We start from the raw sequence: 57671 nt of genomic DNA, 5'->3' as shown, positions 1-57671 counted from the left end.
ATTAAGTTATACAGCCTATATCCATCCTGATTTTAAGGAAAACTTATGGATGGTTGGATTAGAATATTTTATAGTCTTAACTGTCTTTTTTTGGGATATGTATCTGCTATCTAAAAATCAGACTAAGTCAAGTCTTACATCATCTTTAAATTAATTACTTCTTGCTCTGTTAGTACTCTCCAGTGGCTACGAGGAAGATCTTTTTTAGTTAATCCTGCATAGATAACACGATCCAACTTGACTACGCTATAGTTAAGATGTTCAAAAAGTTTATGAATTATTCCGTTTTTAGAAGATTGTAATTGAATACCTATTTCGTTTTTAGAAGCGCCTTCGATATAAGAAATCTCATCAACGTTTATAAAACCTTCTTCTAGTTTAATTCCTTTTTCAATTCTCTGAAGATCTTCAAATTTAAGATTACGTTCTAACTCTACATGAAAGATTTTACGAACCCCACTTTTATGATGAGTGAGTTTTTTCTCTAAATCCACATCATTTGTAAATAAAAGTAAACCTGTTGTATTTCGTTCTAATCGTCCAACGGGTTTTAATCGTTGCTTAGAAGCATTTGCGACTAAATCCATTACCGTTCTGGTTTTTTCGGGACTTGTCGAGGTTACAAAGCCTTTTGGCTTATTAAGTAAAACGTACTCTTTTTTATGTGGTGTAATAAGTCGTCCATCAAACTTTACTTCGTCGGTCAACTTCACTTTATACCCCATTTCTGTCACTGGCTTACCATTTACCCAAACACTTCCTGTTTGAATATATAAATCAGCTTCTCTTCTAGAGCAAACACCAGAATTAGCAACATACTTATTTAGTCGTATCTCATCAGATTCTACAATCTTTTTAGGACTTCCAACAGACTTTTTTACAGGAGTATTATCCTGTTTGAAAGTCTTAATTTTAGATTTCCCTTGTCTTCCACTACTTTTTCCATCTCGAGAACGATCTCCACGACTCATATCTTAAATTTTTTGCAAAGATAGTGGATTACTATTTAGGATTGACAATTATTATTTATCGAACCTTACTGTACTTTGACGTTCTCTATTTACATGTAATTGAGTTACATCGGGTCTTGAATAATGCCCTACTGGATCAAAGTTTTGACGTTCTTGTAGCACCCTATTAAAGTCTAATGTTTCTATTAAAAGTCCTTCTGTATGTAAAACGGGTTCAAGAACCCATTCTCCATCGGGACCTGCAACACAGGAGCCTCCATTTCCTAGAACATCAGGAGCATTTTTTAAAATTTCATTTAGATGCGGAGTTGTCTCCGGAAAATCAGATTTTCTCATTAAACTTGAAACTGAGATCACATAAGAGCGTGATTCTCGCGCAATAAACCTTGTTATATCTTTTGTATTATAATCGCTCCCTGGCCATACTGAAATATGTAAATTTTCTCCTTGACCATAAAGCGCCGCTCTTGGCAATGGCATCCAATTCTCCCAACAATTTAATCCACCAGCAGTAAATGCTTTAAGAGGATGAACCTTAAGCCCATTACCATCTCCAGGGGACCAAGTTAGTCTTTCTTCATATGTTGGTTGCAATTTTCTATGAACCGATTTAATTTCTCCTAAAGGGTCAATATAAACCAATGAAGCATATAAACTATGTCCTCCACGATCTATAGGGCGTTCAATAATACCAATATACATTGCCATTTTATATGTAGCAGCAAGCTTACAAATAGTATCTAAATCTCCATTTTCAATGCTAACAGCATTTTGTGCGTAATGTGCATGGATTTCTTTTTGAACCGTGCTATTAAATTTAGCGCCATTGGTAAGTTCTACCCAAAAAGGGTATCCAGGAAGAAGTGATTCACCAAAAACAATTAGCTCTGCTTTTTTAGAAGCAGCTTCGTGTATAGTTTCTTCAATTTTTTGTAATGTTCCTGTTTTGTTTAACCAAACAGGAGAAATTTGAGCTAGCGCTACTGTCAATAATGGATCCTTCATGTATTCAATTGTATTATTTCTTCATGCGTGAGTGATACAAATTCCCCAGCACTTCGTTAACAAATAATTAATATATAAAATTCTGTTTTTCAATTCATTAAACTCTAAAAATGAGCTTACGGCAAAACCACAACATAACATTATCATAACATTAGAGCCTTAGTAAAAAACTTACTATCGACAGGAAATCATACTAAACGCTGAGAATTTAACAACAAAAAAGTACTTCCTTATTTATTATGAAAAAGTAAACATATAAAAAGTATATAGTATTCAAAGTTTAATTTACGTTAAAACATATGCTTTTTAACCAAACCGTAAACATATTGACACATTCTAGTAAAACTAAAAACAAAAATAATGTAAAATCCAGCGGTACATTTGTCATGTAAAATTGAAACAAATAGTTCAAAACTCAAATCTTAAAAGATCAAAAAAATGAAAAAGTTAATCGTTTTAGTATTCGTCATTGTATTAGGATTTAATCAGTCATTTGCCTCAAACGACAAAAATTCTATTAGTACAGAACAACAAATAAGAGATGAAGTTGCTGTACTTTTAAAAGACCCAGAAATCAAAATTGAAAAAGCAGATTTGACCGCTACAATCCAATTTACTATCAATACTAATGGTGAAGTTGTAGTTCTAAATGTTGATTCACATGAAGATAGTGTTGTTACTTATATAAAATCTAGATTAAACTATAAAAAAGTAACTACAGAAAAATCTGTTACTACAAACAGAATCTTTAGACTTCCACTTAAAATTAAAAAGCCAAATACTATTTAATCTTAAATACATCTTCAAAGAGATTAAATTGAGAACTTATCTTTTTAAGCAGTTGCATATGCAACTGCTTTCTTTTTTACCAAAGAATTCTATCTAGAATCATGTTTACATCAATAAGAATTATGCTAAATGTACCTGAAACTATAATTAGTTTTAAAATATTATGCAACCAAACATAATGTAATTTCCCCTTAGAACCCCATAATCCAACTAGTAGTAAAGTAAGAAGAACAAGACAAACATAAAAATACAGATACATAAACCCTATTTCATATTTAGTCAATAATAAATAAATAGGTATACAAGCAATTATGATTAAACCTGTAATAATTCTTTTTGACGCGAGTTCTCCATACACAACGGCAATTGTTTTGTAATTTTGAACTAGATCACCTTTTAAGTTTCCTAAATCCTTTATCATCTCGCGAATCATTAACATTAGAAACAAAAAAGTTGCATGTACAAAGATGACTTCATCAAAATTTTTATAGTATATAAATACAACAAAAAAAGGCGTTATTGATAGTATTGAAGCCACCATATTCCCAGAAATAGGATATTTCTTCAATTTATGAGAGTAAAACCAAATTGCAAAAATATATACCGAAAAAAAAAGAACAGCCCTAAACGAAACATAGCTTGCTAATACAACAGATAAAAAGTTTAAAATAAAGTAACCTGTAAGTTTAGTTTGCTGACTTACTAGACGGTCAAGCATCGTTTTTTGAGGTCTGTTAATTAGATCTTTTTCTTTATCATAAAAACTATTAATAATATACCCTGCTGCAATTACTCCTGCAGAAGCCAATACAATTACAAATAAATTTGGATCAAAAAGAACTTGCTTTAATTGAATATTAGGTGCAAGAATAAATATAGATGTCAAATATTGAGCAAGGACAATAATAAGAATGTTATATCCTCTAACGACAGAAAATAAACTTAACAATTTGAGAAAAAAAAGTTTGTTTTTTCTAGTAAGCATACTAATGCTTATTAAAAATTATAAACTACTTCTAATTTGTAATCTTTAAGTGAAGCTTGTGCTTTATCAAAATCTTGTGTAAACCCAAGGATATAACCTCCTCCGCCAGAACCACATAATTTAAGATAATAGTCATTCGTCTCAATTCCATTTTTCCAAAGATTATGAAATTCTTTTGGAATCATAGGTTTGAAATTATCTAACACTACATGAGAAAGCTGTTTGATATTTAAAAATAAAGACTTTACATCTCCTTTTAGGAAATCATCTACACATGCATCAGTATACTTTACAAATTGATTTTTAAGCATGCTGCGAAAACCCTCTTGCTTCATGTTTTCCATGAAGATACTTACCATAGGAGCTGTTTCTCCTACAATACCACTATCTAATAAGAAAACGGCACCTTTTTTATTTTCCACACTTTGAGATGGAATACCTGCGGGTTCTATATTATCTTTAGAATGAATTAGTATCGGAAGACTTAAATAACTATTTAAAGGATCTAACCCTGAACTGCTTCCATGGAAGAAAGACTCCATAAGACCAAAAACTTTCTTAAGTTTTAATAATTTATCTCTAGTAAGATTTTCTAAAACTGTAATTTTATTTGCAGCATATTTATCATAAATAGCAGCTACAAGTGCTCCACTACTACCAACACCATAACCTTGTGGTATGCTACTATCGAAATACATGCCCGCATCTATGTCTTTTCTTAACTTTTCTAAATCAAATTTAACGACATCTTCATTTTGAATTTTCTCAAGATAAATTGAAAATTCTTTCAGGTTCTTATTAGATTCTAAAGCTTCATCATTTGGAGTTTCTGACACTTTAAGGGCACCCTTAAAAAAATTATATGGTATAGATAAACCCTTAGAATCTTTTATAATTCCATATTCTCCAAATAATAATATTTTAGAATAAAATAATGGTCCCTTCATCTGTATTTTTTAATATATATCTTATTTGTCTTCCCTATTAGGATAAAGTTACAACAATTTTGCTCCCAATCCTATTTTGTCACAAATATACTGACCGTTTTCACAATACGCAACTAACTCACTAGTAATGAAAGATAAAACCTTATCTTTTTCATTATTTGGATATAATAAATGTACATTAGCACCTGCATCTAATGTAAAACAAAGTTTAGATCCTGTTGCTTTTCGATATTCCCAAACTTTATTAATTACTACCAATGTGTTAGGTTTCATTAAAATAAAATAGGGTAACGAGGTCATCATCATAGCATGCAACGTTAAGGCTTCGCTTTCGACCACCTCAATAAACGCATCTAAATCTCCTGTACCAAGTATTTCTTTAAGTTTAGATAAATTGTTTGTAGCTTGTTCAAATCGCTTTGCAGAAAATGGATGACCATGCATAAGATCATGGCCAACGGTACTACTCACTTGCTTCTCACCTTTATCAACTAGTAAGATCGTATCTTGAAATTCTTTAAAATTATCATGAATAGTATGCGGAAATTTAACAGCAAAGGCATCACTACTTCCGCCAATAGCATCGTGTTTTCCCCATACCGTAATTGGACCTTCAAGACTTCGGCAAGCACTCCCAGATCCTAAACGGGCTAAAAATGACGTTTTTTGTAACAATTCATGTTCTGTAATACTTGTGTTTATTTTTCTTTCTAATTGCATCAAACAATATGCAAGGGCACTCATACCACTAGCCGAAGATGCAATCCCACTACTATGAGGAAAAGTATTACTTGTTTCTATGGTAAAAGAATATTCTTTTAAAAAAGGCAAATATGTCTCTATTCGTGTAAAAAAACTCTGAATCTTAGGTTTAAAATCTGGTTTGGGTTTTCCTTCAAAAAGCAATTCAAAATCAAAATCTTCAGAGGGTGTTTCCTTTCTTTTGTATGCTAAACTTGTTATTGTTTTGCAAGTCTCTAACGTAAAACTAATAGATGCATTTTCGGGTAGCTGTATAGGTCTTTTACCCCAGTACTTTACTAAAGCTATATTGCTAGGAGATGTACACTTTATTACTCCATTATCTGGTAATTCTGACACTACAGAAAAGGTAAACTCAGGATAGTTCATCATAATATTAGAATAATTTTGAACAAATATAAGTGCTCTACGATATTTAAGTGCATCAGTAGTGAAAATAAATTCCTATTTTAGTACTGCACTAATTCCTTTTAATGAAAAAAAAGTTATCTCGCATCGGTATTGCCGTAGTTTTATGTCTACTAATTGGTTTTTTGAGTAGTATTGCAACTCAAAGTTCTATAGATACTTGGTATTTAACTTTAAAAAAGCCGTCCTTTACACCTCCAAATTGGATATTTGGACCTGTATGGATACTATTGTACATTATGATGGGTATTTCAGCAGGAATTGTATGGAGTAAAGGTTTTTATCATAAATGGGTAAAAACTGCGTTATATCATTTTGGTTTTCAATTAATATTGAATGCTGCTTGGTCAATTTTTTTCTTTGGCTTGCAGAGTCCATTGATTGCATTACTAGATATAATAGCCCTATTTATCCTACTATTGTTTACCATTAAATGGTTTACTGTAGTGAACACTATTGCCGCTTACCTACTTATCCCTTACGTTGTTTGGGTTGCTTTTGCGACTGCATTGAATTTTGGCATATGGCAGCTAAATTAAATTAAGAATAAGGAATTTCATTTTTATGAGTAAAAAAGCAATAGTCTTACAGACTACTCTAGAATTAATTACTAAACAAGGAATTAATGCTACTTCTCTTTCGCAGATTATTAAAGAATCAGGAGTTGCTAATGGTACCGTATATCATCATTTTAAGAATAAGGAAGAGATTATTACAGAATTATATTTAATGCTTACGCAAGATTTTGGTACAGTAGTAATGCGTAACATCCCAGAAGACGATATTAAAAAGCAATTTACCGTAATGTGGCTAAACCTATTCTATTACTTTGTTAATAACCCATTAGCTTTTATTTTTTCTGAACAAATTGCTCGTTCTCCAGAAATTCCACAAAGCCTAAAAGATAAAGCTCGTGAATACTATGGTGAAATAGAAAATTATTTTAAAAATGGTGTACGACAAAAGGTTTTTAAATCTTACAATACACTCGTTATGGAAGAGTTATTCTTTGGTAACGTTGTTTCGTTGGTAAAGATTCACGAAAATGAGCAGGTGAAACTTCAAGAAAAACATATTAATCAAGCTATTGAAATCTCATGGCGAGGTTTTCTAAAGGATGCAACTATTATTCAGTAAGAGAAATAAAGCAATACACATACTTAAATATATAAAGCTTAAGTATGTGTATATGCTAAATACTATTAATTAAATACAATATTAACACAAGATTCTTTATACTGGTGTTTTAGCACAACTTCTAGTGCTTTTCTTGAATCTGCGGCTTTTCCAATTTGCACACCTTTAAAAGCTATTTTTCCAGTACCTTTATTCCAATAATACTCATTGCTATTTGATTTAATGATTCGTTTTGTATCTTTTGTCGTAACCTGAAACGCCCCTAGTTCTTGACTATATTCTAATCCTGATGGGTAATATACTTCTGTGACAAATTTGGTAGTCCCTTTACCGTATACATAACAAATGCATTCTCCTATATCTTTTGCTTCAGAAACTCTAATCATATTATTTTGTGCTATTTTCCAACCGCCGTTTACTCTAATAGCAACAAGATCCATTAGCATTGTTCCTTTTTCGGCAATTTTCTTATCTATATACGATTCAAAGTTAATTACAGCAGAAATTGTACCTGCCCTTTCTTTCTGAGTTTGAAAAACAATTTTTTCTAATGTAAGTTTGAATTTATAATTATCATCATCAATAATATCGTCTAATTGTCCAGAAATATCCTTTTTAAAGTAATTCTTCCTAACTAAGGCTCCCGATAAGTTTACATATACTGTATTTCCGTTATATTTTTCATCAAACAAACTTAGTACATCTTCTTTTTTGGTTCCTTGCGTCAAGGCATTCATTTTGTCAATATAATCCATCAATAACTTTTCCATAGGTTTTTTATCACTATAGGCATGTCCTTGATGTGCATTACTAAATAAAATTATGACAAAAAGAAAGAGAGTAATTTTTTTCATAGTTAATTGAGGTATTAGTTAATCTCTATTAAGATACAAAAATTTACTTAAAAAACCGTAATACTTTACTCTAATTTACAAGTTCAAACCACTTAAATCCAATAATTTAATTACTGTTTTTAAGTTTCTGGTTGTGGCTACACTTTTCAATTTTTTTTCGAAAAAATTATTGTTTAGTTTGGTTTTTCCGTATCCAGCAGCTACATATAGGTACACTACATTTTTAGTAATCACAAACTCTTCTTCTCCATTAAAACCAGATCGTAATTCTTTTACTAATTCTTCATCAGGAGGGGTTGACAATAATGTAAAATACATTTTTTTTGTTTCAATTTCTTCTTTGTTTAATCGGTCTAAAAATGGGTTTTTTTGATAAATAGCAGCTAATGTCTCTAGAGTAATAACCAACACAGGAACATCAAACCCAAATCTTTGTTGTATACCTTTTGAGATTAAATTACTTAAAAATTGTACATCATTTTGTTCACTTTGAAAAATTACATTTCCGCTTTGGATATAAGTGGTAACAGAAAACAATCCTAATTTTTCTAATGCTTCTGTAAGATCTGCCATTTTAATCTTTTTCTGGCCACTTACATTAATTCCTCTTAACAATGCAACATATGTTTTCATAAGTTAATTTTTAAGTCCTTTATCTCTTTTTAAAATTAAGAAATGTTATTTTGACGTAATAGCCTTAGCAGCTATAAAAGCACCAGTCCATGCATTTTGAAAATTAAATCCACCTGTGATAGCATCTATATTTAAGACTTCTCCGGCAAAATATAGATTTTGGCATTTTTTACTTTCAAACGTTTTAAAACTTACTTCTTTGAGATTAATACCTCCTGCCGTTACAAATTCTTCTTTAAAGGTACTTTTACCATTAACTTTAAAAACACTTTGGGTTAATTGTTCTGACAAGGATTTACTTTGAATTTTATTAAGATCTGCCCAGCGTGTATCTTTTTGGATACCTGATGCCAAAACCAAACTCTGCCACAGCCTTTTAGGTAAATCGAACTGTGCATACGTAAATACTAATTGTTTTGAATAGGTTTCTTTAAGACTCCTGATACTTTGTAAAACTTCTTCTTCAGTATCATCTTGCAACCAGTTTACGGTTATTTCAAAATCATATTGAATCGCATTTAATTCTATTGCTCCCCAAGCAGAAAGTTTTAATATTGCCGGACCACTCATCCCCCAATGCGTTATTAACAAAGGCCCTTCACTCTGCAATTTTGAATTATTCACCTTAACCATGGCATGCGTTACCACTCCTGGTAATTCTTTAATTCTGGAATCTTTAATATTAAATGTAAATAATGAAGGAACAGCATCTATAGTATCATGACCCTGTTCTTGTAGTACCTTCCAAATCTTTGGATTACTACCAGTAGCTATCATCAGTTTTTTTGTAGTAAAACCTCCTTGATTAGTTTCGACAAACCAAGTTTCTTGCTCAGGTTTAAAATTTTTAACCGCATGACTTGTAAGAACATCAATTTGCAATCGCTTTGCCTCGGACAAAAAGCAATTTATAATAGTTTCTGATGAATTAGAGACAGGAAAAATTCGACCATCGTCTTCAATTTTTAGAGCTACTCCTCTCTGATCGAACCAATCCATAGTATCGCCAGTCATAAAGGTATGAAATGGTCCTTTTAGCTCTTTTTCTCCTCTTGGATAATTCTTACTTAGTTCATTAGGTATAAACTCTGCATGGGTAACATTACAACGTCCTCCTCCAGAAACACGAACTTTTGACAATACCTCTTTTCCTCTTTCGAGAATTGCAATTCTTAATTTCGGATCCTGTTCGGCAACATTTATTGCTGTAAAAAAACCTGCAGCTCCGCCACCAACGATTATTAAATCATAATTCATTATACAAAATTCGGAAAATCTGTGATGATAGCATCAACATTCCAGCTTTTTGATTGTTCCATTAATGTTTTTGTATTTACAGTCCAAACGTATACTCGATACCCTTGTGTTTTTGCTTTATCAACCGCTTGTTGAGTTAGTGTTGAAATTGGAGGATGGATTGAAAATGCTTCTAAGTCATGAGCTACAGGCAGTACTTTACTTATATTCTCTTCAGTAAGAACACCTATTTTAAATTTAGAAGTATGTTCTTTTAATTCGAACAATTGACTATGGTCAAAACTTGATATAATAAAATGTTTGTATTCCCAATTGGTTTTTAATATTTGCTCTTCAAGTAATTTAAGCGTTGGTAGTGCTGTATGTATACCTTTTAGTTCAACATTAAGTTCACATCGCCCGTCTATAACTTCAAGAACTTCTTGTAATGTTGGAATTTTATAACCTTCTATCGTGGTTATCTGTTTTAACTCTTGTAAAGTATATTCAGAAACTAAACCCGTTCCATTAGTTGTTCGTTCTAAGGTTTCATCGTGGATCACCACTAATTCACCAGATTTACAGCAATGCACATCGATTTCAACTCCTTTTACATTATTGTTCAGCGCTTCTAAAATTGATTCGATGGTATTTTCGGCAACTAAACCTGCTGCTCCGCGATGTCCGTATATTTTCATGATAATAACTTACTGTGTTCGAGATATAAAAATGATAAAATCCTGGGTAATTAAATATCGTAAGATAATTTCTTTGTTTTGTTAGAATTTCTTTTATATACAAATCTCGCTAAAATTAATACAAATAATACTATTCCTAAAATCCAATACCACGATGTATTACTAGTAAACTGTATTGCAGTAGTATCACCAACTACATAAAAGCCTCCCCAATACCATGGGTGAACACGATCTAAATTGGCTGTTTGTAAGTATTGTAGTTTTGCTTGTTGTAATGCCTTGGACTTATTCATCCCTTCTTTTAGGTTTGTATAAAAGTATTTCATCAACTCTGGTGTTGTTTGATCTGATACCGCCCAACTGCTTAACAACAAACTCTTGGTACCTGCATATTGAAACGCACTACCTAAACTCATAATCCCTTCGCCTTTGGCAACCTTTCCTGTACCTGTATTGCAGGCGCTTAATACGGTAAGCTCTGCTGGGATATCCATCGCAAATAACTCATGAGCATACAATAAGTTATCATCGATAGTGTCTTTACTTTTGGTAAAATACAGCTTTGAGTTTTCTGGACGCTTATGATCTACATCTCCATGCAATGCCAGATGTAAGATGTTATACCGATTTGCATTTCGCTTAAAATTAGATTCTATTGCCTGAGATCCGAAATAATACTGACCATCTATAATTTCTGAAATTTCTCTGATTTCTCTTCGTGTACCAGGTAAATCATCTCCAGCATTTCTCAAAGTTGCCAAACTCATCGTTTTGGCATCTATTACAGTTGTGCTATTTGAAAATGAAAACGCCAAACAATCTTCTTTTTCCTGGTGAACAGATTTTGTATTCGATGATTGAAACAATAAACTTGCTGAATTAGCATAACTGATCGCAAACTCTTTTAACAAATATGATAATGACTTAGGATTGTTAGAACTATCCTGCTGGGTAAGTAACAACTCAAAATTGCAATGCCATAATGCTCCATCGGGAACAATAATTAACTCATCGCCGCCAGTTAGCCTATCTTGTATAGGTGCTATTAATTGCGAATATAGACCATAAGCAACTTTCTTATACTCTTGTATATCTTTGGCAATAATAGATTCTTTAAGTATTTCTATATTCTTACTTACATCTGAAACTGTTATTTCTTTGACATCTAATTTATCTTTAGAGATGGTAAACGCATATACAATATTATCTGAAACAAAAAATTCTAACAAGGTCGTGTTTGCTTTTAGCTTTTGTTGTATATCTGATACCGAAACAAGCGCATTTTTATGCTTTAATTGATGATATTTAGGATACTCTTTTTCTAAAATCATGGTAAGTGAATCTTGCCGTTTACTTATATCAAAAAGCCGATTCTCATAATCTATAATCTTTGAGGAATCTATCCTTTGTTTTGTGCGTTCTTCTGTAATTTTAGATTGATAAAAGGCTTGATCAATTCGTAATTCTTTTTCTAGTTCTAAAACTTCTTTTGGTAATCCCGCATAGTTTGTAGCATTAGCCGCAGCTAGTAGTTCTTTTAGCGTATTGGCTTTACTCTTCTCTGAATAATAAAATGCTTTTTCTAGTGATTTTTGATCTTTGGTTACTTTGTATGCCAATAAGTGTGAGGCTATGGCACCTTGATATATTTTTGCTGTTTTTTTAGCAAAGGTTACTTTGTCATTATAATTAGTATACGAATGCCTGACCGTGTTAATTAAAGTATCTATTTTTTGATAAGTCAAAATCGCTTCTTTAAGATCCTTTATTGCGCTACTTTTTTTATATTGAAAAAGAAAGCTTCGAGCTTTTCCTGTAAGAGTTTTCAAAAGCAATTTCTGATCATAATAATAATTTGAATCGAAAGTGTTTTTTGAAATCTTCTTAAAAACATTTTTAGTATTTATTAATAATACCGTATCATAATAAGAAATTGCTTTTACGTGTTTTTTCCGTTTATTATAAATTTCGGCAATATTAAGATATGACTCCATTGCAAGCGAATGTTTTTCTCCATATTTGTTTTGAAGAATCTTTAAACTTTTTTCAGAATTTAGCAATGCATTAGTATACTCTTCCTTTTTACTATAAACAATCGCAATATTTAGATACACATCTGCGATATCTATTTGATCACTTATATCAATAGCTTTATATATTTTTAGAGCTTTTTTGTAATATTTTAAAGCATTATCATATTCTTTTTTACGGATGTAAACACTTCCTAGATTAGCATATTCAAATGCGATATTGTAATGATTTTTTTTATATAAAGATTTAAAAACTTTTAATGCTTTAGAAAAATAACGTAATGCATTTTTATAATCGCTTTTATTTATATAGGTAACACCAATATTATTGTATATGGTTCCGATTTCTGAGTGGGAATCACCATATAATTTAAGTCTCATATTCAGGCTTTTCTTATAATACTCCAGCGCTTCGTCAAATTCACCTTTTTCATCTAAAAGATTACCAATGTTATTATATAAAATATTCATCCCATATATGTTATCTTCTTGAATCAAAATTGATAATGCTCTTTGATAATACGCTATTGCTTTATCATTTTGCTTAGTCTCAGCATATATCAACCCTATATTATTATAACTGTAACTAGCATAGAGGTGATGTTCTCCAGAGTTTTTGATTGTTATTTTTAAATCCTTTTCGAAATAATAAAGCGCCCTTTTATAATTACCTAATCTTTTATAAACAATACCAATATTATTATACGTATTACCTATTTTTTGATGATCTGCCCCTAATGTATTTAAATTAATAACCAATGCTTTATTATGATATTCGATAGCTTTCTTATACAAGGAAGTATGATAATAAGTCAAAGCAAGGTTACTGTATGATGTAGCAATATCTATATGTTCTTTTCCTAAGAGTCTTTGTCTAATCGATAATGCTTTTGAGTAAAATTTTAGAGCTTTTTCAAAATCTTCTTTTTCATTATAATACTTCCCCATATTATCATAAACATAAGCTTTTTCTTTATTCTCTTTTTGAAGATAAGAATTACTGATTGTCAATGCTTCCTTTGCATTCTGTAACGATTTTTCGAGTTCGTAATTATGTTGTAGGTTTTCAGCAATCCTATTATAACACCTAGCCACTCGTTCCCACGCTTTTGCTTTTTTATAAATAGGTAATGCTTTTTTAAAATATTTTATAGATTCCTCATAGCTCTTATTTGTTAATAGTGAATCTGCTTTTACAAAATGTTGATAGGCAACCAAAGTATCTGTGGTTTGACTGTAGGATACTATTGTATTAAAAAAAATGAAGTAACATGTCATTTTAAAATATAATGACAGTCTCTTTGGTATATCTCTGGGTCGTATTACCATTATTTTTATGACTTATTGTTTACTTATATAAGCTATATTACAGTATAAAAATCGTTACTAATTTCAATACTAGTGTCACTTATCAATTGTTTCCTTTCTTTATTAATACCAAAGACACTAAAATTGTTACTTTTACAGTTCTTATACCAATAGTTCGACATAAAATAAAAAAATCCATCTAAAAAGGTAACAAATTGTTATCTTATTACATTAATGTATGAAGAACACCGAAGATCAGAAAATTTTGAAGGGTATCGCGGCAGGAGATGAACAGGTTTTAACCTTGTTTTATAAAAAGAACCTTCCTTATATACGGCGATATATTCTACAAAATTCAGGAAACGAAGAAGATGTAGAAGATGTGTTTCAAGACGCATTAGTCATGATCTATCAAAAACTAAAGACAGATTCTTTAGAGCTTCAGTCTTCTTTACGTACCTTTTTCTACGCTGTTTGTAAAAACATTTGGAGAAATCGGTTACGAAAAAACAAAAAAATAGTACTTGCAGAAAATATCTATGATACTGCAGATACTATAGAACTTAAAGTTCAAGAAGATATAGAAAATAGTGAACGCGAACATATTTATCGCAAATATTTCTTAAAATTAAGTGATAGCTGTCGCGAAGTGTTAAATTTACTCTTTCAGGGCAATAGCATGAAAGAGATTGCTAAAATAACTGGGTACACCGAAGGGTATACCCGAAAGAAAAAATTTGAATGCAAGGAATCTTTAATCGAAATGATCGAAAAAGATACTGCATTTAAGGAGTTACAGCTTACTCCCCAAAAAAATAGCGAATTATGAAACGAACCCCACAAATATTCGATAAAATCGAAAGTTATATTGCTGGCTCTTTATCTAAAGAGGAGCTAATTGCTTTTGAAAAAGAAATATCGCTTAATCCTGAACTATCCCAGGAAGTTGAAAAACATAAATCTTTACATGCTGCATTAAGTGATCCTGATACTATCGCTTTTAAAAAAAAATTAATAAAAATAAGTGCTGCGATTAAAGAAGAGGAAACCGCTAGCAGTTCTTTTTTTTCTGCACCCTGGAAAATCGCGGCCTCTATTATAGTCATATTAAGTATTGGAGCATTAGTATGGAACTATACTGGCAAAACCGTTGATACCCAAGATTTATATTTAGCGTATTACACTCCTTTTTTAACAGAAGATACAACCAGAGGTAAAACAGACACTCAGTTACAAGATATTATTGAAAACTACAATAACAAAGATTACGAAACTGTAATCGGAGAATTAGAAAAACTACCTAATCTAGACCGTAAAGAAAAGTTACAATTATATCTTGGCAATAGCTACTTAAATACAAATCAAGAAGAAAAAGCTATCACAGTATTTGAAGATTTTGAAAAAGATAGTAAGTTTTACGAGGTCGCCAAATGGTACTTATCGCTTACTTATCTAAAGCTCGATAAGAAAAACATAGTAATTTCAGTTTTGGATGAAATAATAGCCTATGATGGCATCTATAAAATTAGAGCCCTACAGTTAAAAGAAGCTTTATAGGAACACTAGTATTTCTAATTTAGAGTATTATTTCTCTTTTCATATTTCCTTTCTTCCTTCAAACATAGGTAATTCGCTTTTTTAGAATTTAATTCTTTTCTTTTTTTATTGTTATCTATTTTAGGTATAGGAATTTTGTGATGAAGTTTCGGGCTGTAGTACATAAACTACGTTAAAAATCGCACCAAGTTTCCTGTTCTCTATAGCAGGTATACTCTTCATTTTATAAAAAAATAAAAAAAATATCATTTTTTAGGTAACATACTTTCTATTGACAACATTAATAGACAAACCCCCACAAATAAATACGTATTAGAATATTATTTAAATGAAAGGGAATATCTATGAATGTTATCATAAAACACATTAAGCTTATAGAGAGAATAGATCAGTTGGTTCGATTAAAATCAACTGGAACACCTGAAGCACTTGCTTGCAGACTGGGAATCTCAAAAACAAAACTATATCGTACCATAAGTACTATGAAAGCATTAAATGCTCCTGTAATCTATGATGTCGCATTAAAAAGCTTTGTCTATGAACAAAATGTTGGGTTTCGATTTGGGTTTTATGAACAAAAAGAATTTAGAAATAAGAAATTGACCAATACCGCATAATAGGTATTAACTTAAAAAGTTTGATATCTGGTCAAGGCTAGGGGTAGGCGCGATCAGTATTAAACTTCAAAAGAGAATCATTAAAAGATTCTCTAAACTTTCGACAATTAGTTGAGTTTTTAAATTCCCTTGCTTTTGTAAGGGAATTTTTTGTTTGCAATACTTAAAATAATTCTTCAGAAAAAAAGAAAAAATAAATCCCAGTAACGAAAAATGAAACTACCCTAAGCTATCATTGCATCATTATTAACAAATCATTTTCAATACATAGTTAGCCATTATAGTACTGAAAAATCCAATATTGAACTGAGACTAGGGGTAGGCGAAATCAATATTGGACTATTAAAGGTTCATACGACCTTTAAACATTCGGCGATTCGCTGATTTTTTGCAATTCCCTTGATTCTCCTATACCTCGGTATAGGAGAATTTTTATTTAAATGCAGGTATCCCTGTAATATCCATACCCGTAATTAGTAAGTGAATATCATGTGTACCTTCATACGTTATCACACTTTCCAAATTCATCATATGTCGCATAATACTATATTCACCAGTAATTCCCATACCGCCTAATATTTGTCTGGCTTCTCGGGCGATATTAATTGCCATTTCTACATTATTACGTTTGGCCATAGAAATCTGTGCAGTAGTTGCTTTGCCTTCATTACGTAAAACACCCAATCGCCATGCTAATAATTGAGCTTTGGTAATTTCGGTGATCATTTCGGCTAATTTCTTTTGTTGCAATTGGGTTCCTCCGATAGGCTTATCAAACTGTATACGTTCTTTTGCATATCGCAAAGCCGTATCATAACAATCCATAGCAGCTCCAATTGCTCCCCAAGCTATCCCATATCTAGCAGAATCTAAACATCCTAGTGGTGCTCCTAAACCACTTTTATTTGGCAATAAGTTCTCTTTAGGGACTTTTACATTATCAAAAATAAGCTCTCCAGTGGCAGACGCACGTAGTGACCATTTATTATGAGTTTCTGGTGTTGAAAACCCTTCCATTCCTCTTTCTACAACAAGTCCATGAATTCTTCCTTCTTCATTTTTAGCCCAAACCACAGCAATATCAGCAAAAGGAGCATTAGAAATCCATAACTTTGCTCCGTTCAGCAAATAATGATCTCCTTTATCCTTAAAATTAGTAGTCATTCCTCCAGGGTTAGAACCATGGTCAGGTTCTGTAAGCCCAAAACAGCCCATGAATTCTCCTGAAGCTAATTTTGGAAGGTATTTTTTACGTTGTTCTTCGTTACCATATTTCCAAATAGGATACATTACCAGAGAGGATTGTACAGAAGAAGTTGAGCGTACTCCAGAATCACCTCTTTCTATTTCTTGCATAATCAAACCATAACTTATTTGATCTAATCCTGCTCCTCCATATTCTGCAGGAATATATGGGCCAAAAGCTCCTATCTCTGCTAGTCCTTTTATAATTTGTTCAGGAAATGCAGCACGCTGCGCATAATCCTCAATTATTGGCGACACTTCTCGTTTTACCCAACTTCGGGCAGCATCACGAACTAATTTATGTTCATCTGTTAGTAATTCATCTAAGTTATAGTAGTCAGGAGCTTCAAAAAGATCAGGTTTCATCTAGCAGTATGTTTAATTTTACACTATTTTCAAAATTCTTGTATCAAAGTACTCAACAAATGTAATTAATGAAAAAACAGCTACCAATTTTTTTCACATCTTTAAAAAGATTGTTTTTTTAATGAGAATTTGAGCATTATGATTCTTAAAAAATTGAGATTCTTTTTTCAACCATAATTACAAGAAATCCGTGTATAAATTCCGCAGTTTGACACTTCTTTCTACACTTATCACAAAATATTAAAAATCAATAATTTTCCACACATTCAACACAACTATTTGATTATTAATTGCTTATATAAAAACCACCTTGCCCTTTATCTTAATGGCATAATTATTCTATTGTATAAGGCGTAACAAAATTTAAATCTTAAAAAGAAATAAAATGAAAAATTTATTTGTATTACCAGCCGTAGCTTTTGGATTATTAGTAGGAACTCAAAATAGCAATGCTCAGGAAGTAGCTTCTAGTGAAAATACTGAAATAGTAACTCCAGTTCAGGATAAATATATTGATTTAGCCGTTGAAAATTTACCTCAAAAAGTTCTTGAAGCAGTTGCTAAAGACTTTGCTGGAGCAACAATCGAAAGTGCTGGGGCAAAAGAAGATGCTTCTGAATTTAAATTAGTATTGAAGCAGGGAGAAAAAGAAATGGAAGTTTTTTGTGACGCTGATGGAAATTGGATTACTAAGTAATTCTATTCTGCTTAACAGAAAAGCATAAGTTTAATTTATAATGCGTAATATAAATTAATCTTTAGTAGAGTGATTGAATTTAGAAAGGGGAGCCTATAAAAGCTCTCCTTTTTTTGTTCAAATTCTACATTTTGAGATAAAATTCTTTGGTAATATCACTATACTCATCTGTATATTGATGACGAGCGTTTTCGATAACCAACTCATTTATCACCATATCGTTTTCTGTAAAACCCAATAGCAGCATACTTCTTTTTACTTCAGAAGTTGGAGTTCCCTTTACTCTTGTAATTTTTTCAGGAAAAAGTCCCACTTGTTTTGCTATCGCAAGTAATTGCTCCTCTTCTTTAAATGGGATAATTAAAGCTAGTTTTCCCTGTTCGGATAATAGTTTTACTGCTCCAATTATTAAATGATCTAATGGAAGTGCATCCTGAAACCTGGCTAAATCCCTTTCTGCATTTGCAGATTTATAATCTTCTGCATAAAAAGGAGGGTTACTAATCAATAAATCATAAGTGTCTTCGATTTCTTGAACAAATTCTTGAAACGAAGCATGATAACAAAATAATCTATCTCCCCAGGGTGAAGCCTCAAAATTATCAACAGCCTGCTCATAAGCCCCTTCATCAATTTCTAGAGCATCAATAAGTTCTGCATTTGATCGCTGCGCAGCCATAAGTGCTATAACTCCTGTACCAGCACCTATATCTAATACCGAAGTTACCTCATTACTAATAGGAACCCAAGCACCAAGCAAAACACCATCGGTACCTATTTTCATAGCACATTGATCTTGTTTAACGGTAAACTGTTTGAATTTAAAAGGTTTATTCATACTCTAAATATGAGATGTATATCTCTTTTATAGATAAAGGTCGATCAATCCTTCTGGAGTATTTACTCTTACTTCTTTTGAGTCTCTGTCTATTTTATCAATAAACTCATCATTCATAGGGATAAGTATCTCGGTACCATTACGATCGATTTCAAATAATGCTTGAGCTGTTGAATCATTTATAGACTTAATTACACCAACTTCTCCATACGCATTATCTATAATTTTAAATCCTATAACCTCATGGAAATAAAACTGATCTCCTTCGAGTTTGGGTAATAGTGTTAGTGGAAGGTAAATTTCTGCCTTCATTAGATCGTTTGCATCTTCTTCAGAATCTACATCTTCAAATTTTACCCGTAGTAAATCGCTTTTATGTAAAGTACTTCGTTCAATAAAAAATGGAACCAAATTATTGTTGTAGTCAACAAAAACTGATTCCATTTTTACATAACTTTCAGGTTCATCGGTATCTAATTTGATCAATACCTCCCCCTTAAAACTAAATTTACTTACGATTTTACCTAGATAGAAGCATTCTTCTTTCTTCATCGTTAATAATGCAACTATTCTTCTTCGTTGCTAGCTTCAGTTGTTACTTCTTCTGTTGCTGCTTCAGGTGCTGCAGCTGCCTTTGCTTCTGCTTCACGCTTAGCATTTACTTCTTTTTCTGCTTCAAGAGCCTTAGCTTTTGCAGCAGCTTCAGCTTTTGCTACTTCATCCTTTTTTGCAGTTACACTTCCATCCTTTTCAGATAACCATGCAGCAAATTTCTCGGCTGCCTGCTCTTCAGTGATTGCTCCTTTTCTAACTCCACCAGCAAGGTGGTTTTTAAGCAAAGCTCCTTTATAAGATAAAATAGCTCTTGCAGTATCACTAGGTTGTGCACCATTTTGTAACCATTTTACAGCTCCATCAACATCAAGGTCAATACTAGCTGGGTTTACATTAGGATTATACGTACCTAATTTTTCAAGAAATCTACCATCTCTTTTTGATCTAGCATCTGCTGCTACGATCCAGTAAAAAGGCTTTCCTTTTTTACCGTGTCTCTGTAATCTAATTTTAACAGGCATATAAATTAATTTTTGGGTACTCGACCCGGGTTATAATTAAGGGCGCAAAGATAATTATTTTAATTTATAAAGAATCAATAATTTACAAGTTTATAGTATCTAATTTATTAGATAGGCCATTTTGAATTCATTTACGCTTTGTCGATAATAATATTTATTGAAAGATAAATTCTTATAAATAATACTAATTGAACATATTTTTTATTCTTTTTGTGTATTTCATCGATATTATATGCTTTTTTTCGATAAAATTTTTGATTTATACGAAATTTACCTGTATGTTTGTCCTGTAAGCACTTTTTACGGCTTGACCGTAATTAATAATTGCAAAAGCCCCAAGCGTATGATTAGAATAACTACCCTATTAGCAGTTTTCTGCATTATTTTAACTTCTTGTTCGACAGATATCGAAATTAACGATCCTGCATTACAAGCTAAAATTGATGGACAGCTTTTTAGATCTACATTCAAAAAGGCCGTAATTCATGATGATGGAACATTAGTAATTTCTGGAAGTGAAGGCAATCAGTCTATCAGCTTCACAACGTCCTCTACAAAAACGGGAACGTATAAATTAGCACAACAAACCCTTAGTAGAATAAGTTTTGAAAAAGATCAAACAAAATTTACTTCTCAAGATGATACAACAGAAGGAGAAGTAGTTATTACCGAAATACATAATAATGAAATTTCAGGTAACTTCTATTTCAAAAACTTAAATGATACAAAAGGAAACACCACAAGCATGGAAAGTGGATGGTTTTATAGAGTTCCTATTGAAAATGCAGTTGCAGAAGAGCCAACAGTAGAAATCAATCCTTGTTTACTTAATGCCTCATTAACTGCATTAATTGACGGTTCTGAAATGATTACTGACAATCACACCGCAGAGTTATTCGGCGTTTCGTCTGTATCTATTCTTATTAAAGCAACGAATGAAGACGGAGAAATTACTATCGTACTTCCTGCAACTACCAGTCCGGGAGAATATTCATTAACAGGATCAGGAGATTACAGTGCTACTTATACAGCAGGTACAGATAAGTCATCTGCACTTTCTGGAAGACTTATAATAACAGACCACGATATTGATACAAAATGTATTGGAGGAAGTTTCGAATTCGAAACCCGAAGCGGAATTCAAGTTACAGAAGGCCTATTTGATTTTGGTTACTAAAACCAGAGACTCAACTTAGCGATAAAAAGTGCTCATTAGGTAATGAGCACTTTTTTTTATTTAAGAGCATAAATTTAGATTAGGCACCTCTAAACTTTATGACACGTATTTTTTCCTTACACCTCTTACCTGAATCACAAAACTATTTACAATATGTTAGATACCTAACATTTACAGGGGCTCGCCTCGCTTTGACCATGCTGTCGATTTGTTAATTAAATGCTAATATTTCAATAAAATCATTTATTTTCAAAACAAGATTCGCCATTCATTTTTCATCTAAAACCCTTTAAAACAGTATATTTTTTACTTATTGTAAAAAAAATATTAATAAATTTTACTTATTCTGTAAGTTTTCATCTTGTAAGTACAAAAAAGTGCTGTCGTCTCAACTTATATCAAAATTAAAACATCAGTTTTTTGATATATAGAAACGATTGGCCAGTTGTTTTTTTTAAAAATATAAACATTAAAAAATACAAACATTTTAAAAATTGCAAACATGAAAAATTTAAGAACAATATTTTTAGGTATCCTAGCCGCCTCATTACTAGCAGCCTGTAGTGACGATGATGATTCAACAATAATATCTCCACCGGTAGATACACCATCAGAGGCTAGTTTATTATTAGAAAGTATTAGACAGGACGGAGGAACTCCTTATGATGTAGACAATCCTGCTTTAACTTTTACCGCCGCACAAAATGTATTTTTACCAAGTGTATTAGGTATCGATTTCAGAACAGATAGATCAGTAGTACCGGCTGGACCCACAGCTAGATTCCCTATGTTTCAAGGTTGGGAGACAACTCCTAGTGGACCTAGACGCTCATATTATGTAATCACAGAAGCATCAGATAGAGATATGGCAAGAGAATTAGGGGTTATTTTTGCTCCAAGAATGGCAGCTTCAGTAGGTTCTGGTGGAGTTCAAAATGCTACTTGGACAGATGATGGAAGGCTTGTTTTTGAAGGTTCTGTAGATTTCTCTCCAAAAAGATCTCTAATAGCTGGGCCAACATCGGCAGATGGCTTATTATTCGGATTTCCTCCTGCAGAAGTTAATCCTGGAGCAATAGCAGATGCTGCATGGTCTTCATATGTGGTTTTACCTAGTGGAATTGTTATCAATGCACAAGTTGTAGCAAATAGCACTGGTATCCATGACAGAATACCTCACCCAGACGGAAACGGTCCTGCACAAGAAGACGATTTAAATAATCCAAATCTTGCAACAGATCAAGCTTCAGTAGTAATGCAACTTTTAGATGGATGGCAAGATGGAAAACCTTATTACTTTCATATCGTAACAGATACTTCTGACCCAGGACCAGCAACTATCGAGTTAGGCGTTTTTGCACCAAGATTAGCTGAGTTACCAACGTTTGGGTTATTCCCAGGAGGTTCTATGCTACCTTTTAGCCCTACAGCAAACGGTAGAACGACTAATACCGATGGTGATGGAGTTCAAGGTTTAAACTCTGCTTCTTTAAGCGATAGACAAGTGCAAGATCCTACAAATACATTCCCTATCGATCCTAGAGACGAAAGATATGCACCAATGTGGGATGCTCATATTACTGAATTTACAGTAGCAGAATCTGAACGTCCTATATTAAAGAGTTTTGAACAAGTAAATGATCTTTTGGCAGATGGTACTTTAATTCCTTTTAGAGGAAATGCAAATCCAAGTCCGTTAGCAAATTCATTATCTGATTTACTTACTGCAACCGGAGCGATTATTAACTGCCCAGTAATCACACAACCTGAAGGAAGTGTAATTGGAACTCAGATCGGATCTCCTCGTAATAATTAATAAAATAGTAATAACAAATAATTAAAAAAAGAAGGCTTAGAGATATCTCTAAGCCTTCTTTTTTTAATTATTTATACTCTTGACAAGAACATAAAACCATCAAAACAGATTCTTCGCATTAGCAAATTAATCACATTAATCTACTTGAACAGATTCTTGTTTAACAAATATATTTTCTACATCAATTACTACTCTTCTATAATCAAAAAGAGAAGCAATCGCATTATTATCTTTTACCTCTAAAATTAAATGTATTTGTTTCCCTCCTGCCCCTGTAGGAACTACTATTTTAGTTTTTGACTGTTGAGGCTCCGAAATCATTATTTTTCCCGAATACGTTCCTACTTCTTCATAAACCCACCATTTAAAAATTAGTTCATCACCATCAGGATCGGAAGAAGAAGAGGCATCAAATGTAATTGTTTCACCAGCTAGAGCACTTATTCGTATAATTGAATTTGAATCATCTCCATTTACCGCAGCTACTGGATGATGGTTAGCTTCTTTAAAAGGTTTTACACACCAATCCATACGACAAATCTGATCATTATACATAGCTTCTCGCCATCGCCATATTGGCGCATAATTATTATTATATACTTTGCCATCTTGTAAATCAACCCAATGATCACTTACTTCTCGATATGTATAAAATGGCGTTTCTTTTTCCTCATCGACTTTAATATCTACATGACGAGACCAAAAATCAGGCATCTTGTTTGCGCTAAAACGACCGCCCCATCCACCCCAATTAGGGTGATTAATATCAAAGAGTCCTTTATTCACAAGTCCCATCCAAGGTATAGTACCTCCACCTTCCATAAATCCTAAACCTCCATCTCGAAAACCATGATACCTGCGTTCGGGATATACTTTCCCCAATGCTCCATGATCTGTCATTACGTTTTTTATTAACCATTCATTTTGACCTGTTACGCTATATGCATAAGGTTTCCAATAATGTGGTCCAAGATTGGTAGTAATATCTCCGTCTGTCCCTCCTGGTCCGCCATACGCATATGTTTGATAATTACTACGTATCCAATGTATTTTAGGATAATTACTGCAAATCCAAGCTCCTGCATTGTCCTGAGCTCCATTTTCAAAAACTCGTAACTTATCTATAAAAGCTTGTAATTCAGTTTTTGAATGTTCTTTTTTATAATCATATAAGGCTTGTGCAAGTGTATTTGAACCTGCATTCACAACAATCCACACAGGTCTGGGGTCATCTTTGGTTACTACATCTATTATTAATTTTGAACCTTTACTTGATTTACCTTCACCAACGTCTGCAATCCCATATCCTTTCTGACCTGAACAAACAACTTTTCTCAATTCTTCTGGGTTAGGCCAACCACTAGCATGTTTTCTTAGGTTTGGAAGGTCTTTAGCATAAGCATCTAGTATTTCAATAAATAGTTCAGGGTGATTAACTCTTCTGTATTCTTCTTTTGATTCAGGTCTCAAGTATTTTCCTGTTACAGCTATAAGACCTTCAATATCCATTTCATTAGAACATGTCATCATATGAGTAATTTGTTGAACTTCATCAGGTTCATTACCCATATCAGCAAGTATTATAACTCTATGTTTATCATTAGCATAAATTAGTAATGTAGAGCAAAAAATTAAAATCAGTAAATAAGCTTTTTTCATTAGTGTATGTGTTGAAGATATATTTAGTAAATAAAGTTTTTCAAATCAAAAAAAATAAAATTACTCTTAAAAAACTATTTAATCATTAACAATTAAACTCATTTTGTATTATAATAATATCATACAATTTTTAAAGAATTTGAATTGCAAACTCAAAATGTAAATTAAAAACTTCTTTTTACTTTTTGAAAACCTTTAGTTATATGTTAGCTACCTAACATTTCATATTTTCGATTTGAATTTAAAAACACTTAAACTTTGTTAATTAAAAGCCAAATTTGGCTTTTAATTCATTTTTCAAAGATTTCTCCACCCTTAAGAAACCCCTACAAACATTGGCTTTTTTTAGATTTTTAAGCTCATTTATTTGATAACCTTACATTTTTTATGGTTTTTTTCATGTAAGCATAAAATAGTACTGTCGTCTCAATTAACATCAAATTTTAAGTACTGAATTTGGATACTTAGAAAACGATTGGCCAATTGTTTTTCTTTTTTAAAGACACAAAAATTTAAAAAATTAAAACATGAAAAACTTAAAAACCTTACTCTTAAGCCTATTTGCTACTGCTATATTTACAGCTTGTAGTAACGATGATACGGTAATAAATGAAGAACAACCAGTAGCATCGGCAAAATCTTTAACATCTTTTAAAGCCCTAAAAGAAGCTAAAATATTACTAAACAGTATAAAACAAGACGGAGGAACTCCATTCAACGTTCTTAGGCCAGCACTTTCATTTACTTCAGAACAAAATGTATTTCTACCTAGTGTATTAGGTATTGATTTCAGAATAGACAGATCTGTAGTACCTGCAGGGCCAACAGCTAGATTTCCTATGTTTCAAGGCTGGGAAACTTTACCCAATGGCAGTCGTAGAAAAGGATATTATGTAATAACCGAAGCGTCTGACAAAAAAATGGCAAAAAAATTGGGAGTTATATTCTCTCCTCGAATGGCCGCATCTATAGGTTCTGGAGGAGAACAAAGAGGATATTTCACTCGTAAAGGAAGATTGGTATTTGAAGGGTCGGTAGATTTTTCACCAAAAAGATCTTTAGTAGCCGGACCTGCATCAGATGATGGTTTATTATTTGGTTTCCCACCTGCAGAAGCTAATCCTGGAGCAATCGCAGATGACAAATGGTCATCATATGTAGTACTTCCTAGTGGCGCCGTAATTAACGCTCAATTGGTAGCAAACAGCACTGGTATTCATGATAGAATTCCTAATCCGAACGGAAACAGCATTGCTGATCAAGATGATTTAAACAATCCAAACCTTGCTATTAATCAAGCATCAGTTGTAATGCAACTTTTAGATGGGTGGCAAAACGGGAAACCTTACTATTTCCATATAGTAACTGATACTTCTGATCCTGGACCTGCAACTATAGAACTAGGAGTTTTTGCACCAAGATTAGCCCAGTTACCAACATTTGGTTTATTTCCAGGTGGTTCTATGTTACCTTTTAGCCCTACGGCAAATGGAAGAACAACAGATACAGATGGTTTCGGAGTACAAGGCTTAAACACAGCTTCATTAAGTGACCAGCAAGTACAAGATCCAACAAATACATTCCCAATCGATCCTAGAGATACTAGATATGCTCCAATGTGGGATGCACATGTTACTGAATTTACAATTCCTGAAAATGAGCGTCCGATCTTAAGAAGTTTCGCCGAAGTGAATCAACTTTTAGCAAATGGTACTTTAATTCCTTTTAGAGGAAATGCAAACCCTAGTCCATTAGCAAATTCTTTATCAGACTTATTGACCGCAACAGGAGCAATTATCAATTGCCCAGTAATTACTCAACCCTCAGAAAGTGTAATCGGAACTCAAATTGGATCGCCTAGAAACAATTAATAAAGTATAAAACAAATAAATAGATTGTAATAGTAAGCTTAGAAACATTATATGTTTCTAAGCTTACTTTGTTTATATCTATAACCTTGGTAATAGAAAGGACAAATACATTTTGTTATATTTCCAAAAAAGCGAGAAGATTAGAAATCGAAAATATTTATTCTAAAAAATTTAAAAGATTCGCTAATAAATATTTCAAAAAGGTATGATTAAAAAACAAAATCAAACATCATCTTTTATATTACTAATAAAATAATGTGATTTTTAAAACTACTAAAATTACATTTAGGCATTCTTTTGAGACAACTACTTCATTCAAAAACCACTCTAATGTGTTAGCTGCCTAACACTTAGAACTTTTGAGTTTGATTTAAAAACACTTTAATTTTGTTAATTAAATGCTAAAATTAGTGTTTTCTTTTTTTTCAAAACATCTCTTATTCTTTCACAAGCCCCAAAAACATTGATTTTTTTATTTTTAACTATAATTATTAGAACAATCATATTTTTTTAATACTTTTTTTCATGTAAGCATAAAAAAATACTGTCGTCTGAATTAATATCAAATTTTAAGCTTTGATTTTAAGCACTCAAAATCAATACTTAAAAAAAACAATTGGCCAATTGTTTTCTCTTTTTTAAACACACAAAAATTTAAAAAAATTAAAACATGAAAAATTTTAAAACATTACTTTTAGGCTTATTTGCAGCGTCGATATTTACAGCTTGTAATACTGATGATATAACCTCAGAGACCCCCCCATTAGTAACCAACAGTGAAACAGCAGAAGATGCTTTAGAACTTGAAGCTAAATCAAAAGGTTTTTTTCAGTCCCTAAGAGCCTTAAAAGAAGCTAAAATATTATTAAGCAGTATAAAACAAGATGGAGGGACCCCCTATAATGTATTTAACCCTGCTCTTCGTTTTACTTCAGATCAAAATGTATTTTTACCTAGCGTATTAGGTATCGATTATAGAATAGATAGATCTGAAGTACCAGCAGGACCAACAGCTAGATTTCCTATGTTCAAAGGATTGGAAACCTTACCTGATGGAAGTAAAAGAGAAAGTTATTATGTAATAACCGAAGCATCAGATAAGTTTATGGCCAAAAAATTAGGAGTTATTTTTGCTCCAAGAATGGCAGCTTCAATAGGTTCTGGAGGTGAACAAAGAGGATACTTTACTCGTAGAGGTCGATTGGTTTTTGAAGGGTCTGTAGATTTTTCTCCAAAAAGATCTTTGGTTCCAGGACCTACATCAGATGATGGATTATTATTTGGTTTTCCACCTGCAGAAGTTAACCCAGGAGCTATAGCTGATGCTAATTGGTCGTCTTATGTAGTATTACCAAGTGGAGTTGTAATCAATGCTCAACCTGTAGCCAATAGTACAGGTATTCATGATAGAATACCTAATCCTAATGGGAATGGGCCACAACAGGAAGACGATTTAAACAATCCAAACTTTGCTCCTGATCAAGCATCAGTTGTAATGCAACTTTTAGATGGGTGGCAAAACGGAAAACCTTACTATTTCCATATAGTAACTGACACTTCAGATCCAGGACCAGCTACAATAGAATTAGGTGTTTTTGCACCAAGATTAGCTCAGTTACCAACATTTGGCTTATTCCCAGGTGGTTCTATGCTACCTTTTAGCCCAACGGCAAACGGTAGAACAACAGACACCGATGGTTTTGGAGTTCAAGGTTTAAACTCTGCTTCATTAAGTGATAGACAAGTACAAGATCCTACAAATACTTTTCCTATTGATCCTAGAGACACTAGATATGCACCAATGTGGGATGCTCATATTACTGAATTTACAGTTGCAGAATCAGAGCGTCCAATCTTAAAAAGTTTTGAACAAATAAACGATCTTTTAGCAGATGGCACTTTAATTCCTTTTAGAGGAAATGCAAACCCTAGTCCATTAGCAAACTCTTTATCAGATTTATTAACCGCGACAGGAGCAATTATCAATTGCCCAGTAATTACACAGCCTTCAGAAAGTGTAATCGGAACTCAAATTGGATTGCCGAGAAACAATTAATAGTAAAACAAATTATACAAAAGAGGCTTAGAAACATTTAATGTTTCTAAGCTTTTTTATTGACATATTTTAATCAAAATGACTAGTTGATAATTCTGGATAACTTTTCGGAAACCGAACGTATCATTTTCTGTATTTTTGAATTACAGAAGTAAGGCCTTAATTTTTTCGAAATATATCTTTTATGTATTTAATTTTTGATACAGAAACCACCGGTTTACCAAAACGATGGGATGCACCTATTAGCGACAGTGATAACTGGCCAAGATGCATACAAATTGCTTGGCAATTGCATGATGCAATGGGAAACTGCATTGAGCATCAAGATTACCTTGTAAAACCAGATGGTTTTAATATCCCCTACGATGCCGAAAAAATTCATGGTATATCAACTGAACTTGCTGATCAGGACGGAATTACTTTGCAGGAGGTTCTTGAAAAATTTAATATAGCGCTTTCCAAAACTAAATTTGTAGTTGGTCAAAATGTAGGATTTGATGTTAACATAATGGGGGCAGAATTCTATCGTTTAGGTGTAGAAAATGATTTGCAAAACCTACCCGTTCTTGATACCTGTACAGAAACCACAGCATCACTTTGTCAAATACCTGGAGGACGAGGAGGTAAGTTTAAACTTCCTACTCTTACCGAATTACATCAACATCTTTTTGGAGTAGCTTTTGGAGAGGCACATAATGCTACTGCCGATGTAGAAGCAACAACAAGATGTTTTCTTGAACTAATTCGTAAACAAATATTCACAGTAGAAGAGCTTGATGTTGAGCCGGATTACTTTCAGAATTTTAAGGAGATTCATCAAGAACCTATTGAACTAATAGGGTTAAAACATATAAACCTTAAGAAAGCTTCACAAAAAATACAAGAAGCCCTTAATAAAAAAGGTACTTCTGATATATCTCAACAAGAAATTGAGAAGAATATAGCAGCTCTTGACGAAGTCAATTTTGCACATCTACATAATCACACTCAATTTTCAGTTTTACAATCTACTACAAGTATCCCTGATCTAGTTAATATAGCGGCTCAACATAAAATGACAGCTGTTGCCATGACCGATCATGCTAATATGATGGGTGCATTTCATTTTGTACAAGCCGTTTCTAACCATAACAAAAGTGTAAAAGCAGCTAATGCTGAAGCTATTGAAAATGGAGAGACTCCAACAGGTATAGAAATGAAACCTATTGTAGGATGCGAATTTTTTGTTTGTGAAAACCATAAAGATAAATCTCGAAAAGATAATGGTTATCAAATTGTGATGTTAGCCAAAAATAAAAACGGGTATCACAATCTAGCAAAAATGTCTTCTACTGCCTTCGTAGATGGATTCTATTATTTACCGCGAATAGACAAAGAGATCATAAAGCAATATAAAGACGATATTATAATTCTTACCGGTAACCTTTACGGAGAAGTTCCTAGTAAAGTATTAAATATTGGAGAAAAACAAGCTGAAGAGGCTTTATTATGGTGGCATCAAGAATTTGGTGATGATCTTTATATCGAGATCATGCGTCATAATCAAGAAGATGAAAATCGGGTAAATCAGGTACTGATTGATTTTGCAAAAAAACATGGGATTAAAACTGTTGCAACGAATAACACCTATTATTGTGAAAAAGAAGATGCCAATGCCCATGATATCCTATTATGTGTAAAAGATGGTGAAAAACAAGCAACACCAATAGGTCGTGGTCGCGGATATCGCTATGGTTTACCAAATCAAGAATATTATTTCAAAACACAAGAGGAGATGAAAAATCTCTTCAAAGATTTACCTGAAGCGATTATTAATGTACAGGAGATTATAGATAAAATCGAACCTTTTGTACTTGCACGAGATGTACTTTTACCTGCATTTGATATCCCTGAACAATTTCAGTCTAAAGAGGATCAAATCGATGGTGGTAAAAGAGGAGAAAATGCATATTTAAGGCATATCACTTATCAAGGTGCTAAAATACGGTATGGCGACATCACTCCAGAAATCGACGAACGTCTGGATTTTGAACTTAAAGTAATTGAAAAAACAGGTTATCCTGGATATTTCCTTATTGTTGAAGATTTTATAAGAGCTGCAAGAGACATGGGCGTCTCGGTAGGGCCCGGTCGTGGATCAGCCGCTGGATCAGCAGTAGCATACTGTTTATGGATCACGAATCTTGACCCTATTAAATACGATTTACTTTTTGAGAGATTCTTAAATCCTGATCGTGTAAGTATGCCCGATATTGATATTGATTTTGATGATGAAGGACGAGGGCGAGTTATGGACTATGTAATTGAAAAATATGGCGCCAATCAAGTTGCGCAAATCATTACATACGGAACAATGGCTGCAAAGTCTTCCATTCGAGATACAGCCAGAGTACTTGATTTACCGCTTAGTGATGCCGATCGTATTGCTAAGCTAATACCAAATATGTCCAAATTAGGTAAAATATTTGGTGTAGATGAAGCCACATTAAAGAAAAAATTTAGAAGCGACGAATTAGAAAAAGTAAATGAGCTTCTTAACATAGCCGAAGGAAGTGATCTCGAAGCAGAAACCCTAAACCAAGCAAGAGTTCTAGAAGGCTCTGTAAGAAATACAGGGATCCATGCCTGTGGAGTTATTATTACCCCAGACGATATTACCAAATTTGTACCTGTTGCCCTAGCCAAGGACTCAGATATGTACTGTACTCAATTTGACAACTCTGTTGTTGAAAGTGCTGGATTACTAAAAATGGATTTCCTAGGGCTTAAAACATTGACTCTAATTAAGGATACCGTTAAGATTGTAAAAGCTAAACATGATGTAGATTTAGATCCAGAAAATTTCCCATTAGATGATGAAGAGACCTATGCTCTATTCCAAAGAGGAGAAACTGTAGGGGTATTTCAATATGAATCCCCGGGAATGCAAAAATACATGAAGGAGTTAAAACCTACTGTTTTTGCGGATCTTATCGCAATGAATGCTTTATATCGTCCAGGGCCTTTAGAATATATCCCTAGTTTTATTAATAGGAAACACGGGACAGAAGAAATCATATATGACCTTGAAGCATGTGAAGAATACCTAAAAGAAACCTATGGTATTACTGTATATCAAGAGCAAGTAATGTTATTATCACAAAAACTTGCTGATTTCACAAAAGGTGAAGCCGATGTCCTTCGTAAGGCAATGGGTAAAAAACAGAAAGCCGTTCTTGACAAAATGAAGCCTAAATTTATATCTCAAGCATCTGCAAAAGGCCATGCTGAAGATAAATTAGAAAAAATTTGGAAAGACTGGGAGGCATTTGCTGCCTATGCTTTTAATAAATCACATTCTACATGTTATGCTTGGATTGCATATCAAACAGCATACTTAAAAGCGCATTACCCTGCAGAATATATGGCTGCAGTACTTTCTAACAATATGAATGACATTAAACAGGTTACTTTCTTTATGGAAGAATGTAAGCGAATGAAATTAGATGTATTGGGACCTGATGTTAATGAATCTTATAGAAAGTTCTCTGTAAATAAGGATGGTGCCGTAAGATTTGGTATGGGAGCAATAAAAGGTGTAGGAACAGGAGCTGTTGCTACTATCGTAGAAAATAGAAAAGAAGATGGACCATACAAGTCTATTTTTGACATGGCTAAACGTATTGACCTTAGAGCAGCTAACAAAAAGGCATTTGAAAGTTTAGCGCTTGCAGGTGGCTTTGACTCATTTGGAGAAACACATAGAGGGCAATATTTTCATAAAGATGGAGATGATATTACTTTTCTTGAAAAAGCTATGAAATACGGCTCTAAATATCAAGAAAATGAAAACTCTTCACAAGTAAGTTTATTTGGCGAAGCCAGTGATGTTCAAATCCCTGAGCCTGTAGTTCCTCCTTGTGAAGAATGGGGAACCATGGAAAAACTCGCCCGAGAGAAAGAAGTCGTTGGGATTTATCTATCCGGACATCCGTTAGACGATTTTAAATATGAAATGAAATATTTCTGTAATGGAACTCTTTTGAATTTTGCTGATCTAGAAAATAACCTAAATCGTGAAATAGCGTTTGGAGGAGTAATTACGGGAGTAGAACATCGTACTTCAAAAAATGGAAAAGGCTGGGCAACATTTACAATTGAAGACTACAATACAGCTCATGAATTTAGGGTGTTTGGAGAAGACTATCTTAAACACAGACCTTTTCTAGTACAAAGTACTTTTGTGTATACTAAAGCATTTATAAAAGAAGGGTGGGTTAATAGAGATACAGGTAAAAAAGGAGACCCCAGAATACAATTTAATAGTTTTCAGCTATTACACGATGTTATGGAAACCTACGCCAGAAAACTAACAATCCAATTAGACATTAATAATTTATCAGACTCTAGAATTGATAGCCTAAAAGAACTATTAACCGAACATTCTGGAAATCATACTCTTAATTTTGTGATTTATGAAATGGCAGAAAAACTAAAATTACATATGCCAAGTAGAAAACAAAAAATAAACATTTCACCTGAATTATTAACTGCATTAGAAAATGATGCTGTGTACTACAAATTAAATTAATGTATACAGACTATACGCAAAAAAGAATGTTTTATATTCTTTTGATTTTTAATATTTTAGTGAGCACAATGATTTATTTACTATAAAGATTAGTCTAATCAAAAAAGCTACTTGCCCAATTTTCAGCTTCTTCAAGTGTGGTAAAAAAAGTAAATGCCTCATTCCATAAAGATTGTTCTTTTACTGCTCTTTCTACCTCATCAGGATTATTAGAAACTATCGCAAAGCCAATCATATTTTTTAAAATTTTACCCTTATAAACATCCAGATCTATATCATGACCGTATTTTCGATGAGTTATAAAAACAAATTTTCTTCCTTGGTAAAATTCATCTAAGAGTGCAGTTATCTCTTTAGCGTTTTCTATGGTAATCGCTGATCCTTCATACATTACCAAAATGGCATGAGATTCTTTAAAAGTTAAGTGACAATATGAGAGTTGGGTTTCCTTCATTATTTCTAATTCAGTCTTACAAATATAATGTTAATTTCATTTTAGAACATATAAGTGTATATTTAAAGTATTGTTTTCGTAGAAATATAAATTAGATTATATTTCGATATTCAAACTTAGGTATCAGAAAACCATATAGCTAAATAGTCAAAACAAATACAACGATTGTAAGCTTTCGAAGAATTATTGACTAATTTTGTAATTATTAAAACAATATAAAAATTTAAACAATAAATAACTATGGCACTAGAAATAACAGACGCTACTTTTGACGAAGTAGTACTTAAAAGCGATAAACCAGTATTAGTAGATTTTTGGGCAGCTTGGTGTGGTCCTTGTAGAATGGTAGGTCCTATCATCGAACAAATTAGCGAAGAATATAATGGCAAAGCCGTTGTAGGTAAAGTAGATGTAGATGCTAATCAAGAATTTGCTGCTAAATACGGTGTAAGAAATATCCCAACTGTTTTGGTTTTCCAAAATGGAGAGGTTGTAGGTCGTCAAGTTGGTGTTTCTCCAAAAAATGTATACTCAGAAGCTTTAGATTCGCTTTTGTAATTACAACTCAATAATAAAAACAATAAAAGGTTTGACGAATTGTCAAACCTTTTTTATTTTCACAAAAATCTGCATGTATGGATATTCAAAAAGAAATAAATAAAACTGGTGGGTTTACTAATCTAGAATTATTAGCTAAACAAGTTGTAGAAGGGTTTATTTCGGGTATGCATAAAAGCCCTTTTCATGGATTTTCTGCAGAATTTGCCGAACATAAAGTTTATAATAATGGAGAAAGTACTAAACATATAGATTGGAAACTTTTTGCCAAAACAGATAAACTTTTTACAAAACGCTACGAAGAAGAGACTAATCTAAGGTGTCATATTATTATAGACAGCTCATCTTCTATGCATTACCCTAAAGTAAAAGAGCACAATTTAAATTCCTTAAATAAAATTAGCTTTTCTGTTTTAGCTACTGCTTGTTTAATGAATATTTTAAAAAAACAACGCGACGCTATTGGGCTTAGTGTATACAGCGATGCATACGATTACTATGCCCCAGAAAAAGGTAGTGAAAGGCATCACCAAATGTTACTTAACAATCTTAATCAAACGATTGTTAGAGAAGCTGAACATAAGAATACTGAAACTTTTAAGTTTTTACATCTCATTGCTGAGAAAATACATAGGCGATCTCTTATATTTTTATTTACTGATATGCTTCAAGCTACAACAAGTCCCGAAAAACTTTTTGAAGCATTAAGACATCTTAAACACAATAAACATGAGGTCATCCTTTTTCACACTTTTGATAGTGAAAAAGAACTAAATTTTGATTTTAGCAATCGCCCTACTAGATTTATTGATGTTGAAACCAAAGAACACATTAACTTATACGCTGATAATATAAAAGACAATTATCAAAAAGCCGTTTCTACTTACTTTTATGACTTAAAAATGAAATGCGCCCAATATGGCATTAAGTATGTTGAAGCAGATACCACCAAAAACTTTGATAAAATTTTAACCACATATTTAGTTGAAAGGCAGAAATTTAGTTGATCTCGAAAAAAGATTTTGAAAAAAAACAAAAAAAAGATTTGCGGGTTCTAAAATGAGGTGTATATTTGCATCCGCAATAAGGCCTGGTCTGGTAGTTCAGTTGGTTAGAATACCTGCCTGTCACGCAGGGGGTCGCGGGTTCGAGTCCCGTCCAGACCGCAAAATTGTAAAAGCTTCAATTATTATTGAAGCTTTTTTTAGCAATTGAAAAATGTTGTGTTGATCCCGAGAGATCGGGATGGTTTAGTAGTAAACCGATGAGAAGCTTTTCCATATAAACTTGGAGAGGCTTTTTTTAATTCATGTATACAGTAAACAAAACTTTTATTGACGTAACTTTATCATATTACTAGATCAAGCTCAAAATTGAATATATAGATTTTTGGGCTTGATCTAGTTTGCTACTTTTTTATCTTATTGCAGTAAAGTTTTAAAAACCTTTCTTTTGATTCCTTTATTTAACTCTAGTAGATATATTCCTTTTGGAAAACCTTTCGTTGAAATTTTTGAGGTAGTTAAAATACCTTTTTTCACTATTTGACCAGATAAATTATATAAGGCATACCTCACATTCTCAACACCAGTAAACACTGTTAAATTATTTATCTCCAAAGAACCTTCATACGCTATAATTTCTAACTCTTCATTATTTACATTCTTAGCAAGTGTTACACTTGTTGAAGCGTTAACTAGCGGAGCAACCGGACTAGCCCCAGGGTTACTACCTGAGCATAGCGCTCTAAATACAAAATCATAACTAGTAGCCCCTTGTAAACTTCTTATCGTTATTGTAGAACTTCCTTCTGGGGCCGCTGCATAACTAACTGCTCCAGAATTTATATTTCCTCCAAAAGTACCTTGCGCAAAAGCCCTTAACTCAAATCTTCTAAGGTCATTACTCGAATTATCAAATGAAAACGTAATCGAATTTGTAGTCGAGCTAATCGCTTTTAACCCGGTAGGTGCATCATTGCAATCTAATGTTACTGGCACGGCGGTATTCAACTTAAATTCTGCTCGATCAAAATTAAATAAGAATCCTGCTCCCCCAGTATATGTAAAACGAATTTTTTGAGTCCCTGCTACCAAATCTAAATTTGCAGTGATTGAAGTATCATAGGTATGCCATGCATTATTAACAGGAACCATTAGGGTGGCCTTGTTTACTCCCCCGACAGAAACTACAACATTACCTCCTACTCCATTTGAAGAAGTAAAAACATCTAACGTATAAGTTCCTTTTTTATCAACATTAATATCATATTCGGTATAATTATTATTTTTTATAAACCCTAGGTTTTGTCCTCCTCCAGGTGTGTTTTCTGCTCTTACTTCTCCATTTTTAGCAACAAAATTTTCTACCTGAATAGTTCCCGGAATTACAATACCTATTGGATTTGGTGGTGTTCCTGAACAATCATCTATACCTCCTATACCCAAAGGTAGTGTGTTTGTCCCTAGACACATATCTACTATATTATTGGCAATAATATTTGGATTAGTTTTATTTGAAGCTGTCGTAGTGACTTCAGAAAGACTAGAAGAAGCTACTCCCGGAATATATTGATTATTGCCATTTCCCTTTAAAGGAGCTTTTACCTGCTTAATATTTGTACTTGTGTTCGTACGATAAAATATAGAGTTATTTAATGTAACTCTTGAAGGCACTGTACCTTGCCAAAACATGATGTCATTAGCCATAGTTCTATTTCTAGGTTCATTTTTATAAAAAGTACAGTTATTAAATGACCCTGATTCAGGTATTTTTTGTAAAAAGACGGCTCCTTGCTGCGGTGCATCTACAACATTAAGAAATTTAGTGTTTGCAAAAGTACAGTTGTCAAATTCAAAATTATTAATCAATCTAACATTAGCCTGTCCTACCTCATTATTATCAAACACAGAGTTGGTTAACTTCATTTTAGCACTATTGCCATGAAAAACAATACATCCTGCAAAAAAAGCTCTTTCAAAGTTACTTACGCCTGCATAGTTATTATATGTATTATCTTTAAACTCACAATTATCAATAACTAGAGCAGGTTCATTGGTAGGATAGCCTGGTGAAGATCCAAAAACTGGAGCTATAAATACCTCCATTACGGATACTTTTACATTTGCAGAATTTCTAACAAAACTAGTTCCATAGATTTCAAGAGGCTTTGTGGTTCTATCTACTCGCAAAGCGCCAGCACCTTCTACTACATTCATATAACCAGTAGTTGATTTGTATCCATTAGATAAATTAGAATCAAAAGAACTATTAATGATAGTAAGTCTTTCGATTGAAGTCGCTCCTATGGCTCCTCCTGTAACCGCTTGATTGTTTTTGAAACTACAACCAAATACCTCTGCAGTACTTTTGTTATTAATTCTAATTGCTGCACCATTCTGGTTTTCACCTATACCATTAAAATGCGATACTTTATTATTAACAAATTGGCAATTTCTTACTCTTAAAGATCCAAAAAATGATGCTGCTTGCGCCACTTCTATGGCACCACCGCCAGAACGAAAGATATTTTTAAGATTTGCCTGGGAGACTCCTTTAAAGTTAGCATTTGTTAACGTTGCATCTTGAATTACTAATCTAACACTACCCCTAACCAAAAAAAGACTAGTATTATTTTGACCATCAAATGTGATGTTCTTACCTTGAATTACAATTGTTCTTACTTTATCTCTATTTTGGTATGATGGATTAAGATGAATAACATTATTAAAATTAATAGTGGTTGGAGTCGTAGCATTGAAACGAAGAATTCCACCATTATTATCAAGAAGGTTTTTTAGTGCTGTTTCCAGATTACTAAAAGTTGGGTCAATTACTATTTGGTCTATATTAGCGTTTACATTAACTGGCACCGCATCGGGCATTTGTGAGGGATTATTTGGATTTCTACCATAAGTTTCCCATAATGTATTGGCCGCTTGTCTACGAGACTCTACTGTTTGTGCTGAGGCAAAATTAGTGCATAACAACACTAATAAGGCAATAATAGATACTTTGTGTTTCATAGTAAATTAAGAGTTTAGTTTTAAGAATAAACGTAAGAAATACGTTTTTATGCTGAATACCTAATTTAGATTTGGTAAATAGGCATACTTATTCTTTTTTTAACCTAATTAAACATTTTATAACACATTTTAAAGGCCTAAAATTAGACATAAAAATACCCCTGTTAGAACTTTAACAGAGGTATTATACTTTTATACATTTGTTTTTATTGCTTGAACGACGTTGATGTTGGAATATCAGATTTTAAATGCTTTGCAAAAAAGCCCATCATACTTTTATACAATTCGATTCGGTTTTTCTCATGTCCAAACCCATGACCCTCATCGTATTTAACCATATACGGAACATCAAAACCTCTTCCTCTTAAATTGGCTACAATTTGATCTGATTCATTAATATTAACACGAGGATCGTTAGCTCCCTGCACAACAAAAAGAGGTTTAGTAATTTCATCTACATTTAATGCAGGTGAAACTTCTTTCATTATTTTTTGATCTTCTGGATCATTCTCATCATACCATTGTTCATATACTTGTGCCAGATAGGGTTTCCAGTAAGGAGGAAATGACTTAAAAAAGGTAAATAAGTTTGATACACCAACATAATCTACTCCACATTGGTATAAATCTGGTGTTTTCACCAAACTTCCTAAAGTAGCTAGTCCACCATAACTTCCGCCATAAATAGCGATATGATTTTCATCAATGAATCCCATAGATTTTACATATTTCACTCCATCTTCAAGGTCATCTAACATTTTTCTACCAATTTGTTTACTCCCCGCTAGAAAGAACTCTTTTCCGTAACCTCCTGAACCGCGATAGTTAATTTGTAAAGTTGCGTAGCCTCTGCTCGCAAAAAGCTGTGTTTCTGGATTAAACCCCCAATAATCTCTTGGACCATATGGGCCGCCGTGTGGATTCACAATCAAAGGAAGTTTTTTTCCTTTTTCGATTCCTTTTGGTATTGTTAGATAACCATATAATGTTAATCCATCTCTTGACTTAAATTTAATAGGTCGCATTTCTGCCATATCCTCTTCTTTTAATTGAGGCATTAAATTCATAATCTCTTTAAAACTATCTTTTTTTGTATCATACAGGTAATACATCCCATATAATTTGTCACTATCAACATAGAGTAAATACTTATCTTCTTCGTCTGTTTTACTAGCTATAGAAACATCTTTATCCCCAAACTTATCGTTTACTTTCTTGTATAACTTCTTAAATGTTTCACTAACTGGTATTGTAACACTTTTTTCTCCAGTATAATAGTAATAATCAGTTTCATAACCTCTTTTTCTAGAACGATTCATTCCTCCCACATCGAAAGTAGCATTGCTAAATACTTTTTTAAGTGTTTTTTTATTTTCTAGATCATACAAAATAATCTCATCTGTATTATTTTCTAAATTACTCATTACAAAAGCGTCGTGAGGATATGCCGTAGTATAATCAAATCCGATAATATAAAAATTGTCTTTCCAGGTTGTTGTAAGGATTTTTTCAAAAGGTTTTTCTTTAGCTACTTTATAATATAAACTATAATTCGTTCCGTTTTCTTGTTTACTATAAGCCCTTAAATTTCCGTCTTTATCAAAATTATATCCTGATATAGGGTTTTGCACATCTTTATTTTCGTACAGTTTTTTTAGCTCTCCAGTATTTATGTTTATTCTAAAAGGTTCAAATATCTGTGGATTATCCTTGTTCATAGTAATAATCATGAACTCGGGTTGTTCTTTTAAGGATTCTTGAATATTTACACGAACCCCTTTAAAAGGTGTAAGATCCTTTTGATTCGAACCATCTAAATCTGAAGCAAAAAGGTGATAATCTTCATTTCCACCTTGATCCATGACATAAATAAGACGATTATTGTTAGCCCAACCATAACCTCTGATAAGTTCTTCTTTTTCTTCAATGATTCTTTTTGTGACTTCTGTTTCTGTATTCTTAACATATATATGTCTTTTTCCATTAGTATCTTTTTCGCGATAAGAAAAGTACATCCCATCTGGTGAAAATTGAAAAGAAGATTGTTTCGGCCTTTCAAAATAATCTTGAACGGCGTACTTAAAATTTCCTTTTTCTTGATCTACCAAAGCTTTAAGTTGTTCTTTTGATGAAACTAGTGAGGGATTGCCAGGCAGTTTATCCTTTTTGTCTTGTGCTACACTACAATGTACACTTAGCACGACCAGTGCCGATAAAAAATACGTTTTCATGATTTGATGATTTTGTGAATTTATATTTATAAAACTGATTAAAATTCAATATGTTACAACACAAAAGAGATCATTTACTAAAATAATGCTTCCCAATTTTCAGAAACTTTAATAAAATAAAACCAAATAAATACTAGTGATACTATAAATTTTAAAAACGTTCCTGCCAAAAAACCTATGAATGATCCAAAGGCTGCTTTGAGTGCCTTTGATGTTTCACTACTATCTCTTATAAATTCTCCTAAAAAAGCACCAGCAAATGGCCCAATAATAATACCAAGTGGCCCCATAAATATGATTCCGACAATTAATCCTAAAGAACTTCCGATCATACCATATTTAGTTCCTCCAAACTTTTTTGTACCCAATGCCGGAACTATGTAATCAAGTACCCAAACCAATATAGCAATTGCTAAAGTAACTCCTAAAAATGTCCAATTTTGAGGAACGGCATCTGTAAAATGTAAAATTAATAATCCAATCCAAGAAGTAAAAGGTCCCGGTAAAACTGGTAAAAAACTACCAATAATACCCAAAAGACAAAAGAGAAGACCTATAACTACTAAAGCAATATCCATACTTTTTTATTTATATGACGACAATGTTTCTGATTTGTTACGACAATATCATTTAACACGCCCAACCTATTCTTACTTAGATAAGAGTACACATATTATAGTTAAATTTAATTATTTTGTATAAGCTTACTGTTAAGCAAAGACTAATAAACTAACTATTGATTCAAAACTACCCCCAGAATTATGAAAACTCTTTTTACATCAGCGCTTGTCATGATGACATGCTTTATGTCTTTTTCTCAAAGTAGTTTCACTACAAAAAAATGCAAAAATTCAACTAATGAACGTGTAAGGAAAAACTGTGTCATCAAAGAAATTCAGAAGTATGTTAATAACAACTATGATATTACTGCAATTTCTTCAGATGCCAAACCTGGAGCTAATCGTATTTATACACGTTTTAAGATTGATACTACAGGAGAAATTACCGACATACAGGCCAAAGCATCATCTTTTCCTTTAGAAATAGAAGCTATTAGAGTGTTAGCATCATTTCCTGATTTGATACCTATTGCAAATACAGATAATACACTTGAGTCTGAAGATATTTATACCCTACTTATCACTTTTGAGGTCAATAAAACCCAAATAGAAATTAACCCTACAGAGAAACAACTAACAGGCAATTAATAATACCTATCTGCACTCATACCAAAATATTTTCTTCATATTGATTACTTGTCTCGGGTTGTTGTTAGTTTTTAGACAAAATACAGCTTGCACCAATAACACACATCCCTAAAAGTCATTGTTTTACATTTTTTTAACTAAATAATTAGTTTTAACTAAATATTTAGTTATATTTGTTTTTTAAATAAAACAATCACACTAAAAATCTTATTCTATAACTCTGTCTAATTTACAGAGAAACGCTTGTTCGTTTCTTAGTTTAATAGTCTATAGAAGAATCAATTTATGAAACAACTTACAAAAGCCGAAGAAGAAGTAATGCAGTTATTATGGGAACTGGAAGAAGCAAATGTAGCGTCTATAATAGACAAAATGCCTACTCCAAAACCTGCATATAATACCATTTCTACAATAATTAGAATCTTAGAAAACAAAGCATTTGTCTCACATCGGAAAAAAGGTAAAGGGTATATCTATTTTCCTTTGATAAAAAAGGAAGATTATAGTAGTCAATCCCTTAACAAACTTATGAACGGTTACTTTAATGGTTCCTTTAGAAATATGGTTTCATTTTTTGTAAAAAAGAATGATATGGACATCAAAGATCTGGAACAAATTTTAAAAGAAATCGATAAAGAAAATTAAGTATTATGCCTCATTATCTTTTACAAACCTTGATTTTTCAAGTGCTATTTTTAGTGCTTTATGATATATTTCATAAAAAGGATACATTTTTTATATGGAATAGGATATACCTAACATTTACACCAATTCTATCCTTAATATTTCCTTTTATAAAAATTCAGGCGCTAAGTACACCTACTTCTCAAGTATATGTATCTAAACTAGAGAGAGTAATTAACACCTCTTCTGAAAGTCTTGTTGTTCTTGGTACCACTGGGCCAGAACAAAGTCCAACAAATTGGTGGTTAGTTTTATATTGTTTAGGTGTAATAGTGAGTCTGTTTCTACTTGTAATGAAGTTTTACAAACTGAATATTTTAACAAGTTTTTCTTTTAAATCTGTTCTCAAAAATCAAAAAATAGTAACGCTTCCTAATAGCAGCCAGGCTTTTTCTTTTTGGAATACGATTTATCTCGGAGATCAACTAAATGCAGAAGAGAAAAAACAAATTGTTACTCATGAAATTGTTCATGTAGAACAAAAACATTCGCTGGACCAGCTATTTTTTGAAATTTTAAAGGTAGTCTTATGGTGGAACCCAATGATGTATATCTATCAATCTAGAATTACAATTTTACATGAGTACTTGGCTGATGCCGCAGTGGTGTCTACTATAGAAAAAAGAAACTATATAGAACAATTATTAAACTCAGCTTTTCAAACTCAGGAAATTACATTTGTCAATCAATTTTTTAATAAGTCCCTAATCAAAAAACGAATATTTATGTTACAAAAATCCAAATCTAAAACTATTGCTAAATTTAAATACCTACTACTAGCACCCGTAATTATTGGCATACTGTCTTATACTTCTTCTATTGAAGCTTCAAGCACTATAACAAGAAGTAGTATTGAAAATTCAACAAATAACATTGATGAAAGCACTTCAAATTTCTTTGCTAGTGGAGAACCTATATGTCCTAATGAAAATTCTGAATACAACGGTAAACTAAATAATTACTTAAAATTGTACAACGGAAAAAGCTCAGAAGCCATTGTCGATATAGTTTCTACTGAAACTTCCAAAAAAGTCAGAACTGTATATATTACACAAAACACAACTCAGTTCGTAAGAAATATTCCAGAAGGAACATACAAGCTTAATGTGGTCTATGGTAAAGATTATGCAGAAAAGCAAATTGATGGTGAATGCAAAGCCTATTTCACAAACCAAATAGCTATAGAAACAAATCCGAATATTCTTGATTTTAAAATAGTCAAAACCAAAAAAAGAATCAACGTACCATCTTATTCTTTAAGCATTGATTTAAAAAATAAAAATCAAAAAAAGACTATCAATGAAGAAGCTACTTCATCCAAAAATGTTAATCCAAAAATTTCTAAAAAAGTTATTAAACGTGGAGCCGAGCCAAAATGTCCTAATCAAAATGCACAATACGATACTAAAATAGATAACTATTTAAAAATTACAGCAGGTAAAGATGCTGATGTTATTCTTACTCTAACTTCATTAGAAAATCAAAAAGTCGTACGTACAATTCACGTTAAAACTAACCAAGTATATATTGCTAGAAACATTCCCGAGGGTACGTATGAATATAGTGTAATATATGGGGATGATTATGCTGAAAAAACTATTGATAATATCTGTATGGCCTATTTTAAAAACGTCAAAAAATCAGAAAAAGGAGTGCCTAAACTTGATTATAATACTGTAAGAACAAAAAAAGGTCTAAATGTACCTTCCTATAATCTAAAATTAGAGTACACTCCAGAAACTAAAAAATAATATTTAATTGAGAAAAAAGTAGTTCTAACCATCATGATACATTATTTAATTAGCATTATAATTTTTCAGCTCATATTCTTAATCGCATATGACTTGTTTCACAGAAAAGACACTTTTTTCTCTTTAAATAGGGTTTATCTACTTATCACCTCTGTGTTATCGTTTATTTTACCTCTTGTGCGGATTAAAAGCATCCAAAATACTATTCCAGATGAATATATAGTTAACCTCCCGGCAGTTCTTATTGGCCAACAAAGTGAGCTTAACAACGCTTCACAGATACTGCAAACAACAACAAATGTATCAGGTAACTTTAGTAATCTAAATTGGTGGCTCATAATATATGGTATTGGTCTCACCGTTGCCTGTTTATCCTTTATAAATAAAAACGTAAAACTTTATTTACTAAGAAAAAAATCAATAATAACTAAAATTTATAACTACAATCTGGTAACTGTTAAAAACAGTAATGATGCTTTCTCTTTTTGGAACACCATTTACTTAGGAGATCAAATCCACAGTGAGAAAGAACAAATTATCACTCATGAGATCGTGCATCTTAAAGAAAGGCACTCAATAGATTTGTTATGGTTTGAGTTTCTTAAAATCTTACTATGGTTTAACCCCTTAGTTTACATATATCAATCAAAGATTAATGTACTTCATGAATTTATAGCTGATGCCAAAAGTGCAACTGTATTTGGAAAAAGAAAATACTCAGAACAATTATTAAACACAGGGTTTGATACAGAAAAAATAAAATTCATTAATCAATTTTTCAATCACTCCTTACTTAAAAAGAGAATCCTAATGTTACAAAAACCAAAATCCAATAAAAACATGACAATCAAATATTTAATAATACTTCCTGTTTTTATGATAATGATCGTTTTTTCTTCGTTTTCGGGGAAATTAAGCAATACAAAAACAACTTCTAGAAGTACTCTTGACAATGTAAATCATATTGAAAAAAGGATCACACAAATCTCAAAAGATACAATTAAAGACGGGATTCCTTTTGCATTAATAGATAAAATCCCTACTACAGAATCTTGTAAAGGCATTCTAAATAAAGTAGAAATGAAGAAATGCGTGTCAAATGAAATTAAGGAATTTGTCAATACCAATTTCAATGTTTCTGAAATGAAAAAATACTCAGAACCTGGTGTAAATCGTATTTATGTTCGCTTTAAAATTCATAAAACAGGTATCATTACAAGTGTACAAGCTAGAGGGCCATCGCCAGAATTAGAAAAAGAAGCTATAAGAGTAGTTAAATCTATACCTAAGATGATTCCGGGAGAATTAAATGGAGAAAAAGTAGGAGTGCTGTATTCTTTGCCTATTGTGTTTAAAAATGGTTCTGAGGATTTATCAAAATCGTTTGAAAAAAAAAGTATTAAAACAGAACCGATAATTTTATCGGATAATTTATCCGACTTTAAAAACCATAACGTTAAACTTGGGTATTATCTAATCTCTAATATTTATCAGCGTAAATCACTTTTAGAAAAAGGACTTAAAAAATTACAAGAGCAAGGTCTTGATCCAAAAGTATTTCAAAATCCGAAAGACAAATATTACTATGTATATCTTAAAAAGTCTAATGATTTAGAAACGGTAAAAAATATGCTTACTTCTAATTTAGACGGAAATTATGAGGGAGATTTATATATTTTAAAAATACATGAAGGGTAATTATTTTTTAGTACTTATACTGACTGCCCTCTTGGGCAAAATCGCACCTATTAAAGCGCAATCAAGCACTGTGGTAGAAGCAGATAAATTATTTCAACTTGGAGATTATACAAACGCCATAAAGAAATATGAAAATGTAACTCCCAATACTAATTATACATTCTTGCAGATTGCACGAGCTCACAAAGCAATAGGAACTTATGATGATGCCTTAAATTTTTACTCAAAGGCTATCGATATAGACTCAGAATCTACGATAGCCTTATTTGAATACGGAAAGTTATTAATAACAACAAAAAAATTCGTTAAAGCCGATAGTATTTTTGGGGGGCTCATTTATAAATACCCTAAGAATCCCAATTTTCAATATCAATTAGGATTAGTCAAAGAGATTCGTAAGGATAGTACCGCTATAAACTATTACCAAAATGCTTTTAATTTAGATAATTCACACCAAAAGAGTTGCTATAAAATTTCAAAACATTTTTTGTCACTTAGAGCATATGATAGTGTTGTCAAATATGCCAATACAGGTCTTTCTTATTACAATAATAATGTAGAACTTATAAGTATTCTAGGGCAAAATTATTACAAAAAAGAGCACTTTGATAAGGCTATACCTTATTTTTTGAAGTTATTAAAATTGAATTTCAAAAATGAATTTATTTACCGCATGCTTGCCACCTCATATCATAAAGAGTATGAATACCAAGAAGCATTAAAATACTATGGTATATTACTTAATTATGACGATAAAAATCCAAAATTGTATTATACGATAGCAGAGCTTTACAGTCAAACTAAAAATTATGCAGAAGCTCAAAAATACTACCATATTGCGATTACACTTCTTGACTATAGTCTGGATAAAGAATATCACAATTTGGCTATGAATTATAGACATCAGGAGAAATGGAAAGAGGCGATTACTTTTATGAAAAAATCTTTAAAAGAAAATCCAGAGAGTCTTAGATCTCAATATCAACTCGCCATTTTTGCAGATGCCTATTATAAAGATCCTAAAACTAAACTTTCCTACTACACCAAATACATGGAAAAGTTTGGGGAAAAAGAAAACACTTCGGTAAAAAACCAAAAGAGAACCTTCAAAAGTTTTTTTGAAGAAAAAGTTAAAAAAAGAATAACTCAACTTAAGAAAGAAATTGAATCTACCAAAATCGAATCCAATTCGAATTAATCAAATTCCAAAACGATAAGCGTATATCGCGTTAGTTCTAAGTAAGTTATTTTAATAGCCGCTTCTATCTCATAACAGTTGATTTTTAGTAAAAACATAATAAGGAAAAACTAAGCTTATCTTAATTTTTCCTTAAAAAAAAGTAGGGTAGCTTTTGTTTTGATTGTTATTTAAATACACAAACGTCACATAGGTGGCTATTACTAATATTAATAACTCTTAAAATGAAACAAAAGTTAAAACGCTACGTCACGTTAGGGCTAAGTCTTTCTGTATTTTCAGCTTTATTTCTAACCCGTTCAGGCTTAGAAAAACAAGAAAAACAAAATGACAGCACTATCGCCGCTCAAAGAGCATTACACGCTCAACATTTAAAAAACAGCCCTTTTACAGAAACATTAAAACTTAGCAAAGCAGAACGAAAGTCTAAAGGATTACCCCCCAACAAGTATTATGAACAAATGTGGGAACTTACCTTAAATCCACAAACAGGAAAAACAAGTCCTGAGAATGTACACCTACTTCAACAAAAATTAAGAAAAGAAATATCAAAAAGAGCTCCCGGAGATGCTGCCAACAACCCCTGGATAGAACGAGGTCCAAATGATATTGGTGGTCGTACCAGAGCAATTATGTTTGATCCAAATGATAATACCAATAGAAGAGTTTTTGCTGGTGGTGTTAGTGGTGGATTATGGGTAAACGATAATATAACAGCAGCCAATTCACAATGGAGTAGAATTGAAAATGTTCCTGGAAATCTATCGGTTACTTCAATTACCGTAGACCCAAGAAATTCTAATACGTTCTATATAGGTACCGGCGAGCAATATACTGCTGGAGATGTTGTTGGTAATGGTGTATACCGTTCTACTGATGGCGGATCAACATGGCAAGCTGTAAATATTCCGGCAGCCGGACCCGCGACTTTTGAATTTAGTGCTACCAATTTATTCTTATCAGGAATTTTCTTTGTAAATGATGTTACTGCATGGAACAACACAGCAGAAAACCGAACTGAGTTATTCGTTGGAGTTGGAGCGCATATTTATGGAGATGCATCCAATCCAACAAATAGATTAGGATACCAAACAGCTGGATTATATAGATCTATAGACGGAGGAGCCAATTGGAATAGAATAGAATCTACTAATCTTAGATTTACATTTAGTGGTGCCAATTATTACTATATCCCTAATGATTTAGAAATAGCTTCAGACAACTCATTATGGATGGGAACAATAGAGACGCCTGGGCTTTCAAACGGTGGAGGAAGAGTTTTCTCATCTACAAATGGTGCTACTTGGACAGAAGCTACAGCTTCTCCATTACCAGATTCTAATCGAGTAGAATTAGAAACTTCTGCAACAGATGCTAATACGATGTATGCATTAACAGAAGGTCTTGCCAGAAATGCTCAGGATAGATTAATTGATCCTGTACATATTTACAGAACTACAAATAGGTTTGGTGCTGTTACAGAAACAACATTACCAAATGATGTTGATACTGGGATTCCTGCAAACGACTTTACACGTGGGCAATCATTTTATAATTTGATGATAGAAGCTGACCCTACAAATGATGATATCCTATATGTAGGCGGTATTGATTTATTTAGATCTACAAATAGTGGTAATAGCTGGACACAGATTTCTAAATGGTCCAACAATAATAATCTAGCAGCTTTACCAGTTTCTTTGGTACATGCAGATCAGCATGCAATGGTATTTCGCCCAGGAAATACGAACCAAGCAATTTTTGGAAATGATGGTGGTGTTTTTTATTCTAATAGTTTATCAACAGCCGGAAATAATAACGTATTTGGCGCTAGAAACAATAATTATAATGTAACTCAATATGTAAAAGCTGCCATTGGTCCTAATGGTGTTGGCGACACCGCTGGGATTTTTACTGCAGGAGCTCAAGACAACGGATCTCAAGCATTTAGAAACGTAACTCCTGGAATTAATGGATCAGAAGAATTATCTGATGGTGACGGTTTTTACACATTTGTGGATAGAGACGGACAATTTATGATTGCTACTTTTCTTCATAATATTATTTATAGATTTAATTTACCTTGGGATGGAAGAAGTAGAATTCAAGGAGGTGCTACAACATTGTCAAATGATGATCAAACAGGAGATTTTGTAAATCAAATGGGATATGACAGTCAGGCTAATTTTTTACTCTCAAATGCCTCATCAGGAACTAATTTTGCTATAAGAACAATAGATGTTGCTAACGATCGAAATTCAGATATTAGAAATGCTTTATTAACAGCAAAACCAACGGCACTTACACCTTCTCCTTTTGCAAATAATACATGGCTTATAGGTACTGCCAATGGAGGTTTATTACGTCTAACTAACGTAGGATTAGGAACTGCAAATTGGGCTGCCATTACTACTCCATTTGTAGGTTCTGTGTCTTCAGTAAGATTTGGAGCCACAGCAAACGATATTATGGTTACTATGCACAATTATGGAGTGACTAGTATCTGGTCTTCTACTAATGGAGGAACAAACTGGGTTAATAAAGAAGGAAATCTTCCTGATATTCCGGTTAGAGATATTTTACAAAATCCATTAGACAGAGACGAAGTAATTGTTGGAACGCAACTTGGTGTTTGGGTTACTACTAATTTTAATGCTACCAACCCTACTTGGAGCAGATCTCAAAACGGAATGAGTGATGCCAGCGTTACTTCTTTTGATTATTGGGCTATCAATGGAGATGATAACAATAATAGGATTATAGCTTCTACTTATGGACGAGGGGTTTTTACAGGTTCATTTACCTCTAATTCTAATACCCCCTCAGGAAATACTCAAACTGCATTTGTTTCGAATAGTATTCCAGGAACTATCCAAGCTGAAAATTATGATAATGGAGGACAAGGCGTGGCTTATAATGATACCACAAATAATAATATAGGGGGACAAGGCAGAACAAATCAAGGCGTAGATATTACCAATACCCCAGATGCGGGAGGAGGCCAAATCATAGGCTGGACAGCAAATGGAGAATGGTTAGAATATACTATCGGAAATGTAACACCTGGAACCTATAACGTTACCTTTAGAGTAGCGAGCAATGTAAGCAATACAAAATCAATTGAAGCACTTTTGGGTTCTCAAAACTTAGGTAATATCTCAATTGGAAATACTGGCGGATGGCAAACATTTACAGATTTAACGCTTAATAACGTGGTGATTTCTAATGGAAATGCTAATCAAATATTACGATTAAACATTAGTGGTGGATCCTATAACATTAATTGGGTTCGGTTTGAAGCTGTTACTAGTGCTCAAACAGCTTTTGCCGTTCAAAACATTCCTGGTACTATTGAGCTAGAGAATTACGACAATGGAGGACAAGATGTTGCCTATAATGATGTAGACACAAGTAATAATGGAGGGCAAGGTAGAACAAATGAAGCTGTTGATGTGCAAACTACAACTGATGCAGGAGGAGGTACAAATGTAGGCTGGGTTGCAAATGGAGAATGGCTAGAATATACTATCGCAAACACAACGGCGGGAACATATGCTATTAACATTAGAGTAGCTAGCCCTAGAAATACTGCAAAATCTGTTCAGGTTTCATTAGGTGGTGTAAATCTTGGTACCGTTGCAGTTCCCAATACAGGTGGATGGCAAACCTGGCAGACTATTACCATACCTTCAGTTACTGTTTCTGGTGGATCTAATAAAGTTCTGCGTCTTACTATGGTAGGTGGTTCTTTTAATATCAACTCTGTTCAGTTTAGTTCTTCAGTTAGAAATACAGCTATCACCTCTATCGCTAATAGTAATGAAAACAGTAAGAACAAAGCTAGTATCAGCCTATATCCTAATCCAGCAATTGAAAAAGTACAGATCGATTTTGGTAAAATTATCTCTACTAAAGTACCTGTTCAATTTTTTGATCATCTAGGACGAGCTATAAAAAGTGTAGAAATAAACACTAATAATCAATCTATTGATATACAAGATTTGACAACTGGACTATATTTTATCAAAATAGGGTTAGAAAATCAAACTATACAAAAGACGTTAGTAAAACGATAAGTTATTCTCATATACTTCATTCTTTACTAAGAAAAAAAGGTTACCCAAAATGGGTAACCTTTTCTGCATAAAATAACGTGTGTTTACTATTTGTTATTTACTTATTTTCTTTCTGGATACTATTCTATTGTTCTCCAAAATAGTTATTATATAGTGCCCTGAAGGTAAGTCTTGAACATCTAAAGCGTTATTACCCTCTTTCAAAGTAACTTCTTTTCTTAAGATTCCCATAAAGTCAACTATTCTAGCAACAGACCCATTAGAAACTCCTGATACATTAAGCATCACTTTCATAGGTACAGGGAATACTTTAATATCACTCTTCGCACTTTTACCTAAATCTTCCTGTCTAGCCCCAATAGTAGTTGTATATGTAATAACTAACTGCGGTGCTTTTACTGATTTATGATCTTTAGAGGCAAAAGCGATATCATTCCCAGAACTTGCATTAAGAATAAGTGAAAGTTTATCTCCGTTTATACCTCCGGCATTTAGGCTAATCGTTTTATTACTTCCTACTGCAAACCCTGTATTTAAATTACCTAATAAATCTCCAACTCCAGGCTTATTAGCATTGGATAAGTTATTTTCTGTCCAATTGCTACTACTCCCTTTATTTACATTGATGTTTCCATTTCCTGGATCAGAATCAATTGTAAACTGTAAGTCTGCTTTAGTAACAGTTCCTTGAATAGAAGATAGATCAAACATTAGATAACCTGATCTGTTATCCTTTTCTACACGAACAATACCATCGTTATATCTTTTTGATTCCTGTAAATAAGCATCATGAATCGGTGATAATGTAACAGTTCTAGTTTGAACAACAGGAGGAGCTACAACACTTGTAGTAACATTATCTACATTAAATAGATAACCTACTGCCCCTTTGTATACCAATCTTAGTTTTTTCTCACCACTAGTAAGTGAAACTTCTGCCGTATATGATTTATAATCATGCCATTGCCCTGTTACCGGAATTGTTACAGTACCAACTGTTGTTCCGGCTTCAACAATATCAATTGTTCCCCCTTGACCAGCACTTGAAGCTGCAATATTAATTGCATATTTTGCACTAGATTGAATATTAACAGTATACTCGGTATAATCTCCATTTTTAACAAATCCAAGATTTTTACCAGAAGTTCCTGGGGTGTTTTCGATACGCACACTTCCTGATTTAGAAGCAAAACTTTCTGCCTCAAAATTTCCTGGAATAGCTATAGTATTTACTGGTGGTGTATTATCTTCTATCTCGACTGCAACACTTGTTGAAGTAGTTGAAGCCCCTTTATTATCTGTAGCTTTAGCAGTTACGTTATATGATCCTACATTTGCAATGGTAGTTGTTACTTGATAAGGTGCTGTTGTATCCTCACCAACCTTATTAGCACCAATATAAAACTCAACTTTAGCTACAGTACCATCACTATCAGATGCATCTGCGCTAAGTGTTATTGATTCTCCAGTACCAAATGTTGCTCCATTTGTAGGAGATGTCATTCCTACTTGTGGTTTGGCATTTTCTGATCCTGTATTACAATCTACTAAAACCTCTGCTGGTCCATTACCTGTTGGTTTTGTATATGCTTTCGACAATACAAATTTATCCATTTCGAATCCATCTTCTCTTAATGAGAAAGAGATAGTATGTACTCCTGCAGATGGGATATCTAAAAAGATCTTGCGCTCTTCACCACAGTGATTAGCCGCTGTACGTTGTTTACTCTCCCAAGTCCATTTGTTTTTGCCTGAACACCATTGCATTCTTCTACCTGATGCAGGCCAATTTCCATTAAGACCTACGTGTACTCCATTATCTTCGGTACCTGTAGAATGCGCACGTACCCAAACAAAATATTTTCCGGCAGAAGTAAACTTAACCTTGTAATTTACAATTGTAGTTTGCCCTGCTACATCACTAAAACTTACTCCAGCTACTAATGGATCACCATGAGTGACTCTGGTATCAGGTAAAATTTCTAAATACCCACCACTACTAGCTCCATTTGCATGATTTGGATCTGGATCCGGAGTAGGAGTTCCTGTGGTATTTGCATCAAACACATACCATTTTCTATTGCTTGTTTTTTCTTGGCTTAAAAAGTGTTCTGCTTCTACGGCTACTACTCCGTTTTTCTCTAAAGCAACACATCCTTCTCCACCATCGGTGTCGCCTCCACCATCAGGAGTTCCTCCTCCTTGACAAATAAAGTCAAGTGCAGTCCATCTTCCTCTAGAAAATGCAGTCCCGTTTCCTTCAGGAATATTACCATTGGTATGAGAATTAAACTCTACTCTAATTTTGGCTCCTTTTTTAACTTCAATACCTTTAAAAGTTGTTCCAGATTCTGCATAATCAGTAGCAGTAGTTGGGTTTTTAAATTCCCCTACTCTTACACCATCAATAGAAACTCTATAAGAAGACTCACCATCAATTTCTGTAAGTGTTGTTAATTTGATATCATATTTTCCTGTATCACCTCCAAAAGTAGCTTCTGCAGCTGCAAACTTATCTTTGTATTTAGATGCATCTATTGCCACTGCATTTCTTGCATTATCTTTATAAGCAGGAGAGAATCCTGAAACTGATAATGTTGGAAAATCAGAAGTTGATTTCATTGAAACTGTTCCGCAGTTTCCTCCTCCATCTGGGCAATCTAATTCGAAAATTAGTTTTGGTGCTGTTGAACCTTCTTTAGAAGAAAAAGATACATCATTACCTCCTGTTTGCTTTATTATTAGAGAAATAGTTTCTCCAGGGGTAACACCCGTTAAATCCCATTTATACGATTGACCTACGCTATATATGGTATTTAGAGAACCTATTTTTGTTCCTTGTGCAGGCTTGTTACCATTAGAAAGATTACCTTCTGTCCAGTTATTAGAGTTTCCTTTAAACACCTCTATAAGTCCATTACCTCCATCTGAAGATACGGTTAACTCTAATTTTACTCCAGTAACTTTTTCTGTTGTTGAAGGTGCTGTAAATTTTAAGTATGAAATTCTGTTCCCACTTTCTACTCTTAAATCTGCCGTATTAAACTTTGTTGTGCCTTGTAAATACGCATCTTGAGATGGAGTAGCTGTTTTTGTGTTATCACAAGTACCGCCGTCTCCGCCGCCGTTACCGTTTCCATCTTTACTTGTAATCAATGCAACCCAGTCATTATTATCAGGAGCAACCAAATTACCTCCTAATGTTGTTTTAGCTGTTAGGTTACCGCCATTACGAGGGTTATACCATTGCACATCATACTTATTATTTCCGGCAGGTAGACTTAACCCTGTAGAACCCCCATTTGGTCTATAAACAGCATATATTTTGCCTGCATTTGCGAGTACATAATCATTACCATCAGATGTAACTCCATCTGAAGAGGTCATTTTTATCATATCCCCCTGCAGGTACTTATTAAAAAAGTTAAGAGCATATCCTCCCTCTTTATATTTATTTCCTCTTTTTCGATGGTCGTTCCCATTTATATCGCCATCATTATTTGTATAACCACTATAGTATTCTACACCGGTTCCTCCAGCCATAAGTGTACCCCACAAAACTTTGTGTCTTACTTCTTTATCAGAAACTCTAATTCCCGTTGAAGCTGGACCTTGTTCATCATTAGCTACAACCCATTTTCTACCCGCATTACGAGATTTTTCTAACCATCGCTTTACATCGTTATGTACTTTATTCTTGTCTGTTTGTATAGAAGCACCGGTTAAGACAGAGCTATTACCTAGTAAAGGATTATATCTTTGATCTTGTTGGTTAGGATATGTATGAATTACAATATTATGATCATATGGGTCTACATCTTTAATGTATGATGCTGTAGCCTTTGCTACATTATCCTTAAGAGTAGTTTCTTCTGTAAGATTCCAATTAAGTGCTAAATGATGACTAAATCTAGCTATTAACTCTCGGTAATATAATTTTCTTTCTCTACCAAAATTATCACCATCCATTTTATTATCATTCTCTGTTTCCATGGTTTTAAAATGAAGGTATATACCTTTTTTATCTGCATATTCCATCATTTTTTCCCACTGAGCCAATTTGGATACATCAAAACGGTCATGATGTACTTTATTCCATTGTTGAGCTCTCCCTGTATTACCATATTCCTGCTCAGAAACTTTTAAAACATGAGGAAAAACAGCTCCTCCATCTCCACTTGTATTCCATGTCAAGAACGATACTACATTTGCTCCTTGAGAAGAAAGGTAATTAATCATACCTAAAATCTCTGTTCCTTTACCGTTGCTCCATGTATACGAACTTGCATCTGCAGCTACATAATCTCTTTGATGAGGCTGCCATGTTTTACTACCAATTTTATTAAGGTTATTATTATAACTTGGTGTAGCATCAAAATCTACATAGTTAAGTGCATTTTCTGGGGAATCTGCTCCTGCTTTTACAAACCAATTACCATTAGGATTTGCAGGGTTTGTACCTGAGTATCTAAGGTAATGTTCTCCTACATACTGTAATCTTCCTTTATCTTTTGCTCTGTGATCTCTTCCTGATTTATCAGATTCTGAAATAGCAAAAGATCCTGTATTACCATTCATAAACCCAGCACCAGAACCTCCTCCGTTTATAGCCACATTAGATCCAGACTTAAACGACGCAGACCAATTCCAAGCTCCTGTTTGATCTGGTGTAAAATGTACTCTCCATTTATTACCAGATTTACAACCAGTATTCTCAGCATTACCACAAGCTGCAAAATACCCTGGCACAGTATAACTTCTATTTGTTGCTTGGTGAGTAAATGTAACATCTAACCTAAAATCAGAAAAAGGATTTGGATTAGCAGTTTCAGATGTATTAGGACCATTAAATGTAAGACTGACTTTATGCCATCTTTTTAATTCTCCTTCGGGAGTTTGTGCTTTTACCACTAGCCCTAGAAGGAAAAAAGCAATTAGACAATTGAGTTTTGTAAGTTTCATGATTTAATTCGTTAAAAGATTTGTTTCGAGTGTTAGTTTTCAATTATAAAATATTGCATAATGTTATAATGCCCTCCCAAGCAAAATTTGACATCGTTACAAAAGCAATTTATAAAGTTGAATTAGTGTTGTTTGTTTTTTAATCAAATTATATTACAAATTTGATCAAAAACTAAAAGTAGTACTTAGCATACCAGACAACGGTATGTAATTATGATTCGAAGGTTTGTGATTAGAATTCGTTAAGTACTAATTAGTATCTGTTATAAAGTTTCTTTACTATTTTAAGCTGAATACCCTGTGTTTTAAAGGATTTGTTTATCTTTTTTTAATATTCATTTAACAATAAATTGGCATTGTATTTTCAATTCATGAAAACGTTATAAAATACAAATGGAGAGAGATATAAAATCTCTCTCCATTTTATAGACTCAAAAAGTATACTTATTCTATTACTATTTTACTTTCTGTTCTTTGTTTTGAAGTAAAATCAAAAGTTTCCAAAATATAAACACCCGGTTCTAAACCTATTATAGGTATTTGAATTTTTGATTGATTTTCTTGGCCTTTTACCTGTTGCTCTTTAACGACATTACCTATTAAATTAAATAGTCTAATTCGAACATTCGTAATTTTACTACTACTCTTTTCATCTCCTTGTCTCAATGAAACATTGATCAAGTTTGAAGCAGGATTAGGGCTTATTACAACATCTGGCTGAGCTTGTATCGCATCAGAACTAATACCACTACAATCAGGTGCTGTAGCAGATGTACTAAAGTAAATAGTAAATCCTCCTGTTTTTGAAACTAACACGAAATTACCAGCATCTTCTGTTGTCCAATATTCACCATCTAATCCTGTAAATCCAGAACCTGCAATTGTAATCGCTGGCTGTGCAGCATTAAATGTTTGAGTTACTTTTGGTAAGAAATCATTATACCAATCTGGAGTACCATTGTTGGTATTCATAGAAAATTGATATAATCCATTATTTGAAAGATCCCAATTGATTGTTAAATCTAAAACGTTATCAAGATTTGGACCTCCTGCACCTAGAACAAATATATTCTCATACTTTGAATTAAGTGCTGGTAATGCATTAGCCAACGGAGCTCCAAAAGTACAATCTCCTCCTGTCGAAACTGGGTTTCTTACTACTTCAATACTATTTGAAAGATCAAAATCTCCTGACAAGCCTGAAATTAATACATCTGCAGTAAGACCTGTAATTGATCCGTTATATGTTACATTATAAATAAAGCAACTTCCTACTCCAGCTCCATCAAAATCAACTACTTCTGGAGAAGCTGGTAATCCTAAAATCTTACCTGCGGCATCAGTTACTATCCATTGATTTGTATCTCCTACCGTATCTGTTAATGTTATTCCTGAAACATTATCTGCGATACCATCTCCAACTGTAAACGTAAAAGGACCTCCTGCAAGTACTCCTCCATTAACTGTAGTACTTGGTGGGGTTGTTCCGCAATCTGGTGCTGTAGCTGATCCACTGAA

Annotated in this window: 42 protein-coding genes and 1 tRNA gene (1 of these 43 running past the window's edge); 22 read left to right on the top strand and 21 right to left on the bottom strand. The window is 32.9% G+C overall.

Features of this window, described 5'->3' with window-relative positions; translation table 11 throughout:
- Positions 1 to 154 carry the 3' end of a mannosyltransferase gene (locus tag AWE51_RS10485; RefSeq protein WP_066313218.1) on the top strand. Its footprint begins 1247 nt before the window's first position, so only the last 154 of its 1401 coding nucleotides appear in the window; its start codon lies off the left edge, out of view; it ends in the stop codon at positions 152 to 154.
- On the opposite strand, the gene AWE51_RS10480 is transcribed toward AWE51_RS10485, so the two are convergent.
- The gene (locus tag AWE51_RS10480) at positions 135 to 971 is read right to left on the bottom strand and encodes a pseudouridine synthase (RefSeq protein WP_066313216.1); all 837 of its coding nucleotides are present in this window, start codon (positions 969 to 971) and stop codon (positions 135 to 137) included. The two genes, AWE51_RS10485 and AWE51_RS10480, sit on opposite strands and share 20 nt — an antisense overlap.
- 51 nt (positions 972 to 1022) lie before the next feature.
- Complete coding sequence (locus AWE51_RS10475; protein WP_066313214.1) at positions 1023 to 1976, bottom strand: carbon-nitrogen hydrolase family protein; 954 nt, start codon at positions 1974 to 1976, stop codon at positions 1023 to 1025.
- 438 nt (positions 1977 to 2414) lie between these two features.
- Between AWE51_RS10475 and AWE51_RS10470 the strand changes: the two genes are divergently transcribed.
- Entirely contained in the window at positions 2415 to 2765 is a 351-nt protein-coding gene (locus tag AWE51_RS10470) for a hypothetical protein (protein ID WP_066313213.1), read from the top strand.
- Between the two features lie 76 nt (positions 2766 to 2841).
- On the opposite strand, the gene AWE51_RS10465 is transcribed toward AWE51_RS10470, so the two are convergent.
- The 3 genes from AWE51_RS10465 to AWE51_RS10455 are packed head-to-tail and all read right to left on the bottom strand — an operon-like array spanning position 2842 to position 5828.
- A complete protein-coding gene (locus AWE51_RS10465) occupies positions 2842 to 3750 on the bottom strand; it encodes a geranylgeranylglycerol-phosphate geranylgeranyltransferase (RefSeq protein WP_066313212.1) in 909 nt (302 codons plus the stop codon).
- An 11-nt stretch (positions 3751 to 3761) separates the two neighbouring features.
- On the bottom strand, positions 3762 to 4697 hold the full coding sequence (locus AWE51_RS10460) for a mevalonate kinase family protein (RefSeq protein WP_066313211.1): 936 nt from the start codon (positions 4695 to 4697) through the stop codon (positions 3762 to 3764).
- Between the two features lie 48 nt (positions 4698 to 4745).
- Positions 4746 to 5828 (bottom strand): diphosphomevalonate/mevalonate 3,5-bisphosphate decarboxylase family protein, encoded by a 1083-nt coding sequence (locus tag AWE51_RS10455; RefSeq protein ID WP_157766070.1) that lies wholly within the window; start codon positions 5826 to 5828, stop codon positions 4746 to 4748.
- A 104-nt stretch (positions 5829 to 5932) separates the two neighbouring features.
- On the opposite strand from AWE51_RS10455, the gene AWE51_RS10450 reads away from it, so the two are divergent.
- Entirely contained in the window at positions 5933 to 6406 is a 474-nt protein-coding gene (locus tag AWE51_RS10450) for a TspO/MBR family protein (protein ID WP_066313199.1), read from the top strand.
- A gap of 25 nt (positions 6407 to 6431) precedes the next feature.
- Positions 6432 to 7004: a TetR/AcrR family transcriptional regulator gene (locus AWE51_RS10445; protein WP_066313197.1), complete on the top strand. Its 573-nt coding sequence runs from the start codon at positions 6432 to 6434 to the stop codon at positions 7002 to 7004.
- A gap of 65 nt (positions 7005 to 7069) precedes the next feature.
- On the opposite strand, the gene AWE51_RS10440 is transcribed toward AWE51_RS10445, so the two are convergent.
- From AWE51_RS10440 to AWE51_RS10420, 5 genes are all read right to left on the bottom strand, one after another.
- Complete coding sequence (locus AWE51_RS10440; protein ID WP_066313195.1) at positions 7070 to 7858, bottom strand: hypothetical protein; 789 nt, start codon at positions 7856 to 7858, stop codon at positions 7070 to 7072.
- Between the two features lie 75 nt (positions 7859 to 7933).
- Positions 7934 to 8491 (bottom strand): DUF1697 domain-containing protein, encoded by a 558-nt coding sequence (locus AWE51_RS10435; protein ID WP_066313192.1) that lies wholly within the window; start codon positions 8489 to 8491, stop codon positions 7934 to 7936.
- A gap of 45 nt (positions 8492 to 8536) precedes the next feature.
- A complete protein-coding gene (locus AWE51_RS10430) occupies positions 8537 to 9748 on the bottom strand; it encodes a BaiN/RdsA family NAD(P)/FAD-dependent oxidoreductase (RefSeq protein WP_066313190.1) in 1212 nt (403 codons plus the stop codon).
- Positions 9748 to 10425 (bottom strand): glycerophosphodiester phosphodiesterase, encoded by a 678-nt coding sequence (locus tag AWE51_RS10425; RefSeq protein WP_066313189.1) that lies wholly within the window; start codon positions 10423 to 10425, stop codon positions 9748 to 9750. Before AWE51_RS10425 ends, AWE51_RS10430 begins: the two co-directional genes overlap by 1 nt.
- Before the next feature lie 50 nt (positions 10426 to 10475).
- Positions 10476 to 13733 (bottom strand): CHAT domain-containing protein, encoded by a 3258-nt coding sequence (locus AWE51_RS10420; RefSeq protein WP_198403819.1) that lies wholly within the window; start codon positions 13731 to 13733, stop codon positions 10476 to 10478.
- Between the two features lie 268 nt (positions 13734 to 14001).
- On the opposite strand from AWE51_RS10420, the gene AWE51_RS10415 reads away from it, so the two are divergent.
- From AWE51_RS10415 to AWE51_RS10405, 3 genes are all read left to right on the top strand, one after another.
- Complete coding sequence (locus tag AWE51_RS10415; protein ID WP_066313187.1) at positions 14002 to 14592, top strand: RNA polymerase sigma factor; 591 nt, start codon at positions 14002 to 14004, stop codon at positions 14590 to 14592.
- Complete coding sequence (locus AWE51_RS10410) at positions 14589 to 15320, top strand: tetratricopeptide repeat protein (protein ID WP_066313180.1); 732 nt, start codon at positions 14589 to 14591, stop codon at positions 15318 to 15320. The genes AWE51_RS10415 and AWE51_RS10410 overlap by 4 nt, the downstream gene beginning before the upstream one ends.
- 344 nt (positions 15321 to 15664) lie before the next feature.
- Positions 15665 to 15937 carry a hypothetical protein gene (locus AWE51_RS10405; protein WP_066313177.1) on the top strand — a complete coding sequence of 91 codons (273 nt, stop codon included), beginning with the start codon at positions 15665 to 15667 and terminating at the stop codon, positions 15935 to 15937.
- 432 nt (positions 15938 to 16369) lie between these two features.
- Here the strand turns inward: AWE51_RS10405 and AWE51_RS10400 are convergent, their stop codons facing one another.
- A complete protein-coding gene (locus AWE51_RS10400) occupies positions 16370 to 17548 on the bottom strand; it encodes an acyl-CoA dehydrogenase family protein (RefSeq protein ID WP_066313174.1) in 1179 nt (392 codons plus the stop codon).
- A 385-nt stretch (positions 17549 to 17933) separates the two neighbouring features.
- On the opposite strand from AWE51_RS10400, the gene AWE51_RS10395 reads away from it, so the two are divergent.
- Positions 17934 to 18245, top strand: coding sequence for a hypothetical protein (locus AWE51_RS10395; protein ID WP_066313170.1), 312 nt, complete (start codon positions 17934 to 17936; stop codon positions 18243 to 18245).
- Between the two features lie 124 nt (positions 18246 to 18369).
- On the opposite strand, the gene AWE51_RS10390 is transcribed toward AWE51_RS10395, so the two are convergent.
- Genes AWE51_RS10390 through AWE51_RS10380 form a run of 3 tightly spaced genes read right to left on the bottom strand, consistent with a single transcriptional unit; the run spans position 18370 to position 20159 of the window.
- A complete protein-coding gene (locus AWE51_RS10390) occupies positions 18370 to 19083 on the bottom strand; it encodes a tRNA1(Val) (adenine(37)-N6)-methyltransferase (protein ID WP_066313167.1) in 714 nt (237 codons plus the stop codon).
- A 27-nt stretch (positions 19084 to 19110) separates the two neighbouring features.
- Complete coding sequence (rimM, locus tag AWE51_RS10385; protein ID WP_066313165.1) at positions 19111 to 19635, bottom strand: ribosome maturation factor RimM; 525 nt, start codon at positions 19633 to 19635, stop codon at positions 19111 to 19113.
- A gap of 14 nt (positions 19636 to 19649) precedes the next feature.
- The gene (locus AWE51_RS10380; protein ID WP_066313163.1) at positions 19650 to 20159 is read right to left on the bottom strand and encodes a 30S ribosomal protein S16; all 510 of its coding nucleotides are present in this window, start codon (positions 20157 to 20159) and stop codon (positions 19650 to 19652) included.
- Between the two features lie 343 nt (positions 20160 to 20502).
- Here AWE51_RS10380 and AWE51_RS10375 point away from each other — a divergent pair, with 343 nt between their 5' ends.
- Both AWE51_RS10375 and AWE51_RS10370 read left to right on the top strand, forming a co-directional pair.
- Positions 20503 to 21336, top strand: coding sequence for a DUF6252 family protein (locus AWE51_RS10375; RefSeq protein ID WP_066313160.1), 834 nt, complete (start codon positions 20503 to 20505; stop codon positions 21334 to 21336).
- Between the two features lie 502 nt (positions 21337 to 21838).
- The gene (locus AWE51_RS10370) at positions 21839 to 23152 is read left to right on the top strand and encodes a hypothetical protein (protein ID WP_066313157.1); all 1314 of its coding nucleotides are present in this window, start codon (positions 21839 to 21841) and stop codon (positions 23150 to 23152) included.
- Between the two features lie 135 nt (positions 23153 to 23287).
- On the opposite strand, the gene AWE51_RS10365 is transcribed toward AWE51_RS10370, so the two are convergent.
- Entirely contained in the window at positions 23288 to 24811 is a 1524-nt protein-coding gene (locus AWE51_RS10365; RefSeq protein WP_066313155.1) for a nucleoside hydrolase-like domain-containing protein, read from the bottom strand.
- Positions 24812 to 25338: 527 nt separating this feature from the next.
- On the opposite strand from AWE51_RS10365, the gene AWE51_RS10360 reads away from it, so the two are divergent.
- The 3 genes from AWE51_RS10360 (at position 25339) to dnaE (ending at position 33308) form a co-directional block, all read left to right on the top strand.
- On the top strand, positions 25339 to 26682 hold the full coding sequence (locus tag AWE51_RS10360) for a hypothetical protein (RefSeq protein WP_066313153.1): 1344 nt from the start codon (positions 25339 to 25341) through the stop codon (positions 26680 to 26682).
- A 670-nt stretch (positions 26683 to 27352) separates the two neighbouring features.
- Entirely contained in the window at positions 27353 to 28738 is a 1386-nt protein-coding gene (locus tag AWE51_RS10355; protein ID WP_066313151.1) for a hypothetical protein, read from the top strand.
- A 184-nt stretch (positions 28739 to 28922) separates the two neighbouring features.
- Positions 28923 to 33308 carry a DNA polymerase III subunit alpha gene (gene dnaE, locus AWE51_RS10350; RefSeq protein WP_066313149.1) on the top strand — a complete coding sequence of 1462 codons (4386 nt, stop codon included), beginning with the start codon at positions 28923 to 28925 and terminating at the stop codon, positions 33306 to 33308.
- A 94-nt stretch (positions 33309 to 33402) separates the two neighbouring features.
- Here dnaE and AWE51_RS10345 read toward each other — a convergent pair whose 3' ends face one another.
- A complete protein-coding gene (locus tag AWE51_RS10345) occupies positions 33403 to 33762 on the bottom strand; it encodes a hypothetical protein (RefSeq protein ID WP_066313143.1) in 360 nt (119 codons plus the stop codon).
- 240 nt (positions 33763 to 34002) lie between these two features.
- On the opposite strand from AWE51_RS10345, the gene trxA reads away from it, so the two are divergent.
- The 3 genes from trxA (at position 34003) to AWE51_RS10330 (ending at position 35486) form a co-directional block, all read left to right on the top strand.
- Positions 34003 to 34320, top strand: coding sequence for a thioredoxin (gene trxA, locus AWE51_RS10340; protein WP_066313142.1), 318 nt, complete (start codon positions 34003 to 34005; stop codon positions 34318 to 34320).
- 77 nt (positions 34321 to 34397) lie between these two features.
- The gene (locus AWE51_RS10335; RefSeq protein ID WP_066313141.1) at positions 34398 to 35327 is read left to right on the top strand and encodes a DUF58 domain-containing protein; all 930 of its coding nucleotides are present in this window, start codon (positions 34398 to 34400) and stop codon (positions 35325 to 35327) included.
- Positions 35328 to 35412: 85 nt separating this feature from the next.
- Positions 35413 to 35486: transfer RNA gene (locus AWE51_RS10330), tRNA-Asp, on the top strand.
- Positions 35487 to 35741: 255 nt separating this feature from the next.
- Here AWE51_RS10330 and AWE51_RS10325 read toward each other — a convergent pair.
- The 3 genes from AWE51_RS10325 to AWE51_RS10315 form a co-directional block, all read right to left on the bottom strand.
- Positions 35742 to 38345 carry a T9SS type A sorting domain-containing protein gene (locus tag AWE51_RS10325; RefSeq protein ID WP_066313139.1) on the bottom strand — a complete coding sequence of 868 codons (2604 nt, stop codon included), beginning with the start codon at positions 38343 to 38345 and terminating at the stop codon, positions 35742 to 35744.
- A 206-nt stretch (positions 38346 to 38551) separates the two neighbouring features.
- A complete protein-coding gene (locus tag AWE51_RS10320) occupies positions 38552 to 40576 on the bottom strand; it encodes a S9 family peptidase (protein ID WP_066313138.1) in 2025 nt (674 codons plus the stop codon).
- A gap of 77 nt (positions 40577 to 40653) precedes the next feature.
- The gene (locus tag AWE51_RS10315) at positions 40654 to 41154 is read right to left on the bottom strand and encodes a DUF456 domain-containing protein (protein ID WP_066313137.1); all 501 of its coding nucleotides are present in this window, start codon (positions 41152 to 41154) and stop codon (positions 40654 to 40656) included.
- 183 nt (positions 41155 to 41337) lie between these two features.
- Here AWE51_RS10315 and AWE51_RS10310 point away from each other — a divergent pair, with 183 nt between their 5' ends.
- The 6 genes from AWE51_RS10310 (at position 41338) to AWE51_RS10285 (ending at position 51191) form a co-directional block, all read left to right on the top strand.
- Positions 41338 to 41784, top strand: coding sequence for a hypothetical protein (locus tag AWE51_RS10310; protein WP_157766068.1), 447 nt, complete (start codon positions 41338 to 41340; stop codon positions 41782 to 41784).
- A gap of 285 nt (positions 41785 to 42069) precedes the next feature.
- Positions 42070 to 42429: a BlaI/MecI/CopY family transcriptional regulator gene (locus AWE51_RS10305; RefSeq protein ID WP_066313131.1), complete on the top strand. Its 360-nt coding sequence runs from the start codon at positions 42070 to 42072 to the stop codon at positions 42427 to 42429.
- A gap of 5 nt (positions 42430 to 42434) precedes the next feature.
- Positions 42435 to 44219, top strand: a complete 1785-nt coding sequence (locus AWE51_RS10300; protein ID WP_066313128.1) for a M56 family metallopeptidase — start codon at positions 42435 to 42437, stop codon at positions 44217 to 44219.
- Between the two features lie 33 nt (positions 44220 to 44252).
- Entirely contained in the window at positions 44253 to 45917 is a 1665-nt protein-coding gene (locus AWE51_RS10295; RefSeq protein WP_082832388.1) for a M56 family metallopeptidase, read from the top strand.
- Positions 45907 to 47115, top strand: a complete 1209-nt coding sequence (locus tag AWE51_RS10290) for a tetratricopeptide repeat protein (protein ID WP_066313120.1) — start codon at positions 45907 to 45909, stop codon at positions 47113 to 47115. Before AWE51_RS10295 ends, AWE51_RS10290 begins: the two co-directional genes overlap by 11 nt.
- 224 nt (positions 47116 to 47339) lie before the next feature.
- Entirely contained in the window at positions 47340 to 51191 is a 3852-nt protein-coding gene (locus tag AWE51_RS10285; protein WP_066313117.1) for a carbohydrate-binding protein, read from the top strand.
- Positions 51192 to 51284: 93 nt separating this feature from the next.
- Here AWE51_RS10285 and AWE51_RS10280 read toward each other — a convergent pair whose 3' ends face one another.
- Together AWE51_RS10280 and AWE51_RS10275 are read right to left on the bottom strand one after the other, a co-directional pair.
- The gene (locus AWE51_RS10280) at positions 51285 to 56153 is read right to left on the bottom strand and encodes a CBM96 family carbohydrate-binding protein (RefSeq protein ID WP_066313116.1); all 4869 of its coding nucleotides are present in this window, start codon (positions 56151 to 56153) and stop codon (positions 51285 to 51287) included.
- A 444-nt stretch (positions 56154 to 56597) separates the two neighbouring features.
- A partial coding sequence (locus tag AWE51_RS10275; RefSeq protein ID WP_157766067.1) for a T9SS type A sorting domain-containing protein occupies positions 56598 to 57671 on the bottom strand: 1074 nt, incomplete at its 5' end.

It is taken from the genome of Aquimarina aggregata (genome assembly GCF_001632745.1).
In the GTDB taxonomy this organism is placed as follows: Bacteria; Bacteroidota; Bacteroidia; order Flavobacteriales; family Flavobacteriaceae; genus Aquimarina; species Aquimarina aggregata.
The sequence above is the reverse complement of the archived record's forward strand: the minus strand, read 5'-3'. Positions and strand labels throughout refer to the sequence as shown.

Excerpts from the sequence above, each read along its gene's own strand:
- AWE51_RS10480 (WP_066313216.1), bottom strand. The coding sequence starts at position 971 with ATGAGTCGTGGAGATCGTTCTCGAGATGGAAAAAGTAGTGGAAGACAA.
- AWE51_RS10475 (WP_066313214.1), bottom strand. The coding sequence starts at position 1,976 with ATGAAGGATCCATTATTGACAGTAGCGCTAGCTCAAATTTCTCCTGTT.
- AWE51_RS10470 (WP_066313213.1), top strand. The coding sequence starts at position 2,415 with ATGAAAAAGTTAATCGTTTTAGTATTCGTCATTGTATTAGGATTTAAT.
- AWE51_RS10465 (WP_066313212.1), bottom strand. The coding sequence starts at position 3,750 with ATGCTTACTAGAAAAAACAAACTTTTTTTTCTCAAATTGTTAAGTTTA.
- AWE51_RS10460 (WP_066313211.1), bottom strand. The coding sequence starts at position 4,697 with ATGAAGGGACCATTATTTTATTCTAAAATATTATTATTTGGAGAATAT.
- AWE51_RS10455 (WP_157766070.1), bottom strand. The coding sequence starts at position 5,828 with ATGAACTATCCTGAGTTTACCTTTTCTGTAGTGTCAGAATTACCAGAT.
- AWE51_RS10450 (WP_066313199.1), top strand. The coding sequence starts at position 5,933 with ATGAAAAAAAAGTTATCTCGCATCGGTATTGCCGTAGTTTTATGTCTA.
- AWE51_RS10445 (WP_066313197.1), top strand. The coding sequence starts at position 6,432 with ATGAGTAAAAAAGCAATAGTCTTACAGACTACTCTAGAATTAATTACT.
- AWE51_RS10440 (WP_066313195.1), bottom strand. The coding sequence starts at position 7,858 with ATGAAAAAAATTACTCTCTTTCTTTTTGTCATAATTTTATTTAGTAAT.
- AWE51_RS10435 (WP_066313192.1), bottom strand. The coding sequence starts at position 8,491 with ATGAAAACATATGTTGCATTGTTAAGAGGAATTAATGTAAGTGGCCAG.
- AWE51_RS10430 (WP_066313190.1), bottom strand. The coding sequence starts at position 9,748 with ATGAATTATGATTTAATAATCGTTGGTGGCGGAGCTGCAGGTTTTTTT.
- AWE51_RS10425 (WP_066313189.1), bottom strand. The coding sequence starts at position 10,425 with ATGAAAATATACGGACATCGCGGAGCAGCAGGTTTAGTTGCCGAAAAT.
- AWE51_RS10420 (WP_198403819.1), bottom strand. The coding sequence starts at position 13,733 with ATGACATGTTACTTCATTTTTTTTAATACAATAGTATCCTACAGTCAA.
- AWE51_RS10415 (WP_066313187.1), top strand. The coding sequence starts at position 14,002 with ATGAAGAACACCGAAGATCAGAAAATTTTGAAGGGTATCGCGGCAGGA.
- AWE51_RS10410 (WP_066313180.1), top strand. The coding sequence starts at position 14,589 with ATGAAACGAACCCCACAAATATTCGATAAAATCGAAAGTTATATTGCT.
- AWE51_RS10405 (WP_066313177.1), top strand. The coding sequence starts at position 15,665 with ATGAATGTTATCATAAAACACATTAAGCTTATAGAGAGAATAGATCAG.
- AWE51_RS10400 (WP_066313174.1), bottom strand. The coding sequence starts at position 17,548 with ATGAAACCTGATCTTTTTGAAGCTCCTGACTACTATAACTTAGATGAA.
- AWE51_RS10395 (WP_066313170.1), top strand. The coding sequence starts at position 17,934 with ATGAAAAATTTATTTGTATTACCAGCCGTAGCTTTTGGATTATTAGTA.
- AWE51_RS10390 (WP_066313167.1), bottom strand. The coding sequence starts at position 19,083 with ATGAATAAACCTTTTAAATTCAAACAGTTTACCGTTAAACAAGATCAA.
- rimM (WP_066313165.1), bottom strand. The coding sequence starts at position 19,635 with ATGAAGAAAGAAGAATGCTTCTATCTAGGTAAAATCGTAAGTAAATTT.
- AWE51_RS10380 (WP_066313163.1), bottom strand. The coding sequence starts at position 20,159 with ATGCCTGTTAAAATTAGATTACAGAGACACGGTAAAAAAGGAAAGCCT.
- AWE51_RS10375 (WP_066313160.1), top strand. The coding sequence starts at position 20,503 with ATGATTAGAATAACTACCCTATTAGCAGTTTTCTGCATTATTTTAACT.
- AWE51_RS10370 (WP_066313157.1), top strand. The coding sequence starts at position 21,839 with ATGAAAAATTTAAGAACAATATTTTTAGGTATCCTAGCCGCCTCATTA.
- AWE51_RS10365 (WP_066313155.1), bottom strand. The coding sequence starts at position 24,811 with ATGAAAAAAGCTTATTTACTGATTTTAATTTTTTGCTCTACATTACTA.
- AWE51_RS10360 (WP_066313153.1), top strand. The coding sequence starts at position 25,339 with ATGAAAAACTTAAAAACCTTACTCTTAAGCCTATTTGCTACTGCTATA.
- AWE51_RS10355 (WP_066313151.1), top strand. The coding sequence starts at position 27,353 with ATGAAAAATTTTAAAACATTACTTTTAGGCTTATTTGCAGCGTCGATA.
- dnaE (WP_066313149.1), top strand. The coding sequence starts at position 28,923 with ATGTATTTAATTTTTGATACAGAAACCACCGGTTTACCAAAACGATGG.
- AWE51_RS10345 (WP_066313143.1), bottom strand. The coding sequence starts at position 33,762 with ATGAAGGAAACCCAACTCTCATATTGTCACTTAACTTTTAAAGAATCT.
- trxA (WP_066313142.1), top strand. The coding sequence starts at position 34,003 with ATGGCACTAGAAATAACAGACGCTACTTTTGACGAAGTAGTACTTAAA.
- AWE51_RS10335 (WP_066313141.1), top strand. The coding sequence starts at position 34,398 with ATGGATATTCAAAAAGAAATAAATAAAACTGGTGGGTTTACTAATCTA.
- AWE51_RS10325 (WP_066313139.1), bottom strand. The coding sequence starts at position 38,345 with ATGAAACACAAAGTATCTATTATTGCCTTATTAGTGTTGTTATGCACT.
- AWE51_RS10320 (WP_066313138.1), bottom strand. The coding sequence starts at position 40,576 with ATGAAAACGTATTTTTTATCGGCACTGGTCGTGCTAAGTGTACATTGT.
- AWE51_RS10315 (WP_066313137.1), bottom strand. The coding sequence starts at position 41,154 with ATGGATATTGCTTTAGTAGTTATAGGTCTTCTCTTTTGTCTTTTGGGT.
- AWE51_RS10310 (WP_157766068.1), top strand. The coding sequence starts at position 41,338 with ATGAAAACTCTTTTTACATCAGCGCTTGTCATGATGACATGCTTTATG.
- AWE51_RS10305 (WP_066313131.1), top strand. The coding sequence starts at position 42,070 with ATGAAACAACTTACAAAAGCCGAAGAAGAAGTAATGCAGTTATTATGG.
- AWE51_RS10300 (WP_066313128.1), top strand. The coding sequence starts at position 42,435 with ATGCCTCATTATCTTTTACAAACCTTGATTTTTCAAGTGCTATTTTTA.
- AWE51_RS10295 (WP_082832388.1), top strand. The coding sequence starts at position 44,253 with ATGATACATTATTTAATTAGCATTATAATTTTTCAGCTCATATTCTTA.
- AWE51_RS10290 (WP_066313120.1), top strand. The coding sequence starts at position 45,907 with ATGAAGGGTAATTATTTTTTAGTACTTATACTGACTGCCCTCTTGGGC.
- AWE51_RS10285 (WP_066313117.1), top strand. The coding sequence starts at position 47,340 with ATGAAACAAAAGTTAAAACGCTACGTCACGTTAGGGCTAAGTCTTTCT.
- AWE51_RS10280 (WP_066313116.1), bottom strand. The coding sequence starts at position 56,153 with ATGAAACTTACAAAACTCAATTGTCTAATTGCTTTTTTCCTTCTAGGG.